This is a genomic window from Catenulispora yoronensis, from assembly GCF_039531695.1.
GTDB classification, from domain to species: Bacteria; Actinomycetota; Actinomycetes; order Streptomycetales; family Catenulisporaceae; genus Catenulispora; species Catenulispora yoronensis.
The window spans coordinates 1-56,230 of the sequence record NZ_BAAAQN010000051.1; the positions used below are offsets into that span (position 1 = coordinate 1).

The window sequence follows — 56,230 nt, forward strand, 5'->3', positions numbered from 1 at the left end:
CGGCCGGCGCGGCGGCCGGAGGCGCCGGGGCGACGGCCGGCGCCGGAGCGGCGGCCGGGGCCAGGGCGGCGGCCGGGACGCCCGAGTTCGTGGTCGGCAGCCCGGTCGCCTGCGGGAGCATCCCGTTCATCGGCACGATCTCGGTGGTCAGCCCGCTCAGCGCGGGTCCGGCCAGCGGCACCGCGCTCAGGTTGCTGAGATTGCTCAGGTTGCCCAGACCGCCGCCGGCCAGCGGCAGGCTCTGGGTCAGGCCGCCCACCGGCAGGCCGTGGGTGGCCCCGCCGGCCAGCGCCAGGCCGGTGGACGACACCGGCGCCATGCGGGCCACCGGCAGCAGCGCGGCGTCCGCGGCCGGGCCGGCGGCGTTCGAGATCGGCGCGGCGTCCAGGGGGGCGGCCGTCGTCGGGCCGGTCGCCGCGTTGGCGATGCCGCCGACGACCGGGCCGGCGGCCACCGCGGCCGCCGTGACGACCAGGCCGCGCCGGACCGTGGTGCTCAGGGTGCTCATTGCCTGGTTCTCCTTGGTTCGGGGCTGCCGCGTCGACGCGACAGCCCCCTGCCCAACGGATGAACCCGGCCCGGGGAAACGCGAAACCGAGTAAAGGGATAGTAATATTTACCGACTTTGACCTGATCGTCGGTCGTCGGAACTCTCCTCTGGAAGGTCGGATTCCGGTGGATTTCCCGGATTCGAGGCCCAGTCCCACGCCAGTCCGAAGCCATTCCGAAGCCTGGTCCGAAGCCTGGTCCGACACCCGATCCGGCACCCCGGTCGGCGGCCCCGGATCAGCCGCCCTTGACCACCGAGACGTCCACCGTGCCGGACACCGGCGACGACGAGGTCTGCCACTTCCCGGAGCTCCGGGTCCAGACCTGGTCGGCGTACTGGACCTTGTCCACGTCCAGGTTCTTCGCCGACGCCACCGCCCAGGTCGCCAGCACCCGCGGGTCGGTCAGGCCCTGCCCGGCCGCTATCCGCACCGTCAGGCCGTCCGTGGAGTGCGAGTACTGCGGCGCGTTCCCGGCGCCGTTCGCGCTGAACTGCTTCACCAGCGCCGCGCCGAGCGCCGCGGCGCGCGGCGTCAGACCGTCCGCGCCGGCGGTCTCGGCGGCCGCCTTCGGGTCGTTGTAGCGGCAGGTCAGCTGGGTGCCGCCCTTGGCGTCCAGGGTGGTGGCCAGCACCGTGGCCATTTCCTCCCACTGCGAGTAGGACGAGCCCGAGGCGTCGGCGCTGCGCTGCACCGACTGCGCCGCCTTGCCGACGTCGACGGTCTGCCAGTTCTTCACGTTCAGCAGCGCGTAGAAGAACTTCCCGGAGGCGTACACCGGGTCCGCGATCTGGTCGGCGGTGCCCCAGCCCTGCGAGGGCCGCTGCTGGAACAGCCCGACCGAGTCCCGGTCGCCGTAGTCCAGGTTCCGGATCTTGGACTCCTGCTGCGCGGTCGCCAGCGCGATTGTCGTCGCGCGCTCCGGCAGGCTCTTGGCCCGCGCCACCGCCGCGATGGTGGCCGCGTTCGCCATCCGGTCGTTCACGATGGTCACCTGCGAGCCGTCGGCGCCGGTCGCCGTGCAGTCCTCGGACCGCAGGGTCCCGGTGACGGTGCGGTACACGAAGTAGCCGCCGGTGCCGAGCACGGCCAGCAACACGACGGTCACGATCCAGGCCCCGATGTGCCGGGACGACCCGCCCTTGTCCCCCTGCGCATTGCGGGAGCGCCCACGCTGACCCATACCGTCCCGATCCGTTCCGTTTTCTCAAGCAGTCATCCTGCGGTGTGAACGCCGTCAGGGCCACCGTAACCGAAACGCTTATCGTGGTCGCCATGACCAACGCACCCGCATCCAACGATTTCGCATCCCCCATCTCGGCAGAGATCGACGAGCTGTGGGAGCGCCGCGCCGAAGTCTCCCCGGCCGACACCGACGCCCGCAAGGCCGTGGTGGCCGCCGTGGACCTGATCGACGCCGGCACCGCCCGGGTGGCGTTCGTCGACGCCGGCACCGACGAGGTGGTCGTGGACGAGCGGGCCAAGCGCGCCATCCTGCTGTCGTTCAAGGCGATGGACATGGTCGAGTCGAACGCCGGCGACTTCCGCTACCACGACAAGATGCCGCTCAAGAGCGACTTCGGCGGCGCGCGCGTGGTCCCGGGCGCGATCGTGCGCTGGGGCTCCTTCGTCGCCCCCGGCGCCATCCTGATGCCCTCCTTCGTCAACATCGGCGGCTACGTCGACTCCGGCACCATGGTCGACACCTGGGCCACCGTCGGGTCCTGCGCGCAGATCGGCAAGAACGTCCACCTCTCCGGCGGCGTCGGCATCGGCGGCGTGCTGGAGCCGCCGAACGCGGTGCCCGTGGTGGTCGAGGACGACGCCTTCATCGGCTCCCGCTCGATGGTGGTCGAGGGCGCGCGGGTGCGCCGCGGCGCCAAGCTCGGCTCGGGCACCAACCTCACCAAGTCGATGCGCGTCTTCGACGCCGAGACCGGCGAGGAGCTGGCGCGCGGCGAGGCCCCGGCCTGGTCGGTGTGCGTCAGCTCGACCCGGGTCAAGAAGTTCCCGGGCGGCGAGTTCACCACCCCCTGCCTGCTGGTGCTCAAGCGCCTGGCCCCGGGTGAGGCGCACGACAAGCTCCAGATCAACGACCTGCTCCGCGACAACGGCTTCACCGGCTGAGACGGGGCTGACACGCCGATGCCCGGCCTGGAACCGATCACCGGACCGACCCCGGAACCGAACGCGGCCCCGGAACCGACCCCGGAACCGACCCCGAACCCGGAACCGACCCTGGACCTGACCCGGGGCGCGGCCCGCCTCACCGCGGCGCTCGTCGACATCGAGTCCGTCAGCGGCGACGAGAAGGCGCTCGCGGACGCGATCGAAGCGGCGCTGCGGCCGTACCCGCACCTGGAGGTGCTCCGGGACGGCGACTCGGTGCTGGCGCGCACCTCCCTCGGGCGCGCCGAGCGCGTGATCCTGGCCGGTCATCTGGACACCGTGCCCATCGCCGTGGACAGCACCGGGCGCCGCAACGTGCCCTCGCTGCTGGAGGGCGACTGGGAAACCGGGACGCTGCGCGGCTGCGGCACCTCGGACATGAAGGCCGGGGTGGCGGTGCAGCTGGTGCTGGCTGCCGGGCTGGCCGAGCCGAACCGGGACGTGACCTACGTCTTCTACGAGTGCGAGGAGGTCGAGGCCGAGCGCAACAGTCTGGGCCGGCTGATCCGCACCCGGCCGGACTGGTTCGCCGCCGACTTCGCGGTGCTGCTGGAGCCGAGCAACAACATTGTCGAAGGCGGCTGCCAGGGCACGATGCGGGTCCGGCTGACCTTCCGGGGCGCCCGGGCGCACTCCGCGCGTTCCTGGCTGGGCGACAACGCGATCCACAAGGCCGGCGCGGCGCTGCGGCGGCTGGCCGAGTACCAGCCGCGCCGGGTCGAGGTCGAGGGGCTGGAGTTCCGCGAGGGGCTGAACGCGGTCGGGATCACCGGCGGCGTGGCCGGCAACGTGATCCCGGACGAGTGCTCGGTCCTGGTGAACTTCCGCTTCGCGCCGGACCGGGACGAGGCCGACGCCGAGCGCCACGTCCGCGAGGTCTTCGCGGGCCTGGACGCCGAGCTCGTGGTCACCGACTCGGCGCCGGCGGCCCGCCCCGGACTGCACCTGCCGCTGGCCGCCGAGTTCGTCGGCGCGGTGATGGCCGGCCTGGACGCGCGGCCCACCGCCAAGTTCGGGTGGACCGACGTGGCCCGGTTCGCAGGGCTCGGGGTCCCCGGCGTGAACTACGGGCCCGGTGATGGGGGACTTGCCCACAAGCCGGATGAATCAGTGGACTTGGGGCAAGTTGTCCGATGTGCGGAACGGATGAGAAGCTGGCTCGGCCCCGCTTCATGATCTGACGGCACCGGACGGGTGCGCACCTGGTCGACGCGTGATCCGCACGTGATCCGCCCATGATCTGCGGGTGCGCACCGGAAGCAACCGGCCGGGCCCCGGTGGCGTCTTACCGGCGGCGGAGCAAGTCCCGCGGTACTTACCGGGGGTCGGCGAATCCCGCGCCCTGCTGGCAAGTCCGAGAGGTCCGATCCCCCCATGAGCCCGACCGGTTGGCCGATGACGTTGACGGCGATCTTCCTCGCCGTCGCCGGGCCCGTCGCCACCTATCTGCTGTGGAACCGCGTGCGCGGCCCGCGACCGGTGCGCGCGGTGTCCCGGCTGGCGATGATCGGCGTGAGCCAGGCCCTGGCCATCCTGCTGTTCGGCGTCGTGGTGAACAACTACTACGGGCTCTACGCCTCCTGGGACGACCTGCTCGGCGACACCGGCAGCCCGGGCGTGATAATCCACGACGACAAGATCGTCGCCGGCGGCGTCCCGACCCCCGGCCTGGACCTGCCCTCGGGCTCCCGGTCCGGCGGCGACTCCCGGGGCGGCCGCGGCCCGGTGGTCCCCGTGGTGCCCCGGGACCGCCCGGCCGGCCCGGACCAGAGGTTCGACCGCTACGGCGACGACGCGCTGGTGACCAGCTTCACCGGCCCCAAGTCCGGGCTCGGCGGGCAGAACGACGTGATGGTCTGGCTGCCGCCGCAGTACAACGACCCGGCCTACGCCGACACCAACTTCCCGGTGGTCATGCTGTTCCCCGGCTATCCCGGCACCCCGCAGACCTGGTTCGGCAACATGGCCGGGCAGAAGGAGCTGGCCCGGCTGGTGCAGGCGAAGGCCTCGACCCCGTTCGTGCTGGCGGCCGTGAACATCTCCCCGGTCAAGGGCGTGAACACGGACTGCACCGACATCCCGGACGGTCCGCAGGTGGCGACCTACATCGCCGAGGACGTCCGCTCGATGCTGGAGCGCACCTTCCGGGTCACCACCGACCGCTCCGGCTGGGGGATGATGGGCTACTCCGAGGGCGGCCTGTGCGCGGGCAAGCTGCTCGTGCAGTACCCGCAGGACTTCGCCGCGGCGGTGCAGATGAGCGGCGACGTCCGGCCCGGCGGCTACGTCAACCGGTACGGCCCCGACTTCGCGAACCGCAACTCCACGCTGTGGATGCTGCGCAACCACAAGCCGCACCAGCCGGTGGCGCTGCTGGCCGCGGCCTCGGCCGAGGACGCCAGCGGGACCGTGCTCACCGACGCGCTGTCGCTGCAGTCCGCGGCGCCGGACGTGGTGGACGTGCTCAAGAAGGAGCACGGGTCGCACAACACCGAGGTCTGGAAGCAGTGGCTGCCGCAGGCCTACGGCTGGCTCAGCGAGCATCTGGATCCGGTCAAGCCCCAGCCGTGAGGTGGTTGCCCCATCGTCGCCGCCGCGCCGTCCGGCCGATGGGGCGGGCGGGTAGTGTGCGCTTATGAGCCAAGGAGCGGGAAGCGGACAGGGCAACGCGAGCAAGCTGACCGAGCGGTTCGTCGGCGCGGTCATCCGGCGGCGCGGGCAGGAGCAGCTGCCGGCCGCGACGGCCGACCAGAAGCTGCTCGACCACGCCTACGGCAAGGACTGGAAGGACGAGGACCCCTGGCGGGTGCTCCGGATCCAGGGCGAGTTCGTCGAGGGCTTCGACTCCCTGGCCCGCACCGGTCCGGCGATCACCGTCTTCGGCTCGGCCCGCACCCCCGTCGGCTCCCCGGAGTACCTGGCCGGCGAGCAGATCGGCCGCGGCCTGGCGACCGCCGGCTGGACCGTGATCACCGGCGGCGGCCCGGGCGCCATGGAGGCGGCCAACAAGGGCGCCTTCGACGCCGGCGGCCGCTCCATCGGCCTGGGCATCGAGCTGCCGTTCGAGCAGTCCCTGAACAGCTACATCGACCAGGGCATCAACTTCCGGTACTTCTTCGTCCGCAAGACGATGTTCCTGAAGTACTCGCAGGGTTTCGTGGTCCTGCCCGGCGGCTTCGGCACCATGGACGAGCTTTTCGAAGCGCTGACCCTGGTCCAGACGCACAAGGTGACGTCGTTCCCGGTGGTCCTGGTCGGCCGCGCCTTCTGGGGCGGCCTGGTCGACTGGATCCGCGAGTCGATGGCCCCGGCGGGCAAGATCGCCGTCGCCGACCTCGACCTGATCCACCTGGTCGACGAGCCGGACGAGGCGGTCGCGATCATGGGCAAGCCGGGGGACCGGAGCTGAGCACGCCGAAGCTCCGCTGAGGCCTGCTGAACCTCCACGGACACGGCGACGGGCGCCGGAGCGCGATGCTCCGGCGGCCGTCGCCGCTGTCGCGGTCGTCCCGCGCTGCGCGTCCTAGTGGATGCTCAGGCTCGGGGTCGACAGCCGGGCCTGGGTCTTGAACCCGGTGTCGTGCGAGCTGCCGGTCGCGGTGTCGATCGCGGCGGCCAGCTGGTTGTCGATGCGCGAGGGCAGGGCCGCGTCGCCGCCGAACACGTAGCCGAAGTTGTCCGAGCCGCGGTTGGCGTCGAACAGCTTGTACTCCTGCAGCGTGAGGCCGATCGCCGGGTCGACCAGCACCAGCGGACCGCCGGTCAGACCCATCAGCGCGCCGCCGGCCAGCGAGTCCGGCCAGTTCGCGCCGGTGGCGATGCCGACCGCGGTGAAGCCCGACCACAGGTGCGAGGCGACGCTGTAGGACGTGGCGTAGCGGTCCGCGCCGTGCATGTCGTCGAACTGGCCGTTGCTGACGGTGCGCAGCGCCTTGGCGGCCTGCCCGCCGACCGCGCCGAGGTAGTCCAGCGAGTCGTTCCGGGACTTGGCGACCAGGTACTGGTAGGTCGCCTCCGGCATCTTCGCGTCGTCGGTGAGGACCACGGCCATGTTGGAGAAGTTCGCGGCCGCGGCGCCCGCCGACAGCGCGTCCGGGAAGTTCATGCCGGTGGCGACCAGCACCTGGTCGGCGTTCGGCGCGTACACGCCGGCCATGTCGACCGCGGTCGCGAACCGGTCGGCGCCGCCGATCCGCTGCACCTTGTAGCCGAGCCCGGTGAGCTGCTTGACCACGTTCGGGGTGATCGCCTTGTCCCCGCCGAGCACGTACACCGTGCCGCCGGCCGGCAGCACCCGCTGGATCTCCTGGCGGCTCCAGCCGTTCAGCGAGGCCGGCTCGGTGAGCAGCAGCGGCGCGTCCAGGTGCGAGGCCAGCGCGGCGCCGCCGAGGGCGTCGGCGAACTGGTCGGAGCGGGTCAGCACGACGGCCTTGGCCTGGCCGCGGTGGTCGGCGGCGTCGCCCTTGTTCCGGAACGCCATCTGCGAGACCTTCGTCGCGGTCTCGAAGCGGTCGGAGCCGCCGAGCCGGTGGACGAACGCCCGGCTGTCGGTGCGCACCGCCAGGCCGCCGACCAGGTCCGAGATCCGGGTCTCGGTGCCGCCCGCCGCGCCGATCTGGTAGGTGCCGTTCGAGGTCTGGTACGCGACGGTCGCGTTGTCGCTCTCGAAGATCGGCCCCGTCTTGTCGCCGGCCGAGGTGGTGAGCTGGGTGGCCGCGCCCCAGGCGGCGTCGCCGGTCTTGGTGGCGGCGAACAGCTGCTTGGCGCCGTCGGCGTCGGCGCGCACGAAGACCACCGTCTTGCCGTCGGGCGAGATGGTCGGCGCGGACCCGCCGGCCTGCGCGTCGCCGGGGGCGACGATCTCGGTCACGACCTGGTGGCCCTGCGTGGTCCACCAGGCCACCGAGACACCGGTGTGCCCGGCGGCGTCAGTGGTCTGGAACACCACCGAGACGTTGTAGTCGGCGGCGACGTCGGCGTTGCTCTGGCCCAGGCCCGCGGGGGCGGTCCGGATCAGCTCCTGGACGCCGTCCTGGGCGCCGCTGCCGGCGGCCCCGACGATCCGGGCGGCGGTGCCGGTGCCCTCGGTCCAGTAGACCTTCAGGGACGAGATGTCCCACACGGTGTGCGAGGGGTTCGTGCCCTGAGCGACCTTGACCAGGTTCTCGCCGCTGTAGTCGAGCGTGTAGATCCCGTTGTCGGCGCCGATGAAGGCGAAGCGGCCGGCCTGGCCGGACCACGAGACGTCGTGCGCGCCGGCCGGCAGCGTGATCTTGGGGCCGCCGACGACGTTGAGCGCGCCGTTCGCGGTGATGGTGACCGGGCTGCCGGCGTTGCCGTAGCTGGTGGCGCCGGCGGTGGCCGGGCCGGCCAGGACGGCGCCGACCGAGGCGGCCAGGACAGCGGTGAGCGCGAGCGGCTTGCGCGGATTGAGGTGGGCCATGTGTATCTGTGTTCTTTCGGCCGAGATGGTGACGGCGCCGCCCGGCGCCGCCGCCCGATACGGCGGCGCACCCTTCCCCCTGGAATCCGCTTTCCCCCGGGATTCCGATCCCCCTCAGAGGCGGTGACGCCGCTGATCAGCCTAGGGGGCATACGGACCTTGCTATGACGGATCGGCATAACGATCCGGTCACTTGGCCAGGAAGAAAGGTGTCAAATCCCTAACGGTCGGGGCGGCGCGGGGCCGCCGGGGGTGTTCTGACGGTGCTCGGACGGTGCTCGGACGGTGCTCGGATGGTGCTCAGGCCAGCCCGCGCTTTGCCGCCGCCGGCTCCTGATGCCCCTGGATCGCCGCCACCATGTCCAGCACCTGCCGGGTCTCGGCCACCTCGTGCACCCGGTACACCCGCGCCCCCAGCCACGCCGACACCGCGGTGGTGGCCAGCGTCCCGATCAGCCGCTCCTTGACCGGCCGGTCCAGGGTCTCGCCGACGAAGTCCTTGTTCGACAGCGAGACCAGCACCGGCCATCCGGTCGCGGTCATCTCCCCGAGGCGGCGCGTGGCCTCCAGCGAGTGCCGGGTGTTCTTGCCGAAGTCGTGGCCGGGATCGACCAGGATCCGGTCGCGCGGGACGCCCAGGGCCGCCGCGCGCTCGGCCTCGCCGTGCACGGTGCGGGCCAGGATGTCGGCCATCACGTCCGGATAGCCGATGCGATGCGGCCGGGTGCGCGGCTCCACGCCGCCGGCGTGCGTGCACACCAGCGCCACCGCGTGCCGGGCCGCCACCGCGGCCAGCCCCGGGTCCCAGCCGCCCCAGGCGTCGTTGAGCACGTCCGCGCCCTCGGCGCAGACCGCGTCGCCGACCTCGGCCCGCCAGGTGTCCACCGAGATCACCGCCTCCGGGAACCGCCGCCGCACCTCGGCCACGAACGGCACCACCCGCCGCAGCTCCTCGGCGAGGTCCACGACGTCGCCGGGCCCGGCCTTCACCCCGCCGATGTCGATCAGGTCCGCGCCCTCGGCCAGCGCCGCCTCGACCCGGTCCAGGGCGGCGGCGTCGGTGAAGGTGGCGCCCCGGTCGTAGAAGGAGTCCGGCGTGCGGTTCACGATCGCCATCACCAGCCGCTGGTGAGGGCCGTATTCGTAAGGGCCCAGACGCAGGACGCCCTGCGGGGTCGGCGCGGGCGCGGCCGCGGGCTTCGAAGGGTCGCCGGCGGCGCCGTCCGCGTTCGATGACATGGAGATCAGCCTAACCTCGTCGGCGCGCCGTCGGACGTGGCACGATGTGCGCGTGCTGTATCTTCAGTTTCTCGTCGTGGCGGCGGTGTTCGGGGCGATCGCCTGGGTGGCGGCCGGCCGCGGCGGAGGCCTGGACGACCCGCGCCAGGACCGGCCCGAGCCCGCGCTGGCCGACGACCGGCAGCTGGGCAAGGGCGACATCGACGGCGCCCGCTTCGCCGTGTCGTTCCGCGGCTACCGCATGGACCAGGTCGACCGCCTGCTCGACCGGCTCGCCGCCGAGATCGACCACCGCGACCGGCTGATCGCCGAGCTCCAGGCCCCGGGTACCGCGCGCTACGGCGAGGGCGTCAGCTACGAGCCGGTGGCGCGGACCCAGGACGGGCTGCCCGGCGCCGCCGGAACCGCCGTGGCGACCGCGACGGCCACCGTGCCGGGCACCGCGACGGGCACCGCCGAGCCGGGGTTCGGGCCGGGCGTCGGCCCGGGCGCTGAGGCGGAGGCCGAGACGGCGCCGGACGCCGACCCGGACGCGGCGTCCGCCGACCGGGCGGCGGGCGAGGAGAACCCGCTGTCCGCCTGGTACCGGCCGACCGACCAGCAGGAGCAGTAGGCGCCCCGGGCGCAGCTCGTCCTCGTTCCGCATCTTCGGCATCTTCGGCATCCGGCCGGCCTCGTTCGCGGGGCCGGCCGCTTCGTGTCCTCGGCGTCCCTCGGAGTTTTCGGCGTTCTCAGCGTTCCTTGGCGCCGTTCGGCGTCCTCAGCGTCCGACGAAGGCCGGCTTCTCCTTCGCCAGGAACGCCCGGACGGCGTTCCGGTGGTCCTCGGTGGCCGCGCACGCGTCCTGGAGCTCCGCCTCCAGGTCCAGCGTCTCGTCCAGCGTGTGCGCCAGCCCGAAGCCGACCGCCTGCTTGATCGCCGCGTAGGCGGCGGTCGGTCCGGCGGCCATCCGGGCCGCCAGCTCCCCGACGGTGGCGTCCAGCTCCTCGGCCGGCACCACCCGGTGCACCAGGCCGAGCTCGGCGGCCTGCTCGATCCCGATGGTCTCCGGCAGCATCAGCAGCTCCAGCGCCTTGGCCGGGCCGACCAGGCGCGGCAGCGTCCAGGAGGCCCCGGAGTCGGCGGTCAGCCCGATGTTGGCGAACGCCAGGTTGAACGCCGCCTTGTCGGAGGCGATCCGCAGGTCGGCGGCGAAGGCCAGGGCGGCCCCGGCCCCGGCGGCCACGCCGTTGACCGCGGCCAGCACCGGCTTGGGCGCGGTGACCAGCGCCCGCAGCAGCGGGTTGTAGTGCTCCCGGACGGTGTCCGCCAGCCCCTGCCCGGCGGCCAGCGAGGCGGCGTGCTCCTTCAGGTCCTGTCCGACACAGAACGCGCGACCGGTTCCGCGCACCACGATCACGCGAACGGAGTCGTCCCCGGCGGCTTCCCGCGCCGCGTCCCGCAGCGCGGCCTTGGTCGCACTGTCGAGCGAGTTCATGGCCTCGGGGCGATTCAGGGTGATGGTGCCGACACCCTCGGTGACGTCGTAGGCAACGCTGTCGGACATAGGGAGTCCCACTCTCCGCCTCATCGGCTCATAGGCATGTACCAGTGTTGGTCGCGTCCGGTAGAACTGTTTGCAGACGCTGACGAAGCTACTCAGTCGCGCCTCCCGAAGCGACACCGGAACCCATCCGGGCTGCGTGCGGGATAATGGGTTGGTTGAGAGCTGGCTCCTAGGAAGGGGAACGAGCATGGCGGCGATGAAGCCGCGGACGGGTGACGGCCCGCTTGAGGTGACCAAAGAGGGACGGGGCATCGTGATGCGGGTTCCGCTGGAAGGCGGCGGCCGGCTCGTGGTGGAGCTGTCGGCGGAGGAGGCCGCGGCCCTCGGCGAGGCGATCAAGGGCGTCGTCGGCTAGCCCGGGCGTCCGTCATCCCCTTCCCAACCGTCCCATCAGTGGCGTCCGACCCCCGAACGGCCGGGGTCCGGCGTCGCCGCTGACGTGTTCCTCGTCACTGACCGCGCCCGGCGGTTCCGGCGCCGCCCTCCGGCGTCGGCCCCTCGCCCCTGCCAAGGAGCCGCTTCACGGCCCCATTCCCGACCCGGCGCCCCTCAGGGGCGCTTCACCGCGCACAACAGCCCGTCCCCGGTGGGCAGCAGCGCCGGCAGCAGCCGCGGATCCTCGGCGACCTGGCGGTGCAGATAGCGCAGCGCCGAGGTGCGCGCGTCCCGGATGGACGGGTCGACCACCCGGTCCTGCCCCAGCGCCCCGTCGAAGGCCACCAGCCCGCCGGGCCGCAGCAGCCGCAGCGCCTCCTCGTAGCCGGCCAGGTGGTCGGTGCCCGGACCCCCGCAGAACACCATGTCGTAGCCGCCGTCGGCGAGGCGCGGCAGCACCGAGCCGGCCGCGCCGCCGATCACCCGGGTCCGGCTGGCCGCGAAGCCCGCGTCGGCGAACGCCCGGCGGGCCGCCTGCGAGCCCTGGGTGTCCTCGTCGACGGTGGTCAATACCCCGGCCGGGTGCATCCCGCGCAGCAGGTATATCCCCGACACGCCGGCGCCGGTGCCGACGTCCACCACGGACCGGGCGCCGAGCGTGGCGGCCAGCAGCCGCAGCGCGGCGCCGGTGCCGGGCTCGACCGGGACGATGCCCAGCCGGCGCGCCTCGCGGCGGGCGGAGGTCAGCACGTCGTCCTCGGCGACGTACCCCTCCGCATACGCCAGGCTGGCGTGCCGGTGACTGGGGATGACGGCCTCCGAGGTTCGGGTCCGGGGCCGGGGAATCGGCCGGGATCTGGTCGGGCGGTTGCTAGTGGGCATCAAGAGCGTAGCCACCTGTCCGTGCGCATACCACGTCGGACTGCCCGCCGGACAGCGCCGGCCCGTCCGCACCGGCCGCGCGCAGGGGGTCGGAGCGCCCGCGCGCGGTGCCCGTGATCGCTGTAAGCGGACACCGGGCCGATCCCCGGTTCCGGGAACTTCGGGGCCGTGACCGGCCGTTCCGTCTACGTCAGCGATGAACGGTCCCGGGAGCCGGGAGATCTTAGTCCGATCTCAGGTTCCTTTCAGCCTTTAGCAGCGAGGCAGGCGTCTATGGTGATGAGTGCGGTACTGGAAATAGGAGGTGGGGTCGTCGTGGCTGACGCCAACAGCGCCCGCAATCCTGGAGCCGTCCCGGTCAACACCATAGGGCCGCGGATCGATCTCGGGGAACTACGTCGTCGGCGCGCGGCCCGCAAGGCCGCCCTGGAGAAGAACCGGCGCGGGGCCGAGCCGCTTCCGGATACCGCCATGCCGTCCGAGGCCGTGCCGGCGGCGGTCGAGCCCGCCCAGCGCCTGGACGCCGCGGCGGTCGGCTGGGAGCCGCCGAGCTGGGACGAGATCGTCCGGACCCATTCCCAGCGGGTCTACCGGCTGGCCTACCGCCTGACCGGCAACCAGCACGACGCCGAGGACCTCACCCAGGAGGTCTTCATCCGGGTGTTCCGCTCGCTGTCGAGCTACCAGCCCGGCACCTTCGAGGGCTGGCTGCACCGGATCACCACCAACCTGTTCCTGGACATGGTGCGCCGCCGCGCCCGGATCCGCTTCGACTCCCTCGGGGAGGACGCCGACGACCGGCTGCCCGGCCGCGAGCCGTCGCCGGAGCGGATCTTCACCGACACGCACATGGACGCCGACATCGAGGCGGCGCTGGCCGCGCTGGCGCCGGAGTTCCGCGCCGCCGTGGTGCTCTGCGACATCGAGGGGTTGTCCTACGAGGAGATCGCGGCCACCCTGGACGTGAAGCTGGGCACGGTACGCTCGCGGATCCACCGCGGACGCTCGCAGCTGCGCGCGGCCCTGGAGCACCGGGCGCCGGGCGGGGCGGGGGCGCCGGCCAGCGGGAAGGAGGGCCGCCGGTGACCAGGCACCTCGGAGACCGCTTGACCGCGCTGATCGACGGCGAGCTGGACCACGGCACCCGGGACCGGATGCTGGGCCACCTCGCGCAGTGCGACGACTGCCGCCGCGAGGCCGACGCCGAACGCCGGGTGAAGGCCCGGCTCGGCACGATGGCCGCGCCGCAGGTACCGGTGGAGCTGATGCTGGGCCTGCTGAGCATGGACACCAACCGCGGAGCCGGGGCGGGCGCGGGAGCCGCGCCCTCCGGCCTGCCGGGCCCGGGCGGCAACGTCCCGGGCCCGGGCGGTACCCCCTTCTCCTTCCAGACCGTGCCGATCCGCCCGCCGGCGGCTCCGGCGTCCGGCCGCCCCACGGCCGGACGCGCCCCGGTGCGCCCGCAGCGGCTGCGGGTGGCGGCGATAGGCGCGGTGTCGCTGGCCGCGATAGGCACCGGCGTCTGGCTGGTCGGCGACTTCAGCAACGCGGCGGGCGGCACCGCGCACCCGACCGCACCGGTAGCCCCGGCGCAGGTCGCGCCGTACGGACCGGGCCGCTGAGCCCCGCCGTGACCGGTCGGGGCCCGACCGGTCACGGACCGAGCGCCGGCGGACTGCCGGCGGACTGCCGGCCGGGCGATGGTTCGCCGAGTGCCGGCGGACCGCCGGGCGGCTGCCGGCCCGACCGACCGCCGGCCCGACCGACCGACCGCCGGCCGACCATTGATCGACTGTTTCCCGACCGGCGGCTGAACACTCCGGCACCGGCCGGCGGGTTCCGGCCCGCCACCGGGCGTCGGAGTGCGCGAGCAGGACGAAGGCCCTTGACGCCGGGGCCGGGTATTGCGGAGCCTGGACGGGTAAGGATCGGCGAACATCCACCGGTCGCCTGGGTCCTGCACCCGGCGCCCGGGAGTTACGCTAAGCGCGTAGCGCCGGACGCCCGCCGGCCGCGCCCGCCAGAGCAGGAGCCACCCACCGTGCCGTTTCTCGACATCAGCCCGCTGGAGCTGATCGCTCTGCTGGCCCTGGCCGTCATGCTGTTCGGCCCGGACAAGCTGCCCGGCGCGGTGCAGGGCGTGGCGCGCACCCTGAAGCAGTTCCGGGAGTTCACGCGCAACGCCCAGAACGACCTGAAGAAGGAGCTGGGTCCGGAGTTCCAGGACCTGGAGCTCACCGATCTGCACCCCAAGAACTTCGTGCGCAAGCACGTCCTCGGGCCGGACGGCGCCGAGGACCCCGCGTTCCGCGAGATCAGGGACCTCACCGCGAGCATCAACGGCGAGATACGCGGTGCGACCGACGGCACCCGCCGGCTGGTCGCCGACGACTCGACCCCCGATGACGCCCTGTACCGGGCCCCCGCTCCGCGCCTGGCCGCGGGCGAGCGCCCGCCGTTCGACGCGGATGCGACGTGAGGTTCCATGAGCAGCACCATCTCGACTGAAGACTCTCCGAAAGACTCCCCGAACCCCCTCGGCCCGGCCTCGCAGCCGGGCCCTGTGGCGTCCCCGGCCGCGGCGGGGGAGCGGGGCGCGCCGACCGGCTCCGCCGTCCCCTTCCCCGGCCCCACCGTCGCCTCGATCTCCGCCGCCGCACTGGCCGCCGCCGAGCCCGACGCCTGGGCCGGCCAGCACACGGCGGTGCCCTGGTACGGCCTCGACGACGCCTGGGCCGGCGACCGCTGGCTGGGCTCGATCATGCTCGGCCCCGACACCGTGGCCGAGTACGGCACCCTCGGCCACGGCGACCACCCGGCCCGCCGCCCCGACGACATCAGCCCCCGCCGCTTCTGCGGCGTGGTGACCATGGCCCGCCTCCACCGCCGCCCCGGCGGCGGCTCCACGATCCTGGAACCGACGACCCTGTCCACCCTGGCCGCCGTGGCCGGCCTCGGCCTGCTCTCCGACGACTGGCCCTGGGCCGTCGACAAGGCCCTGCGCGGCGACTGGCTCCACCAACAGACCGAACTCGCCTACGAAGTCGCCGAAAGCCTGGACGAACCACCCTGGCGCGCCGTCCAACTCCCCGTCGACGGCAAATCCACCCGCTTCCGCTACCGCGAATCCGAATACGGCTGGGTCCTCGCCGCCGAACTCCGCGAATGCTGGCTCGGCGCCTACGGCCGCGGCGTGACCGCCTACGGCCTCGGCTTCGCCCAAGTGACCCTCGGAGCCTGGGACGCCTACGAGGCCCTGCCGCGCTGAGCGTCGGCGGGGCGGGCGCCTGGACGGGCGGGGGCGGGGACGGGCGGACGGCTGCGCGGCGTCTCGCGGGGCTTTGGCGCTTGGGTGCTCGGGTGCTCGGGCGACTGGGACGCCGACGCTGGTGTGCGCTGGCGCCGACGGGCTTTGTTCTGGGCGACAGCTCGGCTACTGGGATACCGGTGCTGGTGTGTGCTTTCGCCTGTCGGTTTTGTTCTGGGCCACTGCTTTGCGAGTGCTTCGCACGTGAGAGGTGTTTGCATTACCTTCTCATCTTCGCATCAGTGAAGATGATCGGCTAAAGTGCTGCCGTGACCACTCTCCCCATGCTCCTGGCCGCGGCCGGCATCGGCATCGGCCACGCGATCCTTCCCGACCACTGGATGCCCCTGGCCGTCCTGGCCCGCACCCGCCGCTACCCGACCCGTCGGGTCCTCCGCCTGTCGCTGGCCGCCGCGGTGGCCCACGTTCTGGTCTCCCTCTTGGCCGGCGCCATTCTGATCGCTGTCGGCCTGCGCTTCCGCGACACGGTGGCGAGTCATACCGACTTGGCGGTCGGCGGCGTCCTCATGGCGACCGGTTTGGTCCTGCTCGTGCTGGAGGCCCGCGGTCGCGGTCATGGACACCCGCATCCGCATCCTCACGGCTCGCACCACCATGCCGATCGTGCCGACCATCACCACCACCATCACCACCACAGCACCGACAGAGCCCACAGCCCGGCCGTCGCCCTCCTCGAACGCCCGGTCGCCACGGCCACGGCCCCAACCCCGGCCCACCCGCATCACGGCCCCCACCCCGAACCCCACTCCCACCCCGAGCCCCACCCCCGCCGCGGCCTCCTCGCCCTCCTCATCCCCTTCGGCGCAGTCGCCAGCCCGGACCTGACGATCCTCCCCCTCTTCCTCGCCGCCGGCGCCCTCGGCACGGCGCCCGCCCTCGGCGTCCTCACCGTCTTCGTCGCCGCCACCGTCGCCGCGATAGTCGCCCTCACCACCGCCGGCGCACTCGGCGCCGCCCGCCTCACCGCGCCCTGGATCGAGAAGCACGCCAACACCCTCACCGCCGCGACCCTCGTCCTCATCGGCGGCCTCGTCGTCACCGGCGTCGTCTGAGCCAACGCGAAGGGCCCCGCGGACAGCGGCGGGGCCCTCGGCATGCTTACTCGGCCGGTTTTACGCGACCAAGGTCACGCAACCAACGTCACACAATCACCAGTCACGCGACCGGCCCCCTCACCCAGCCAGCGTGTGCGCCCGGCCCAGCACCCCCTTCGCCTCCCGCACCAGCTCGTGGGCCCGGCCGCCGCTCAGCCCGCAGCCGTGGAAGGCCGCGTCGTCGATCGCCGTCGCGATCCGGGACGCCAGGGCGTCGCGGTCGGTGCCGAGCTTGGTCAGCGCGGCTTCGGTGGCGGTGAACTGCTGGTCGTTCGGGGTGTCGGACTTGATTCCGGCGGTCGCCGCCTTCAGGGTGTCGGTGCCGAAGGCGCCGACGCTGGCGTCGAGCTGCTTGTAGGTCGCCTCCAGCTCCTCGATCTTCTTGCCGTGCAGGCCCGACGGCAGCGCGTTGTCCTTGATGAACTGCACCAGCGGGACGCCGTCGTGGACGTACGTGTCGCGCAGACCCAGCGCCGTCAGCATCGTCGGGCGCAGGTCGGTGTGGTCGGACCACACGGTGTCGGTCACGCCCAGCTTCTTGAACGACGGGCCCACGAAGCCGGCCCACGTGGTGTTGATGTCGGGGGCGAAGTCGCCGTGGTTCCACGCGAAGCCGTTGGGCTCGGTGATGCAGGGGGTCGTGCAGTTCGGCGCGCCCGAGAACACGTAGTAGTTCGGGTTGGCGAACTCGGTCAGTGTCGGGTTCCGCTTCGGGTCCGCGGTCTCCATGTGCAGCAGCTTCATCTCGGTCGAGTCCGCGAAGTAGTCCGCGAACGTCTCCGTCCGGCCGGTCAGCGGGTTGTCCGCGGTCAGGCCGTCGAGGTGGTGTTCGAAGGTGCGCACCTGTGGGGCGTTCGCCGCCGGGGCGCCGGCCACCCAGAAGTTCGGGGCCGAGTCGGCGTGGATCCCGTAGGAGGTGCTGTCGCCGGTCTGGGTGGTCAGCAGCCCCTTGACGTTCGCGTTCAGCTCGCCGAGCTGCGTGTACGTGCACGGCGTCGTGACCCCGTCGCAGGTCGCCGGGCTCGGCGTGCCGCCCACGAAGTGGTCGTTCTCGTCGGCGGTCACCACGAACATGGTGTTCGAGGCGTTGATCCCGTCCTTCGACAGCCGGTGGAAGAACTGGTCGAAGGCGGTGTCGTAGGACTTCAGCGCGGCCACGTAGCCGGCCTCGCCGGGCCCGTACGCGTGCCCGCCCGGCGCGTGGTTGTCGTGCGCGTCGGAGATGTACCCGTAGGTGACCGGGACGCCGGCCTCCTGCATCTGCGCGATGTAGCCCAGGGAGTTGGCCGCCGACATGCCGTCGAAGCCCGGGAAGCCGGGGCGGCCCAGCGCGTCGGCGATGGTGGTGGCGCCGGAGACGTCGGTGACCGGGCCGCGCGGGCTGATCGCCGGGTCGGTGTACTTGGCCCCGAACAGGCCGGAGTAGCCGGTGTAGCCGCCCGGCTCGTCCGGCAGCACGTCGGGCCGGGCGTTCGCACCCGCCGCCGCGCACAGCTTCGAGGTCTTGGCGCAGTGCACGCCGATGCCCACGAAGTCGGTCTGCGCCAGGTTGCTGTTGGTCTTGTCGGCGGCCTCGGCGGCCTCCGGCGAGTTCGCCCCGAACACCTTCGGTACGTCCGGCCCGGTGTTCTCAAGGATGGTGTTCGCCGTGGCCACCGCGCCGAAGTCGCAGCCGGCCCGGGTGTAGGCGGTCCAGGGCGCCGGGGTGGTCTTGCCGTCCTGGCCGACCATGGTCGGCGCGGTGTCGGTCGGGTTCGGGTTGTTGAAGTCGTACACGCCGTCGGTCCAGTACGCGAACGTCCCGGCCGGCTGCGAGACGCCGTTCTGGTCGAAGTATCGGTAGGAGTTGGCGATCGGCATCCCGTGCTTGTCGCCGTAGAGCCCGGTCAGCGAGGTCAGGATGTCGGTGCCGGTGTGCGCGATCAGCGGCGTGTGGTGGTTGTCGTCCAGGGTGCCCTGCGACTCCAGGAAGTTCAGCAGGTGCGGCATCTGCTCCAGGTCGCTCGGGACGTTCGGGTTGTCCCGGGTGAAGTGCACGTTGTCGAACTGCAGGTAGATCACGTGCTTCACGGCGGCGTTCCCGGCGCCGAGCCGGCAGCCGGCGGTCCCGCCGCCGTCCCGGCCCTGGGCCGACGCCACGCCGGTGGCCGCCGCCGTGGTGCCGACGGTCGCCGCGGCCACGGCCAGCGCGAGCGCCGCCGCGCGGGTGCGCGTTCTGCGCATCGGTGTCCTCCCCCTCGATTGATAACCTCAGTAAGACCACGAACATGGGGAGGGTAACGACGGGAACCGGTGACGGACAGGTGCCGGCCGACTGCGGCTCGATGAATTCCTGGTCTGATTCGCCCGGCCGGTTTCCGCGACGGACCCGCCGCCGGAACCCGCCCCTGCGGGAGTCGCGCCGTGCCGGAGTCGTCAGCGCCGTCAGCTGTGCACGAGCGGCACCGGCAGCACCGCGTCCTGGGTCCCGCACCCGCAGTCCGGATGCGGCGGCCGCTCGTGCCTGGTCTGCACTCCGAACGGCGGCACCACCTCGATCGCGGCGTTCACCGTCGGCGGCGGGTCGCCCTCCACGAAGGCCAGCACGTGCATCGCCGCGAGCAGCGCGATCTGCGAGGCGAGCAGCACGTCGCAGGCCCGGTCGGCGCCGGCCGGCACCGCGTCCACCCCGCCGAACGGCACCATCGCCCGCGGCCAGCCCGGGTCCCGCGCGGTGCGGTACAGGTCGCGGCAGCGCAGGCAGGAGGTGCGGCCGGGCTGGACGAACGGGCCCAGCACGCCGGTGGTCTCGTGCACTTCGGCCGACAGATGCGGGACCCCGGCCGCGTGCAGGGTCGCGGCCTGCGCCGGGTAGCCGTCGGCGACCGGGGCGAGGACGGCCAGATCCGGGTGTTGGCGGTTGGCGGGCAGTGTGGTGCGGGTGGCCGGGGCCGCGGTCCGGATCAGGGCCCGGACCAGGTCTTGACGTCGCGGGCCGCTGCCCGGGCCCTCCTCGGAGGGGCTGTGAGAGGCGCTCGCGGTGTTGTCCCCAGGGTTGTCAGCAGGGTTGTCAGCGGGACGGCTCCCGGGGTCGGCACTGCTAGGGGTTTTCCCGGGCGGTGATACCTCGACGCCGGCCACGGGGACACCCTCAACCCTCACACCCTCCGCCCGCGCACCGGCGGCCCGCACACCCTCCGCCCGCACACCGGCCCGTACCCTCCGCGGTCCCGGCACCTCCCGCGCATCACGGTGACTCGGCGCCTGCGGATTGCGAAACCCGGCAGGCGCCGCGTCGGCGGCCCGCGCCCGCCCGGCGTCGACCGGCACCACACAGCCGACGCCCGCGGCGGCCAGCAGGTGGGCGATCGACGCGCCGACCCGCCCGCAGCCGTACACCGTCACCACCGCCATGCGTCGCCGAGTCATGGCGCGCACCGCGCCGCCCGGGACGAGATAGCCCAGGGCCAGCGCGGCCAGGTCCGGGGCCAGCCGGTCGGACTCGGCCGGGTCGAGCGCGCGCAGCGCCGGGCCGGGGTCGTAGCCCGCGTCGTCCAGGAAGCCGGCCCGCATCAGGACGTCCAGCAGCGTCGTGGCCTGCGCACCCGGTAGGCCCAGGCCCTCGGCGTGGGCCAGCAGGCCGGGCACGTCGCGGGTGCCGTCCAGCGCGCCGACGAACCGGGTCGCCGCCGGGCCCAGCCCGTTCAGCAGCAGCGACCGGCCCGGGGTCACCCCGACCTGGAGCGCGCCGCCCGGCCGCCACAGCCGCCGCAGTCCCGCCTTCAGTACCGGACGCATGCCCCGACCTCCCGCTGTGTCAGTCCCCGCACAGTTCCAGCACAGTCCCCGTACCGTTCATCCACCCTGCGGCAACGCCGCCCCCGCACGCATCCCCGAAGCCCCCTGATTCACCCGTACGGCGGCCGGAGGCCCGGCCGCCGACCCGAACCCGCGGCTCAGGCCTTGCCCAGGATCCGGTTGAGCTTGGTCCCGCAGGTGGGGCAGGTGCCCTGCGCCATGCGCCGACCCGAGTCGCTGACCTTCACCTCGCCGGTGAAGTTCTTCTTCTCCTTGCACTTCACACAGTAGGCATCCCCGGTGTACGACTCCGCCATGGTTTGTCACTCCGTTTCGTATCTGAGGTCATACGTACTTTTCGCCCCGAACGCGGAACACCCTACGGCAGCGCGGCGCCCAAACCACACCGCTACGCTGACGCCATGCCTGAGTCGCGCGAATATCCACTCCTGGCCGTAAACCGCACGTCGAATGGTGTGGTGACCGTCAGGTTGGACGACCCGGAGCGGCGGAACGCGATGACCGCGACGATGACCGAGTCGTGGGGGCGGCTGATGGCGGAGCTCGCCTCGGACCGGGATCTGCGGGCGCTGGTGGTCACCGGCGCCGGGTCGGCCTTCAGCTCCGGCGGCGACCTGGGCTGGATCGGCGCCGAGCCGGGTGCGCCGGTGGACCGGCTGCGCGCCAGGATGCTGCCGTTCTACCGGACCTGGCTGAGCGTCCGGGAGCTGTCCGTCCCGACGATCGCCGCGGTCAACGGCCCGGCCGTCGGGGCCGGCGCCTGCCTGGCCCTGGCCTGTGACTTGCGTTACGCCGCCGACACGGCGAAGTTCGCGGTCCCGTTCACGCGGCTGGGGATCCATCCGGGGATGGCGGCGACCTGGCTGCTGCCCGAAGTGGTGGGGATGGCCAACGCCCGGGAGCTGTTGTACACAGGCCGTGCGGTGAGCGGTGCCGAGGCGGTGGCGCTGGGTGTGTACAACCGGGTGTTCCCGGCCACCGATCTCCACAGCGAGGTGGCCCGGATCGCCGGCGAGATCGCCGAGACCGCGCCGATCGCCGTGAAGCTGACCAAGGAAGCCCTGGTCGGGGCCGGTCACGAGTCGTTCGAGGCGGCACTGCGCTGGGAGGCGCTGGCCCAGCCGATCACCATGGCCACCGAGGACCTCCAGGAGGGCCTGGCGGCCCAGCGGGAGAAGCGGTCGCCGCGCTTCACCGGCCGCTGATCAGGCCGGTCGGTTCTCGCTCGGCCGGCGGCCCCGGTCCTGGTGCGCACCACCGGTCCGATGTTGTGTTAGGAAACCCACAGGATCGGCCTTCCTGTGGATAACTCTGTGGAAAACCTGTGCACGGCATGTGGACAATCCGATTTCCACCGTCCCCGACGCCCCGAGATGTCATTTCGGTAACGCCATGAGGGGGTGGCACACGCTAGTGTCCCTTGGCGTGGGACTCGACGATGCCCCCCACCAGGGCGGTCAGATCGAGGTGCGGCGCAGCAACCGGCGGCGGCGCACCGTCTCGGCGTACCGGGACGGCGACAAGACCGTGGTGCTTATCCCCGCGCAGATGACCCGCGCCGAGGAACAACAGTGGGTCGACAAGATGCTGGCCCGCCTGGCCGGGCAGGAGCGCAAACGCCGCCCGGACGACGGCGAACTGGCCCGGCGCGCCCGGGACCTGTCGCTGCGCTATTTCCACGGCCGCGCCCAGCCCGCGAGCGTCCGCTGGGTCAGCAACCAGCAGACCCGCTGGGGCAGCTGCACCCCTGTGGACGGCACCATCCGCATCTCCGACCGCGTCCGCGGCATGCCGGAGTACGTGCTGGACTACGTCCTGCTGCACGAGCTGGCCCATCTCCTGGTTCCCAGCCACGGTCCCCAGTTCTGGGAGCTGTTGGAGGTGTACCCGAAGACGGAGCGGGCGCGTGGGTTCCTGGAGGGCTTCGCCAGCGCGGCCTCCGGCGGCGAGGCCGTGGCGGACGACGCGGACTGAGGCCGAGGCGGACCGAGATAGAGGCGGGCTGAGGCCGACGCAGACTGAGGCCGACGGCGACGTTCTGACGGCGACCTGGGCCTGCTCGGGCCGACTGCGGCGCCGCGGTGCCTCAGCACCGCGACGCCGAGCGTTGCCTGTGGATTACTGCCTGTGGACTACGGCTTCGGCTTGTCCTCGCCGCCGTCGTGTCCGTCGCCGTTCCCGCCGTCCTTCTCGTTCTTGCTGTCGTCCTCGGAGCCGGGCTCGTCCTTCGGGCCTTCGTCCTTGTTCTCGCCCTTGCTGTCGTCCTTGTTCTCGCCGCTCCCGTCCAGCCGCCCCTCCAGCAGCGCGTCCAGCCCCGAGAAGTCGAACTCGACGCCGTCCTCGGAGCCGCCGTCCTTGCCGTGGACGAAGCCGTCCGGGTCGTCCAGGTCCGCCGAGGTCGGGAGCAGGTCGGGGTGCGACCACACCGCGTCGCGCCCCTCCAGCCCGCGGGCGTCGGCCAGCGACGCCCACAGCCGGGACGCGTCGCGCAGGCGGCGCGGCCGCAGCTGGAGGCCGACCAGCGCCGAGAAGGTCTGCTCGGCCGGGCCGCCGGCCGCCCGGCGGCGCCGCAGGGTCTCGCGCAGCGCGTCGGCGGCCGACAGCTGCGGGGCCGCGGCGGCGTGCACCACCGCGTCCACCCAGCCCTCGGCCAGCGCCAGCAGTGTCTCCAGGCGGGCCAGGGCCGCCTTCTGGGCCGGGGTGTCGACCGGGGTGAACATGCCCCCGCCGCCCAGCATGTTCTCCAGCTGGGAGGGGTCGAGGTTGTTCAGGTCCATGCTCTCGGCCCGCTGCGCCAGCTCGGTGAACTTCGAGGCGTCGACCGTGATCCCGCGGGCGTACTCCTCGACCGCGCCGAGCAGCCGCGGCTTGAGCCACGGGACGTGGGAGAACAGCCGCTGGTAGGCCGCCTCCCGCAGCGCGAGGTAGAGCCGGACCTGCTCGACGTCCACTTCCAGGCCCTCGGTGAAGGCGTCGATGTTGGCCGGCAGCAGCACCGCCTTGCCCTCCGGGCCCAGCGGCAGGCCGATGTCGCTGCCGGAGAGCACCTCGCCGGCCAGCGAGGCCAGCGCCTGGCCGACCTGGGAGCCGAACATCGCGGTGCCCATCTGCTTCATCATGCCGCCCAGCGGGTTGCCGGCCGGGCCGCCGGCACCGCCGCCGCCGAACAGGTTGCCGAGCATGTCGCCCATGCCCGGCGGCAGGCCGGCCGCCTCCGGGTTCTCCGGCATGCCGAGCTCGCCGACGGCGCCGCCGACCGCCTCGCCCATGGCCGAGGTGATCCGCTCGGCCACCGGCTCCACCAGCTGCTTCCAGACCGGGAGGGTCTCCTCGATCCACTGCGCGCGGGACCACACGCGGGTGCCCGCGGTGCCGGCCGGCAGCGAGGTGACCTGGTCCAGCCAGTGCTCGGCGAGCTGGACGGCGCCGTCGTAGGTGCGCAGCTCGCCGTCGGTGGGCGAGGGGTCGGGCCCGGCCGCCGCGACGGCGTTGCGGGCCATCGTCTTGGCCAGGTCCCAGTTGACGGCGCCGTCGCCGCCGCCGCTCATCAAGGCCTGGATCTGGCTGAACACCATCTGGAGCATCTGGGGGTCGGGCATGCCCGGGATGTTCTGCCCCGGGGACTGCGCCCCGGTTCCGCCGAACATCTGCTGGAACATGGCACCCAGCGGATCAACGGGACCGTCGGGGCGCTTACCCTGGTTCTGCGACTCGTCATCGCCGTCCGACGGGGAGTGGTCTTCGGGGTTCTTGTTCACGGCGGGTGACCTCACGGACGACGGGGGAGCAGGTTCGGTTTAACAGCGCGGAGACTGTGTTCCTCTATACATCTAACGTAACCACAGGAGAGCCCCAGTGAGTTCCTCGCCGGACCGCAAGCGCACCGGCCGCACCAGCAAGCCCACCGTCGCCGTCACCGGCGCGGCCGCCCGGCTCGGCGAGGCGCTGACCGGGAAGCTCGCTTTCGGCGGCGAGGTGCGCCGGGTGGTCGGCCTGGACGCCGAGCGCGGCGCGGCCCCGGCGACCTGGCGATTGGGCGAGATCACCGACCCCCAGCTGGCCGAACGGCTGAACGGTGTGGACACCCTGGTGCACCTGGCGGTCGACGCCGACCTCACCGCGGAGCCCCGGGCCCGCACCGCCCGCAACGTGCGGGCCGCGCAGACGGCGATCACCGCCGCCGCGGCCGCCGGTGTCCACCATGTGGTCCTGCTCTCCACCGCGATGGTCTACGGCGCGCTCCCGGACAACCCGCTCCCGCTGGAGGACGACGCCCCGCTCCAGGCCACCCCGGACGGCACCCTGGTCGGCGACCTGCTGGAGATCGAGCGCCTGGCCGCCATCGCCCCGCGCGCCCACCCGGGCCTGACCGTCACCGTGCTGCGCCCGGCGGCGATAGTCGGACCGGGCGTGGACACCTACCTGACCCGGCACTTCGAGGCCCCGCGCCTGCTGGTGGTGCGCGGCACCAAGCCGATCTGGCAGTTCTGCCACGTCGAGGACCTGCTCACGGCGCTGGAGTACGCCGCGCTGGGCAAGGTCACCGGGGTGGTCCCGGTGGCCTCGGACGGCTGGATGACCCAGGAGGAGGTCGAGGAGCTCTCCGGTATGCGCCGCATGGAGCTGCCCGAGGGCCTCGCGGTCGGCGCGGCCGAGCGGCTGCACCGGCTCCACCTGACCCCGGCCCCGGCGAGCGATCTGCAGTTCGTCATGCATCCGTGGGCGGTGTCGAACAAGAAGCTGCGCGAAGCCGGATGGGAGCCGGCCTTCTCGAACGAGGAGGCGTTCACCGAGCTGCTGGAGAACATCGACGGTCACCACGCCGCGCTGGCCCGCCGGCTCGGCAAGAAGGACGCCGCCGCGGGGCTCGGCGCGGCGGGCGCAACCGTCGCGCTTGTCGGAACCGCAGCACTTGTCCGTCGTGCACGGCGCAAGCGCCGTGGGGGAGGATCGATGACGTGATTGAGGAAAAGCAACTCACGATCCGCATCCACACCGACGTCCGGACCGAGCCGCTCTCCGTCGACGAGGTGGTGGCGGCGGTCTCCGACCGGCACGCCGGCGGTATCGCGCTGTTCCTCGGGGCGGTCCGCGACCACGACCACGGCCGCGCGGTCACGGCCCTCGACTACAGCGCGCACCCGTCGGCCGCGGAGCTGCTGCACAAGGTCGCCGAAGAGGTCGCCGTCCTGCACCCGGACGTGGTGGCGCTGTCCGCCGTGCACCGGGTCGGCGCCCTGGAGGTCGGCGATCTGGCCGTGGTGGTCGGGGCCTCCGCCCCGCACCGCGCCGAGGCCTTCGCCGCCTGCCGCGCCTTCATCGACACGTTGAAGGAACAGGTCCCGATCTGGAAGCGCGAGGAGTTCGCCGACGGCGACCACGAGTGGGTCGGCTGCTGATTTCACCGATGGTGACGATCCGGTGCGTTACAGTCACCGTGTGCTGTCGATCCTGGCCTGGTGGGCGATCCCGGTCGGCGCCGTGATCCTGGCGGCGACGGTCTCCGCCCTGGCCCGCCGCGTGCGGCGGCAGAGCGATGACGACACCATCTTTGCCTACCGGCGTTTCCGCGAGGCGATCGCGAACAGCGAGGAGGCGGCCGTGCCTGCCCCCGACGCCTAGTCGCCCCGGCCCCGGAGTCCGGCGGAGGCCCTGGTCTCAGCGCCGCTTCAGACAGCAACAGATAGCATCTGTGGAATGCAGCGCCGAGCCCTCACCTTGACCCTGTCCGGAGCGACGGTCGCCCTGCTCACCGCCTCGGCGTTCCTGATCCCCACGCCGTACGCGGAGATGTCGCCGGGCCCGACCTACGACACGCTGGGCAGCTACTCCACGGAGTCCGGACAGCCGGAGAAGCCGGTGATCGCGATCACCGGCACCGACACCTTCAAGCACGACAAGGGCGGGCAGCTGCGCATGGTCACCGTCGAGGTGTCCCGCGCCGACTACCACCCGAACAGCGTCGAAGTGCTCTCCGGCTGGCTGTCGGACGACAAGATCGTGGTCCCGCGCACCGTCATCTACCCCGAGGGCCAGACCGCGGAGCAGGCGACGCAGCAGAACACGGCGCTGTTCGACGACTCCGAGGACCAGGCGATCACCGCCGCGCTGGCCGCCAAGAACATCAAGCCGGTCAAGACCGAGGTGGTGGTGGACTCGGTGACCGCCGGCAGCCCGGCGGACGGCAAGCTCCAGCCCAAGGACGTGATCACCGCGGTCGACGGCACCGCGCTGGCCAAGCCCGACGACGTGCACACGCTGATCCAGAAGCACAAGCCGGGCGAGACCGTGGCGCTGACCATCACCCGCGACGGCAAGCAGCAGGATGTGTCGATCGTCACGGCGCAGTCCCACGACACCGGCCCGTCCCGGGCCCTGGTCGGCTTCGTGCCGCGGACCCAGAACGTCTTCCCGTTCGACGTGAAGATCCAGCTGGACAACGTCGGCGGCCCCAGTGCCGGGATGATGTTCGCCCTCGGCATCATCGACGAGCTGTCCCAGGAGGACATCACCGGCGGCCTGAAGATCGCCGGCACCGGCACCATCGACGCCGACGGCAAGGTCGGCCCGATCGGCGGCGTCCAGATGAAGACGCTCGCGGCCAAGCGGGACAACGCCTCGGTGTTCCTGACCCCGGCCGACAACTGCGCGGACGCGGTGAAGAACGCCCCGAGCGGCATGAAGCTGGTCAAGGTCACGACGCTGCAGAGCGCGCTCGACGCACTGAACACGCTGCGGGCGGGCGGCACGCCGACCCTGTGCGGCTGAGCGGCTGGGTGCCCGAGCGGCTGGGTTCCGAGCGGCTGTTCGGCTGGGTGCCCGAGCTCTTGGTGACCCCGGTCGCCTGAAGTGCGATGCCTCATCAGGCGCTCAGCCGATCAGCTGAGCGCCTGAGTCATCTGTGGCTCCGCTTTCCCAAAGCCCCGTGCCTCGCCGGGCCTGTCGATGAGCTCGACGCCTGAGCCCTCGGTGGCATTGGGCTCCCAAAGCCCAGCGCCCCGCCGATCAGCCGGCCGATCAGCCGGCCGAGCACCCAGCCTCCCGCGCGCTCACTCCTCGAACGTCCCGAGCAGCGCCTCGGCGAGGTTCGGCACCAGGTCCGACCCGGACAGCACCTCCATGTCCGAGTCCTTCGACCGCAGCCGGATCGCGGCCTGCCGGGTCCCGTCGCGCAGCACGCCGACCGCCATCCGCACGTCCTGCCGCTCCGGGTGGCGGCCCACCCAGCGCTCCAGGGCGGCGCCCTCCAGGTCCTCCGGGATCTGCGCCTCGGCGCTCGGCGGCAGCATCTGCGACTCGATGACCAGCGCGCATCCGACGACCGCGGCCGGCCAGACCATCTTGCCGAGCATCTCGTCCAGCGGCTGGTCCAGGGCCAGGCCGTCCTGCTCGACCGAGGTCAGGGTCGGGATGCCGCCGGACTGCGCGGCCTCGTCGGTGATGCCCAGCGCGGCCGCCATCCGCGGCTGCGTCACCAGCAGTTCGGTGGTCGGGACCAGGGCGAACATCCGCGGGCGCTGGTTCCAGCCGTCGGCGGCGACATGCTGTTCGATCTCGATGACGGCCTGGGTCAAGGCCACGCTGGCGACAGAACTCATGCGGCCATTGTCCCCCGCCGCGCCCGGCGCGCCCGCAATGCCGGTCTTCGTCCGACCATATGCGCGGCGTACGCTGAGGCCGTGGCGTTCGAGAGGCCGAACTTCGGTGGTGGGGACGAGGACGGGGGCGGCGGTCGCGGAGGGCGCCCGGCCGGCAGCGGGAGAACGGGATCCTCGGGCGGGTACCGCACCGGGTTCGGCGTTCCGCCCCGGCGGACCAAGGTCCTGGCCATAACGCTGGTCGTCATCGTCCTGCTGATCGCGGCCTTCCTGCTGTTCGACAGCGTCTACACCGGGCTCCTGTGGTACCGCTCGATCGGCTTCGCGCACGTGTACCGGACCCGGCTGGCCACGCAGGGCGTGCTGTTCGCGGTGTTCGGCGCGCTGATGGCCGCGGTCGTCGGGGCCAACATCTGGCTGGCCCACCGCTTCCGGCCGCCGCTGATCGGCGTCTCCCCGGAGCAGCAGGCCCTGGACCGCTACCGGATGGGCCTGGCGCCGTTCCTGGCCTGGATCGCGGTCGGGGTCTCGGTGCTGCTCGGGGCCGCCGCCGGGACGGCCGCGGCCGGCGGCTGGCGCACCTACCTGATGTGGGCCGACCGCGTCCCGTTCGGCACGCGCGACGCCCAGTTCCACAAGGACATCGGCTTCTACGTCTTCACCCTGCCGTGGCTGCGGCACATCCAGGGCTTCCTGCTGGCCGTCATGGTGTTCAGCCTGATCGCGGCGCTGGTGACGCACTACCTGTTCGGCGGCGTCGCGCTCACCCCGCCGTCGGGGACCCGGGCGGCGGGCCGCGTCGTCGGCTCCCGCGCCACCCGGGCCGCCCAGGTGCACGTCTCGATCCTGCTCGGCCTGCTGGTGCTGGTGAAGGCGTACGCCTACTGGCTCGACCGGTACGCGCTCACCGTGGCCGGGTCGAAGATCACCGACGGCTGGGCCGGCCCCACCTACAAGTCCGTGCACGCGGTGCTGCCGGCCAAGACCATCCTGCTGGCCATCGCGGTGCTGTGCGCGGCTTTGCTGCTGGGCAACGCGGCCCGCCTGATCGCCGCGCGGAACCAGCCCGAGATCGACCGCGGCGGGCACCCCTGGGCGCTCCCGGCGCTGGGCGTGTCGCTGATGGTGCTGGCGTCGGTGGTGATCGGCGGGGTCTACCCGCTGGTGGTGCAGCAGCTCCAGGTCAACCCGAGCCAGGGGGCGAAGGAGGCGCCGTACATCCGGAAGAACATCGACGCCACGCGGGCCGCCTACGGCCTGGACGGCGTCGAGGTGACGCCGTACGACGCCAAGACCGACGTCGCCCGCGACCAGCTGGCCGCCGACGCCGCGACCGTCACCCAGATCCGGATCATGGACCCGTCGGTGGTCTCGGCGACCTTCGACCAGAAGCAGCAGGTCCGCGGCTTCTACACGTTCCCGGACGACCTCGCGGTGGACCGGTACCCGGTGGCGGGCAAGCAGCAGGACACCGTCGTCGCGGTGCGCCAGCTCGATCTGGGCGGCGTCCCGACCGACCAGCGCAACTGGGTCAACGACCATCTGAAGTACACGCACGGCTACGGCGTCGTGGCGGCCAAGGGCAACGCCGCCCAGGCCGACGGCTCGCCGGACTTCATCGAGCACGACCTGCCGGCCGCCGGCCCGCTCGGCGACTACGAGCAGCGGGTCTACTTCGCCCCGGGCACGCCGGGCTACTCGATCGTGGGCGGCACCGCGAAGTCCACCCCGGCGGAGTTCGACTACCCCGGGGACAAGGAGCAGCACACCACGACCTACACGGGCAAGGGCGGCGTCCCGGTCGGCTCGTTCCTGAACAAGCTGCTCTACGCGGCGAAGTTCCAGGAGCCGAAGATCATGCTGTCCAACGGCGTGAACCAGGACTCGCGCATCCTGTACGACCGCGACCCCAAGCAGCGGGTCCAGGCCGCGGCGCCGTGGCTGACCGTCGACGGCACGACCTACCCGGTGGTCGTGGGCGGCCGGATCCAGTGGGTGGTCGACGGCTACACGACCACCGACGCGTATCCGTACTCGACCTCGTCGCAGCTGGCCGACGTGGCCAAGGACTCCCAGTCCGGCGGCGGCCAGGACCCGCTGAACGCCGGCCGGGTGAACTACGTGCGCAACGCGGTCAAGGCCACGGTCGACGCCTACGACGGCACCGTGACGCTCTACGCCTGGGACGAGAGCGACCCGATCCTGAAGACCTGGATGAAGGCCTTCCCCGGCACGGTGAAGCCGCGGTCCGCGATCAGCCCGGACCTGATGGCCCACCTGCGCTACCCGCAGGACCTGTTCAAGGCGCAGCGCGACATGCTGGGCCGGTACCACGTCACCGACCCGCAGGAGTTCTTCGGCGGCTCCTCGTTCTGGAACGTCCCGAGCGACCCGACGACGGACACCGGCAGCAGCACAGGCAGCGGAGGCAGCGCCAAGCCGCAGCCGCCCTACTACCTCACGCTCCAGATGCCGGGGCAGGCCGCACCGGCCTTCTCCCTGACCTCCACCATGGTCCCGGCCAAGCGCGGCAACCTGGCGGCCTTCGTGGCCGTGGACTCCGACCCCGGCCCCGACTACGGCAGGCTCAGAGTCCTGGAACTCCCGCCCAACACCACGGTCCAGGGCCCCGGACAGATCCAGAACAGCTTCCAGAACGCCTTCGCCGACAAGCTGAACCTGCGGATCGGCAAGGCCACCAAGGTGATCGAGGGCAACCTGCTCACCCTCCCGGTCGGCGGCGGCCTGCTCTACGTCGAGCCGATCTACACCGAACCGCAGAGCGGCCAGTCGACCTACCCCCTGCTGAACTCGGTCCTGGTGGCCTTCGGCGACAAGATGGCCTTCGAACCCACCCTGCAACAGGGCCTCGACGAGGTCTTCGCGGGCGCGTCCGGCGCCACCACCGGCGAGGCCCCGCCGTCCGGCACCAGCCCGCCGCCGACCAGCGGCCCGTCCACCTCGCCCGACGACCGGCTCAAGGTCGCCGTGGACGACGCGGCCAAGGCGCAGAAGGACGCCGCCGCGGCGCTCGCCAAATCGCCGCCGGACTGGAAGGCCTTCGGCGAGGCCCAACAGCGGCTCCAGCAGGCGCTGGACGCCGCCCAGGCGATTGCCCAGGAGCAGCCCTCGCCCTGAGCTCCGGGGTGGGACGGCAGGGTGGCGGCTGGGTGGCGGCAGGGTGAAACGGCTGGGACCGGTGGGGCCGCGGTATTCGATTTGCTCTCCCGGCCCCCCGCGGGTTACCGTTGAGTCACCGACGCGGGGTGGAGCAGCTCGGTAGCTCGCTGGGCTCATAACCCAGAGGTCGCAGGTTCAAATCCTGTCCCCGCTACAAAGAGAAGGGCCCGGTTCTTCGGAACCGGGCCCTTCTGCTTCTCCTCAGGCCGTTTTCCGCGTCTTCCCGGCCCTTGCCCCCTCTCGACCTGCGCGAACGACTCGCCCCCGCCCATCTATTCACTCAGGTTATACCCCGAGTGTATAGTCCTTCCCGTGAGCGTCCCTCTGACTTTGCTCGGCCTGCTGGCCCGTGGCCGGCCGACCCACGGCTACGACCTCAAGCGCGACTACGACGACCACTTCGCGAACGGGAAGCCGCTGCCCTACGGGCAGGTGTACTCGACCCTCGGGCGGCTGGCGCGGGACGGGAAGGTGGCCGGCGGGGAGGCCGAGCCCGGGGACGGGCCGGACCGGAAGCGCTACCGCATCACCGACCTCGGCCGGGCCGAGGTCATGGCCTGGCTGGGGCAGACCGTGGAGCCCGAGCCGCATCTGCAGACCGTGCTGTTCTCGAAGGTGGTGCTGGCGCTGATGCTCGGCGAGGACGCCGCCGGGTACCTGGACGCGCAGCGCGCCGCCCACCTGCGGCGGATGCGGGAGCTCACCGAACTCAAGCGGACCGGCCCGATGGTCGACGCCTTGCTGGCCGACTACGGGCTGTTCCACCTCGAAGCCGATCTGCGCTGGATCGAGCTGACCTCGGCCAGGCTGACCGCCCTGGCCCAAGCGGTGTCCTGAAACGATCACAGGGGGCAAGACCATGAGCACCGGATTTCTACTTGAGGCGCGGGACGTGCACCGGGCCTTCGGCACGACCCAGGCGCTGCGCGGAGCGAGCGTCGCCGTGGCACGCGGCGAGATCCTGGCGGTCATGGGGCCGTCGGGGTCCGGCAAGTCGACCCTGCTGCACTGCCTGGCCGGGATCTACCGGCCGGACCAGGGCGAGGTCTGGTTCGACGGGACGCGCGTCGACACCCTGTCCGAGACCAAGCGGACCGAGCTGCGGCGCGACGCCTTCGGCTTCGTGTTCCAGTTCGGGCAGCTGGTGCCGGAGCTGACCGCGCTGGACAACATCGCGCTGCCGCTGCTGCTGGCCAAAGTCCCGCGCAAGCAGGCCTACGCGCAGGCCGCGCCCTGGCTGGAGCGCCTGGGCCTGGACCAGCACGGCACGCACCGCAGCGGTGAGCTGTCCGGCGGGCAGGCCCAGCGGGTGGCCCTGGCCAGGGCTCTGGTGCACAAGCCGCGCCTGCTGTTCACCGACGAGCCGACCGGCGCCCTGGACACCCTCACCGGCGAGACCGTGATGAACCTGCTGGTCACCGCCGCGCGGGAGGAAGGCACCACGGTGGTCCTGGTCACCCACGACGCCCGGGTCGCCGCCTACGCCGACCGCGAGATCGTCGTGCGCGACGGCCGGGCGCTGACCACTCCGAGCTCGGCGGTGGCGTGACCATGTTCCGTCTGGGGTTGAGCCTGACGCTGCGCGGCGGCCGCGAAGCGGTCACCCGCCTGCTGCTCACGACGTTCGCGGTGCTGGTGGGGGTCACCGTCATGCTCGGCGTCCTGAGCCTGTTCAACGCGTATCAGAGCACCACCGTCCGGCAGTGCTGGGAGTGTTCGCCGACGACGGTGGACCTGGGGGCCCAGGGCGGCGGCGGTCCGGGGAGCCCGACCAAGGCCGGCGCGGCGGACGCGGGCGTCGACCTCGCCGCGGTCCGGCAGGCCGGCGCCAAGGAACTGTGGAACTTCTCGCAGGACTTCTATCAGGGGACGGAGCTGCGGCGCCTGGACGTGGCCGCGCTCACCGCCGACGCGCCCGCGATCCCGGGCACGGCGCGGGTGCCCGGGCCGGGCGAGTTCTACGCCTCGCCGGCGCTGGCGGACCTGCTGGCCTCCGTCCCGCACAGCCAGCTCGGCGACCGGTTCCCCGGACATCAGGCCGGCCTCATCGGCCGGGCCGCGCTGTCCGGGCCGGACGAGCTGGCGATCGTCGTCGGCCACGCCCCGGACGAGCTCGTGAAACGGCCCGCGACCCAGGCGATCACCGCGCTGTCGACCGGCAAGGAGGTGAAGGGGACCACCAACATCTACCGGTTCGCCTTCGCCTTCGGGACCGTCTCGCTGCTGCTGCCGATCGTCATCATGGTCGGCACCGCGACCCGCCTGTCGGCCGCGCGCCGCGAGGAGCGCTACGCGGCGATGCGGCTGGTCGGCGCGACGCCGCGGCAGGTGAGCGTCGTGGCCTCGGTGGAGTCGTTCGTCGGAGCCGCGCTCGGTGCCGTCGGCGGCACGCTTCTCTACCTCGTGCTCAGTTCCCAGGTCGCGAGGGTCAACGTCACCGGCACCCGCTTCTTCCCGGACGACGTGACGCCGAGGGTGTGGGGCTACCTCGGGGTGCTGGTCCTGGTCCCGGCCGCCGCCGCGGTCGTCGCCGTCCGGTCGCTGCGCGGCGTGCAGTACGACCCGCTGGCCGTGAGCCGCAAGGCCACGCCGAAGCCGCCGACCTTGTGGCGGCTGACCCCCCTGCTGCTCGGCATCGTGCTGTTCGTGGTCGCCGTGAACATGTCGACGAGCGACTACTCCGACCTCGTCGTCTACCCGGCGCTGGTCTTCACCCTGTGGGGTGTCGTGTCGGCCGGGCCCTGGGTGACCATGCAGTCCTCGCGGCTGCTGGCCCGCCACGCGCCCGGCGCCGCCGCCACCCTGGCCGCCCGCCGGCTCGCCGACAACCCCCGAGCCACTTTCCGCACCGTCAGCGGCGTGACCGTGGCGGTCTTCATCGGGACCGCCGTGGCCGGCTTCCTGCCCAGCGCGGTCCGGGCCGAGTCCTCCGGCGAGCGGGCGCCACTGACCAACGTTCTGCGGCTCCGGTACGACATGGGCGGCACGCAGATCTCTCCTGCCAAGTCCGCATCGGTGCTCGCCGACCTGCGCGCGATGCCCGGCGTCTCGGTGATCCCGGTATACCTCGGCACGGACACTTCGGCGTGGAATCCGGACAGCGGCGGACCGCCCCCGGAGGGCTGGCAGCCGCCGCCGCAGTACGTCAGGTGCGCCGACGCCAAGGCGCTGCCCGCCCTCGGCACCTGCGCGCCGGGCCAGGACGTCGCGATGATCGCCGCCGACGAGCTGTTCATCGACAACCCGCTGTTGCTGCGCCTGCCGGTGATGGGCTACAGCGACATCGACCGCCGCACCGGCGCGGGCCGCGCGGCCCCGGTCCCGACCGGCGTCGACGTCTCGCAGCTCGACATCACGGTCCTGATGGTCACCTCCTCGGACCGGGCCGCCCTGGAACAGGCCCGCACATACCTGGACCTGCACGCCCCGGTCCTGCTCGGCGTGGGCAGCCCCGACCAGTGGTCCACCAACGCCATCGGCCCGATGACGTTCGGCGAGGTGGCCTCCGTCCGCCAGGAGATGCTGCGCGCCGCGCAGCAGATGATCTTTTCCGGCGTCGGCCTCACCCTGTTCATCGCCGGCTGCTCCATCGCCGTGGCCACCGCCGGCAGCCTCGTCGAGCGCAAGCGGCCGTTCACCCTGCTCCGCCTGACCGGCACCTCGGTGGCCGTCCTGCGCCGCATGGTGTTCCTGGAGTCGGCGCTGCCGCTGTTCACGGTCTCGGCGATGGCCGGGCTCGCCGCCTACGCCATGGCCTACATCGCGGTCCGCACGATCGCTCCGCACGCCCAGATGGCGTTCCCGGTCGAGGCCTACACGCTGACGGTCGCCGCCGTGGTGGTGGGCGCCCTGGCCGTGATCCTGGGCTCGATGGCGCTGCTGAGCCGGATGACGCGGTCGGAGAACGTGCGGTTCGAATAGCGGCGGACTCCGACGAGGCGGGGAGAGCACAGACAGAACGCGGCCGGACCGGGCACCCTCAAGCCCGTCCGGCCGCGTCCGGCTCATCGGGGTGGCTACCCCTTGCTCGATCCCAGCGTCAGCCCCGCGATGAAGTGCCGCTGCAACGCGAAGAACACGATCAGCGTGGGTACCGCCACCAGCAGCGAGCCCGCCGCCACCAGGTTGTTGTTGGTGAAGAACTCGCCTTGCAGGTTCGCCAGCGCCGCGGTGATCGGCCGCTTGTCGCCGGTGGAGATGAGCGCGGTGGCCCAATAGAAGTCGTTGTAGATCCAGGTGAACTCGAGGGTCGCCAGAGCCGCCAGCACCGGACGGCACAGCGGCAGGGTCAGCTGCCAGTACTGGCGGAACACCGACGCCCCGTCGACCACCGCGGCCTCGCTGATCTCGCGCGGAATGGTCTTCATGTAGTTGCTCATCACGAAGACGCAGAAGCCGGTCTGGAACGCGACGTGGATCAGGATCAGGCCGAGGGTGGAGTCGTAGAGCTCGCCGGAGTCGGACATCCAGTCCGGCAGGGTGATGTTCGTGTAGATGCGGAACAGCGGCGTGATGATCGCCTGCTGCGGCAGCAGGTTGCCGGCGGTGAACAGCACCAGCAGGGCGACGTTGAAGCGCCAGCGGAACCGGGCTATGACGAACGCCGCCATCGAGGCGAAGAAGAGGGTGACGGCCAGCGCCGGGACCGTGATCACGATGGTGTTCACGAAGAAGTGCAGCATGTCGGCCTGCGACCAGGCGTCGCTGAAGTTCTGCACGCCGTAGGAGCCGCCGACCGACACATAGCCGTGCTTGGACGTGTCCGCGAACGGCCGCAAGGCGGTGTAGAGCGCCCACGCCACCGGGATCAGCCAGACCACCGAGGTCAGGATCAGGAAGGCGTGCAGGGTCAGCCGTGCGGGGCGGACGCCGCCGAGCCGCGTCGTGCGCGTCGACTGCCTGGGTTGCGCCAGTCGCATTGGTCGCGTGGGTTGCGTCGATCGCGTCGGTCGCATCAGTCCTCCCTCCGGAACGTCACGATCAGGTAGGGCACGATCACCAGCACCGACACCACCAGCAGGATCGCGGCCAGCGCGGAGCCGAACCCGACCCGGATCGCCTCGCCGACGATGTTGTCCGTGACCAGGGTGCTGAGCAGCTCCAGGCCGTTCTTGCCGCGGTTGACCACGTAGACGATGTCGAAGGCGCGCAGCGTCTCCACCACGGTGATCACCGACACGACGATCGTCACCGGCCGCAGCGAGGGCAGCACCACGCGCCGGAAGGTCTGCCACTCGTTCGCGCCGTCCAGCGCCGCGGCCTCGCGCAGCGCCGGGTCCACGGCCTTGAGCCCGGCCAGCCACAGGATCATCACGTAGCCGGTCTGCCGCCACACCGCCAGCGTCAGCACCGCGAACAGGTTCAGATGCGGGTTCCCGATCCAGTCGACCAGGTTCCCCGGTTTGGTGTGGCCGGTCAGGTTGTTGATCAAGCCCTGCTCGGGGGCGTAGATCAGCTCCACCATGAACCCGACCAGGGCCAGGGACAGCACCACCGGCAGGAAGAAGATGTTCTGGTAGATCCGGGACCCGGCGATCCGCTTGTCCAGCTGGGTGGCCAGGAACAGCCCGAGCGGCGCCGGGATCAGCACGAACACCGCGAACCAGATCAGGTTGTGGTGCCAGGCCGGGCCGAACGGCGGGTAGTTGTGGGTGATGTCGTGGTAGTTCCGCGCACCGATCCACTGGATGTCGCCGAACCCGCCGATGCCGTTCCACTTGCTGAAGGACAGCACGACCGACCCGAGGGCCGGGATCCAGATCAGCGCCGTGGTGAGCAGCGCCGGGATCCCGGCCATCAGGGTCAGGACGATCTTGTCGCGGCCGGTGATGGTCTTCAGCCGCACGCGTCGCTTCGTCACATCAGGCGCCGTAGATACTCTTCTTCTGGGCCTCGATGCTCGACAGCCCCGAGGTGATCGACGAGGGGTCGTCGATGAATTTCTGCAGCGCCGGGATCATCACGGTGGAGACGAACGTCGGGTTGGCGTCGCGGTCCATGAACTGCGAGATCTGCTTGGCCGAGGCGACGAAGTCGATCGACTTCTTCTGGAGCGTGTTGTATTTCGACGTGTCCGGGTTCGAGGCCGCGGCCACGTCGTTCGGCGCCGAGGTCAGGTAGGTGTTCTGTGCGTTCGTGGTGCCGAGCCACTCCAGCAGCTTCACGGCGTCGCCGTGGTTCTTGGGCTTCTTCGACATCATCCACCCGTCGATCGGCGCCTCCACCGCGTCCTGCGCGTTGGCCGGGTCGATCGCCGGGAAGGCGAAGAAGTCCAGGTCGTCGGTCTTGCCCGCGGCCTGGAACTGCGGTCCGGCCTGGTCCAGGCCGTGCACGCACATCCCGGCCTGGCCGTTCATCACCATCGTGACCGCGTCCTGCCACTTGCGGCCGTTGGCGCCGGGCGAGGTGTACCCCAGCAGTTCGGTCCAGTGGTCGAAGGTGGCCGCCACCTTCGGGTCGGTCCAGGCCTGCTTGCCCTGCATCAGCTCGATGTGGAACTGGTAGCCGTTGGTGCGCATGTTGATGTAGTCGAAGGTGCCCATGGCCGGCCAGCCGTCCTGCTCGCCCAGCGCCACCGGGGACAGGCCGTCGGACTTCATCTGCTTGCACAGGGTGATGAAGTCGTCCCAGGTCTTCGGGGCCGAGTAGCCCTTCGAGGACCACAGCGCCTTGGAGTAGAACAGGCCCCAGGGGTAGTAGTAGTCCGGGACGAAGTAGTACTTCCCGTCCAGGCCCTTGCTCTGCGCCTTGATGGCGTCGGAGAAGTTGCCGCCGATGGCGGCCCAGACGTCGTCCACGTCGTGCAGCAGCCCCTGCTGGGCGAAGAACTGCATGCGGTAGCCGGCGAACCAGGTGAACACGTCGTCCGGCGTGCCCTGCAGGTAGGTCGAGATGTTCTGCTGGAACGTGTTGTGGTCGACCGTGTTGATCTTGGTCTTGACCCCGGTCGCGGTCTGCGCCGCCGTGAACAGCGACTGGAACGCCTGCTTGGGCACCGGGTCCGAGCCGTTGGAGCCGATGCTCACGCTCTTGCTGCCGCCGCTGGAACAGGCCGAGAGCGTCGGGATACCCAGAGCGCTGACACCGGCGAGGCCCGCGGCGCCGCGCAGCAGGGAACGACGCGATACGCCTTGGGCATATGGGGAGTTCTGTGCAGAGGACATGGAGCTGCTCCTTTGGAGTGCCGCGTTCCAGTTCTGATTCGCACACGTACCAACAAGCTCGCGCACACTCCACCGCCGGATCGCGACGATGTCAAGACTCGGAGCTTTGAATTAGTGAGGTTCGTTACCGAACGGCAATCTTCGGATCCCGATCGTTCGTGCTGTTCGTGGTGAGCCTTGCGCGAATCAGGGTTTTGCCGTGTACTCACCTGGTTGGTTCTGAGCGTTCCTGGTGACATCGGGCGCTTTCCGGTGCCCGCGGCGGTGAGGGGGCAAGGCGGCATGCTGGCAGCGCAGCGGCAGTCGTGGATTCTGGAGGAGGTGCGCAAGCACGGCGCGGTGCGGGTCAACGACCTGGTCGCGGCGTTGAACGTATCCGACATGACAGTGCGCCGGGACCTGGACGCGCTGGCCGAACAGGGGCTGGTCACCAAGGTGCACGGCGGCGCCACGGCGCACGGCGGCGGCTCCACCGACGAGCCCTCGTTCAGCGTCAAGGCGGCGCGCGAGCGCCGGGCCAAGGAGGCGATCGCGCGGGCCGCGGCCGAGCTGGTGCAGCCCGGCACGGCGATCGGCGTCTCGGCCGGTTCCACCACCTACGCCTTCGCCCGCCGGCTGGCCCGGATGCCGGACCTGACCGTGGTGACCAACTCGCCGCCGGTCGCCGACCTGCTGCACACCCTGCCCGGACCGGCGCAGACGGTGATCCTCACCGGCGGCGTGCGGACGATCTCCGACGCGCTGGTCGGCCCGGTGGCGATCCAGGCGATCCGCCGGCTCCACCTGGACTGCGTGTTCATCGGTGTGCACGGCGTCGACGCCGAGGCCGGGTTCACCAGTCCGAACCTGATGGAGGCCGAGACCAACCGCGCACTGGTGTCCACGGCGCGCCGGCTGGTGGTGATGGCCGACCACACCAAGTGGGGGGTGGTGGGCCTGTCCGAGATCGCCGCCCTGCACGAGGCGTCGGTGCTGGTGTCCGACGACGGGCTGGGGGCCGGGGCGCGGCAGGTGCTGCGCGAGTCCGTGGGGGAGCTGATCGTCGTCCCCGCCGAAGGGGCGGGGGCGAATGAGGAGGAAGAGTAGGGAGGCACAATGCGTAATCGGGCTCCGCGCAGTCGACCACTGCGTGCCGTCTTCGCCGCGCTCACCCTCGTGGCCGGGACGATGTTCGGGCTCGCGGTCTCCGCGCCCGCGCACGCCCTGGGCAACGGACTGGCCCTGACCCCGCAGATGGGCTGGAACGACTGGAACGCCTTCGGCTGCAACGTCTCGGAGGCGCTGGTCAAGCAGACCGCGGACATCATCGTCTCGTCCGGGATGAAGGACGCCGGCTACCAGTACGTGAACATCGACGACTGCTGGATGACCGGCAGCCGGGACGGCGGCGGGAACCTGGTCCCGGACCCCGCCAAGTTCCCCGACGGGATATCCGGCACCGCGGCCTACGTCCACGGCAAGGGCCTCAAGCTCGGCATCTACGAGAGCGCGGGCACCGCCACCTGCGCCGGATACCCCGGCAGCCTGAACCACGAGCAGGCCGACGCGAACTCGTTCGCGGCCTGGGGCGTGGACTACCTCAAGTACGACAACTGCAACAACCAGGGGATCTCGGCCCAGACCCGGTACACGGCGATGCGCAACGCGCTGGCCAACACCGGTAGGCCGATCGTCTACAGCCTGTGCAACTGGGGCCAGGAATCGGTCTGGACCTGGGGTGCCGGCGTCGGCAACAGCTGGCGCACCACCGGCGATATCAGCGCCAACTACACCAGCATGCTGTCGATCTTCCACAGCAACGTGTCGCTGGCGCAGTACGCCGGTCCCGGCGGCTGGAACGACCCCGACATGCTCGAGGTCGGCAACGGCATGTCCTTCACCGAGGACCGCTCGGAGCTGTCGCTGTGGGCCGAGATGGCCGCGCCGCTGATCTCCGGCACCGACCTGCGCAGCGCCACCCCGGCGACGCTGTCGCTGTACACGAACAAGGACGTCGTCGCGGTCGACCAGGACTCGCTGGGCAAGCAGGGCACCGAGATCGCCTCCGCCGGCGGCGCCGACGTGCTGGCCAAGCCGCTGGCCAACGGCGACGTGGCGGTCGTGCTGTTCAACGAGAACGCCTCGGCGCAGACCATCTCCACCACCGCCTCGGCCATCGGGATCTCCTCAGCGTCCTCCTACACGCTGAACAACCTGTGGTCGCACGTGCTGACCTCCACGACCGGCACCATCAGCGCCTCGGTGCCGGGCCACGGCTCGGTGATGTACCGGGTCTCCCACGGCTCCGGCAGCAGCACCGGCACCACCCACCCGCTGATCGGCGCCTCGTCGAACCGGTGCCTGGACGTCAGCAACGGCAGCACCACCCCGGGCACGCAGCTGGAGATCTGGGACTGCAACGGCGGCTCGAACCAGGCCTACACCCTGACCGCGGCCGGCGAGCTGCGGACCCTGAACGGCACGCTCTGCCTGGACGCGAACGGCCAGGGCACGACCGCCGGGACCAAGGTGATCACCTGGAACTGCAACGGACAGAGCAACCAGAAGTGGAACGTGAACCCCGACGGCTCCATCTCCGGCGCGCAGTCCGGGCTGTGCCTGGACGTGACCGGCGGGAACGTCCCGGCGGGGAACGTGAACGGCACACTGATCGAGCTGTGGGGCTGCAACGGCGGCGCCAACCAGCAGTGGCGCCTGGGATAAGCGGGCGGGCGCGCGACGGCCGGACGGGGTGTGCGGCCGGATGACGCGCAGTGCCAAGCCGGGTCCGCCGGCCGAGGAAACAGTGACCGGGGCGTTCGACGATCGCCCCGGGTGCGACCTCGGTCGGCGGACCCGGCGGCATGAGCTGGATGGCTGCCGTCGCCGTCGGGGCCGGCGTCACAAGTCGAACCACTCTCGCCGCCGTCGGACCTGGCGGCACGAGTCCGATAGCTGTCGCAGCCATGCGCGGCCCCGGGTATGTGGCGCCGTCCGACATGGGAAGCGCCGGTCCTCGTCTCTAGCGTGATCGGGCATGACGCTATCTGTGGACGCCGTCGCCGCCCTGGATCTCTCCGGCCGCACGGCCCTGGTCACCGGGGCCGCCGGCGGCATCGGTCTGGCCTGCGCCGAGCGGCTGGCCGTGGCCGGGGCGAAGGTGGTGGTGGCCGACATCAGCGCCGAGGGCGCGCACGCCGCGGCCGAGCGGGTCGGGGGCACGGCACTGGTCGTTGACCTGAGCGACCCGGACCAGGCCTCGGCGCTGCCGCACCGGGTCGGCGGGGTGGACGTGCTGGTGAACAACGCGGGCTTGCAGCACGTGGCGCCGCTGCACGAGTTCCCGGTGGAGACGTTCGCGCTTATCGTGCGGCTGATGCTGGAGGCGCCGTTCCGGCTGATCCGCGAGTCGCTCCCGCACATGTACGAGCGCGGCTGGGGCCGGATCGTCAACGTCTCCTCGGCGCACGGCCTGCGGGCCTCGGAGTTCAAGGCCGCCTACGTCTCGGCCAAGCACGGCCTGGAGGGGCTGTCGAAGGTCACCGCGCTGGAGGGCGCCCCGCACGGCGTCACCTCCAACTGCGTGAACCCCGGCTACGTGCGCACGCCGCTGGTCGAGAAGCAGATCGCCGGCCAGGCCGTGGCGCACGGCATCCCGGAGGACGAGGTGGTCGCCAAGGTGCTGCTGGAGCGCTCGGCCGTCAAGCGCCTGATCGAGCCGTCCGAGGTGGCCGAACTGGTGGCGTACCTGTGCTCCCCGGCGGCGGCCTCGGTCTCCGGCGCCTCGCTGGCCATGGACGGCGGATGGACAGCACGGTGAGGTCCGCGTGATGCTGGGCGCCATGTCCGCGCTCGCCACCGCCTCGGTGTTCCTCGACCTGCTGGCCCGCGACGCCGCCGCCATCGAGTACGACGGCCCGGTCGTCGCCGCCCGCGTGGCCGGCGCGGGCGCGGACGAACTCGCGGAGCTGGAGTCCGCCAAGCGGGTGGCCCTGGAGGTCCGCGCCACGCTGGCCCGCTCCCGCCGCCGCGAGGCGGAGCTGGTGGCCCTGTTCGAGACCGCCGGCGACCTGGCCGCCCTCCGCGACCTGGACGCGGTCCTGAAGGCGATCGTCTCGCGAGCCCACACCCTGATCGGCGCGGACGTCACCTACCTGACCCTGGAAGACCCGGACCAGGCCGACACCTACATGCGAGTCACCCACGGCTCGGTGTCCGCGCACTTCCAGTCGCTGCGCCTCCCGATGGGCGCCGGCCTCGGCGGCCTGGTGGCCCAGACGGCGAAGCCCTATGTGACCTCGAACTATCCCCAGGACGCCCGCTTCCACCACACCACCGAGATCGACGACGCGGTCGGCGAGGAGGGCCTGATCGCCATCCTCGGCGTACCGCTGACCCTCGGCAGCCGCGTGATCGGTGTCCTGTTCGCCGCCAACCGCACCGCACGGCCCTTCGCCCGCCACGAGATCACGCTGCTCAGCTCGCTGGCCGCGCACGCCGCGGTCGCGATCGACAACGCCCGCCTGCTCCAAGCGACACGCGACGCGCTGGGGGAGCTGCGCGGCGCGAACGAGCTGGTCCGCGCCCACAGCGAATCGGTGGAACGCGCGGCGGCGGTCCACGACAAGCTCGCCGAACTGGTGCTGCGCGGCGGCGACGTGGAGGGGATCGCGGCGGCCGTCGCGGAGGCGCTGGCCGGCGGCCTGGTGGTGGTTGACGCGGACGCGGTGGTGACGGCGGTCGCGGGGGATGTCGCGCTGCTGGAGGTGCTGGTCCCCGCAACTCCCTCAGCCCCCGCGACCGGTGCGGTGCTCGGTGGCGCGCGCGAGCTGATCGCGCTCTCCGCGGCGACCGGCCACGCGGTCCGCTCCGGTGACCTGGTCGTCGCGGCGGTGGCGGCGGCGGCCGAGCCGCTCGGGGCGTTGATTCTGCGGGCGCCTGAGTCGTTCAGTGATGTCGATCAGCGGATTCTGGAGCGTGCGGCGCTTGTCGTCGCTTTGCATTTGCTGATGCGGCGTTCCGAAGCGGAGGCGGCGGAGCGGCTTGGCGGCGATCTGCTCGATGACCTGCTCGCGGTTCCGGTGCGCCACACTTCCACCCTCGCCGAGCGGGCCCGCCGCATCGGCGTCGATCTCGACCGTCCCCACATCGTCGTGGCCGCTGACGCCGCTCCCGCCGATCGTCCCCGCGCGCACTTCGCCGCCGGCCGGCTCGCGGGTGCCGAGGGCGGCCTTGCCGGATCGCACGAGGGCCGCATCGTCGTGCTCCTTCCCGGCGACGATCCCTCCGCCGCCGCTCAGCGCGTCCATACCGCTCTGCGCGGGGGCCTGGCGCATCCCGTCACGGTCGGCGCCGGCGGCCCGAAGTCCGACGTCGCCGCCTATGCCGACGCCCACGCCGAGGCGGTCAAATGCCTGGGCGCCCTGCACGCCCTCGGCCGCGCGGGCGGCGCCGCCGCGCCCTGCGACCTGGGCTTCCTCGCGCTGGTCCTGGGCGGCGGCGATCCCGGCGACGTCGTCCGCCGTGCCCTCGGCCCGCTCATCGACTACGACGCCAAGCGCGGCACCGATCTGCTCGGCACCGTCGAGCAGTACTTCGCCGCCGGACGCAGCCTCGGCCGCACCGGCGAGGCCCTGCACATCCACGTCAACACCGTCACCCAGCGCCTGGAACGCACCGCGCGGCTCCTCGGCCCCGACTGGCAGGAACCGGCGCGCAGCCTGGAGATCCAGCTCGCGTTGCAGATCCGCCGGGTCATGGGTCTGTGACGCATAACGACGGGTGATCCAGTGGCGGGCCAAGCCATATCGAGCAGCGCTCCGCGCGCCATAGCGTCCACTTCATGGACAAAACATCTCCGTCCGCGTCCCAGGCGGTGGCCGACATCCCCGCCGGCGCGACGCTCGCCGTCGGCGGCTTCGGCCTCTGCGGCATTCCCAGCACCCTGATAGCGGCCCTGCTCGACCAGGGGGCCGACCGGCTCTCCGTCGTCTCCAACAACTGCGGCGTCGACGACTGGGGCCTGGGCCTGCTGCTGTCGGCCGGCCGCATCCGCAAGATGACCAGCTCCTACGTCGGCGAGAACAAGGAGTTCGTCCGCCAGTACCTGGCCGGCGAGCTCGACGTCGAACTCCTCCCGCAGGGCACCCTGGCCGAGAGCCTGCGCGCCGGCGGACTGGGCATCCCCGCCTACTTCACGCCGGCCGGGGTCGGCACGCCGATCGCCGAGGGCAAGGAGACGCGCGTCATCGACGGCCGCGAATACCTGCTGGAGCACGCCCTGACCGCCGATTTCGCCCTGGTCCGCGCCGCGAAGGGGGACCGGCACGGCAACCTCGTCTTCCACGCCTCGGCCCGCAACTTCAACCCGGTGGCGGCGATGGCCGGCCGGGTGACCGTCGCCGAGGTCGAGCAGCTCGTCGAGCCCGGTGAGCTGGACCCGGACGAGATCCACCTGCCCGGCGTCTTCGTGCAGCGCGTCGTCGTGGTGCCGGAGGACCAGCGCGACAAGCGCGTCGAGAAGCGGACCGTGACCGGGAACGGAGCAGTCTGACATGCCCCTGACCCGCGACCAACTGGCCGCCCGCGCCGCGCGCGAACTCCGCGACGGCACCTACGTCAACCTCGGCATCGGCCTGCCGACGCTGATCCCCGGCCACCTCCCGCCGGGTGTGGAGGTCGTCCTGCAGTCCGAGAACGGCATCCTCGGCCTGGGCCCCTATCCCGCGCCGGACGCCGTCCACCCGGACCTGATCAACGCCGGCAAGGAGACCGTGACCGTCCGCCCCGGCGCCGCCTTCTTCGACTCGGCCACCTCCTTCGGCATGATCCGCGGCGGCCACATCGACACCGCGGTCCTCGGTGCGATGCAGGTCTCGGCCACCGGCGACCTGGCCAACTGGACCGTGCCGGGCAAGCTGGTGAAGGGCATGGGCGGCGCGATGGATCTGGTGCACGGGGCCCGCCGGGTCCTGGTGGTCATGGAGCACACCGCCAAGGACGGGTCCCCGAAGCTGGTCGATGCCTGCACCCTGCCGCTGACCGGCAAAGGCGTCGTCCACCGCGTCATCACCGATCTGGCGGTGCTCGACGTGACGCCGCGCGGCTTCCGCCTCGTCGAGCTGGCGCCCGGCGTCACCGTGGAGGAGGTGACGGCCAACACAGCCGCGCCGCTGGATGTGGCGCTGCCCCACATTTCGGGGCCCGTAACGCGCACTTAACGTTCCGGCCATGCATTCCACCAGCATCCTGCGCGGACACCGCGCCCGGTCCATAGCCGTCCTGGCCGCCGCCTCGATCGCGGCGCTGGCCGCCTGCGGCAGCCCGAGCAAGGCCGCCGGCGGTTCGTCCGGCGGCTCCGGCTCCGGCAGCTCGGGCGGCTCCGGCGGCACCACCGCCGCGGCCGCCGCCACCGGCACGCCGATCAAGGTCGGCCTGGTGTACTCCCAGACCGGGCCGCTGGCCGGCTACGGCAAGGACTACTACGAGGGCTTCCTCGCCGGCCTCGACTACGCCACCCACGGCACCGGCGCCGTGAACGGCCACAAGATCGAGGTGGTCCAGAAGGACGACGCCGGCGACGCGACCAAGGCGGTCGGCGCCGCCAAGGACCTGATCGGCCAGGGCTACCACATCCTGGCCGGGTCCACGGCCTCCGGCGTCGCGCTCCAGGTGGCGCCGCTGGCCGCGCAGAACAAGGTGCTGTTCGTCTCCGGCCCGGCCGCCACCGACGGCGTGACCGGCATCAACAAGTACACCTTCCGCTCCGGCCGGCAGACCTACCAGGACATCGCCACCGCCGCGACCTTCGTCGGCGACCTGTCCGGCAAGCACGTCACGGTGCTGGCCCAGGACAGCGCCTTCGGCCAGGCCAACGTCGCGGCCGTGAAGGCGGTGCTGGGCGCCAAGGGCGCCAAGGTCGACGCGGTGCTGGCGCCGCCGAGCGCCACCGACCTCACGCCGTTCGCCACCCAGGCCAAGGACGCCAAGCCGGACCTGCTGTTCGTGGCCTGGGCCGGCACCACCGCGCAGGCGCTGTGGACGGCGCTGTCCCAGCAGGGCGTGCTGGACGCCACGACCACGGTCACCGGCCTCGACGTCCGCGCCTCCTACCCGGTGTTCGCCTCCACCGGCGGCAAGGTCTCGTTCCTGGCGCACTATGTGCCCGGCGGGACCACGAACGACGCGGCCAAGGCGATGGACGCCTACCTGGCCAAGAAGGGCGAGCAGTCCGACCTGTTCAGCCCCGACGGCTTCACCGCCGCGCAGATGGTGGTGCACGCCGCGGAGAACGGCGACGCCGACGTCGACACGATGGTGAAGAACCTCGAAGGCTGGACCTTCGACGGCGTCAAGGGCCCCTACACCGTCCGCGCCGCCGACCACGCGCTGCTCCAGCCGATGTTCCAGGCCAAGCTGGACGGCACCGCCCCGGCGGTGGTCAAGACGCTCGACCCGAGCGACGTCGCGCCGCCGGCCAAGACCATCCCGGCGAGCTGACCATGGCCGACGTGCTCACCCTGACCGGGCTGTCCTGGTCCGTCGGCGGCTCGGCGATCCTGTCCGACGTGGACCTCGCGGTCGGCGAGGGCGAGTTCGTCGCGGTGATCGGACCCAACGGCGCCGGCAAGACCTCGCTGTTCAACCTGATCAGCGGCCTGACGCGGGCCAGTGCCGGCCGGATCGCCGTGGACGGCGCTGACATCACCGGCGAGGCGCCGCACCGGCGGGCCCGGCGCGGGATCGGCCGGACCTTCCAGTCCTCCAGCGTGTTCCCGACCATGACCGTCGCCGAGCACGTGGCCCTGGCCGCGCGCGTCGGGAAGGCCAAGCAGTCCGACGCGCTGGAGCGGGTGCGGCTCACCAGGCGGGCCGGCGCGCTCGCCGCCGACCTGTCCCACGGCGACAAGCGGAAGCTGGAACTGGCGATGCTGCTGGCCTCCGGTGCCGGACGCCTGCTGCTCCTGGACGAGCCGATGGCCGGCGTCGCCTCCGGGGACGTCCCGGAACTGGTCGCCGTGATCCGCTCCCTGCATCGCGACGAGGGCCGCACGGTCCTGATGGTCGAGCACCACATGGAGGTGCTGCTCGGCCTCGCCGACCGGGTCGCGGTCCTGCACCACGGCGCGCTGCTGGCGGTCGGGACGCCCGACCGGATCATGGCCGACGCCCGGGTCCAGGAGGCATACGTGGGGGAGGCGCTGTGATCCTCGAACTCGACGACGTCCGGGTCGCGCTCGGCGGATCGCAGATCCTGCAGGGCGTCTCCTTCACCGTCGCCCCGACCGGGGTGACGGCGCTGCTCGGCCGAAACGGCGTCGGCAAGACGACGACGGTCAAGGCGATCCTCGGCCTGGTGCCGCGCACCGGCACGATCCGGTTCGACGGCGCGGGGGTGCATCGCCTGCGCACCCACGAGATCGTGCGCCGCGGCATCGGCTACGCCCCGGAGGACCGCGGCGTCTTCGCCAAGCTGACGGTCGCCGAGAACCTGGCCCTGGCCGAGCGCCGCGGCTCGCGCCACGCCTACGACCTGGTCTACGAGCTGTTCCCCGAGCTGAAGACCCGCGGCGCCCAAGCCGCCGGCACCCTGTCCGGCGGCCAGCAGCAGATGGTCGCGATCGGCCGCACGCTGCTGAACGACAACCGGCTCGTCGTGGTCGACGAGCCGACGAAGGGCCTGGCCCCGAAGGTGGTGACGGAAGTGGCCGAGGTGCTGGAACGCGCCGCCGAGCGGGTCCCCCTGCTGCTCGTCGAGCAGAACCTGGCGCTGGTCAAGCGACTGGCCGGCGACGGCGTGGTGCTGGCGGCGGGGCGGGTGGTGCACCGCGGCCCGGTGCCGGACCTGCTGGCCGACGCGGAGCTGACGCGGGAGTTGCTGGGAGTGGGGAAGGCGCGATGAGCACCCTGGTCCTGCTCGCCCTCACCGGCCTGGGCCTGGGCGCCCTCTACTTCCTCATCGCCTCCGGCCTGTCCCTGATCTTCGGCCTGATGGACGTGCTCAACTTCGCCCACGGCGCGCTGGTCACCGCCGGCGCCTACACCGCGTGGCGGCTGACCGGCCGGCTGCCGTTCGTGCTCGCGGTGGCCGCGGCGATCGCGGTCGGCGCGGTGCTCGCGGCGGTCGTCGAGACCGTGCTCATCCGGCCGCTGTACGAGCGGCCCAAGGACCAGATCCTGGTCACCGTCGGCCTCGGCCTGGCGCTGCCGGCCCTGGTCCAGGGCATCTGGGGCGCCGACGCCCGCCAGGTCCGGGCCCCGAAGCAGCTCACCGGCACGGTCGGGCTGCTCGGCGCGCGGGTCCCGACCGACCGCTTCGTGCTCGTCGCCGCCGCGGTCGTCGTGCTCGTCGCGCTCAAGCTGTTCCTCGCCAGGACCCGCTACGGCCTGATCGTCCGGGCCGGCGTGGAGGACCGGGCCATGGTCACCGCGCTCGGCATCGACGTGCGCAGGGCCTTCACCCTGGTCTTCGCGGTCGGCGGCGCGCTCGCCGGACTGGCCGGGGCGCTCGGCGGCGTCTACTTCGGCAGCGTCTCGCCGAACCAGGGCACGTCGCTGCTGGTGTTCGGGTTCGTGGTGGTGGTCATCGGCGGCCTGGGCCGGATCGACGGCGTCGCCCTGGCCGCGGCCGCCGTCGGCCTCGTCCAGCAGTTCACCAACTACTACGCCGCCTCCGGCCTCGGCGACCTCGCCGCGGTCGCGATCCTCGCCGGCGTCCTGCTGGTCCGCGGCAACGGCGAGGGGCTCCAGCGGCTGATCCGGAGGACGGCGTGAAGGACCGCATGAACATCCCCATGACCATCCGCGCGAACCTCCGCACGAATCTCCGCACGAGTCTCCGCGTCAAGCACCTGATCCCGGTCGCGGTGCTCGCGCTGCTACTGAGCTTGCCCTACTCCACCCTCCGGATCCCCGGCGTCCTGGACGGCGCGGTCAACACCCCCGGCTCGCTCCAGCTGCTCGCGCTGTGCCTGCTGTTCGCCGGGCTGGCCGTCGGGTACGACCTGCTGTTCGGCCGCCTGGGCCTGATGTCGTTCGGGCACGCGCTCTACGTCGCGCTCGGCGCCTACGGGGCCGAGCTGGCGATGAAGAACCTCCACCTGCCCCTCGCCGCGGCCGCCCTGCTCGCGATCGTCATCGGGGCCGCGGTGGCCGCGGTCCTCGGCGTGATTTCCCTGAAAGGTGTCGGAAAACTGGGCACCGTCGGGTTCGCCATGGTCACCCTGGCGTTCGCGCAGGCCGGGTCCATCCTGGTCGGCCGCGACCCGAGGACCACCGGCGGGGAGGAGGGCCTGCCGCTGAGCACCGAGAAGGTCCCGGCGGCCTTCGTCGGCGTGGTCAACACCGTCAACCTCTACTGGCTGGCGCTCGCCTACCTGGTCCTGGTCTGCGCCGTGGTGTGGGCGCTGGTCGCCGGCCCGGTCGGCCGGTCCTGGCAGGCGGTGCGCGACAACGAGCGGCGCGCCGAGGTGCTCGGCCTGAACCCGTTCCGCTACCAGCTCGGGGCGTTCGTGCTGGCCGGCACCCTCGGCGCGGCCGGCGGCGTGGTGCACCTGCTGGTCACCGCCGGCGCCACCCCGGAGACCACGACCAGCGACTTCACGCTGGCGCTGCTGGTGATGGTGGTCCTCGGCGGCTCCGGCACGCGCTGGGGCCCGGTGCTCGGCGGCGTGCTCTACACGCTGCTGGACCACCGGCTCGGCGCCCTGGCCACCTCGGACTCGGTCGCCGGGCTGCCCACCGCGCTGCGGGTACCGCTGTCGCAGCCCCTGGTGCTGCTCGGCGCCCTGTTCGTGATCGTGGTCCACGCCGTCCCCGGCGGCCTGGCCGCGCTGCCGCGACGGCTCGGCGCCCTGCGCTCGGGGCTACGCCGCGGACGACGGACCGGCCCCGGAGGAGAGCGAGGCGAACAGCACGGGCTCGGCGTGGTCGAGGGCGAGCCGCACCGCTCCCACGCCGACCGCGTCCCCTCCGAGCTCTGACACCCGCACCTCCGGCGGATACAGGCACACCTCACCGAGCAGCGCCCTGATCGGCTCGGTGAGACGCTCGCCGGTCCGGGCCAGGCTCCCGCCGATCACCACCAGGTCCGGGTCCAGCGGCGTCACCAGGCTGACCAGCCCCTCGGCCAGGCCCCGGGCGAACGCCTCGAACGCCGCCGCGGCCTTGTCGTCCCCGCCGGCCGCGCGCTCCATCGCGAACAGCGCGGCCTGCGACGGCGCCCGCAGCTCGCCGGGATCCACGGCCATCGCGTACTCCATGACGTGCTGGAAGGCCACCCACCGGTTGTTCGGGTGCCCGCCGAGCTCGCCGGAGGCCGCGTGCGAGCCCCGGTACGGCACCCCGCCGAACAGCAGGCCCAGCCCGATCCGGCCGCCGGTGTGCAGGTACATCACGTTCTCGTGGCCCACGGCCGCGCCGCGCCAGTGCTCGGCCAGCACCGCCAGGCGCATGTCGTTCTCGACCACGACCGGCGGGGCCAGCCGGGCCGCCAGCTCGGCGTGCAGGTCCACCCCGGACCAGTCGACCAGCGCCACGCTTTTCAGCACCCGCCCGGCGCTGTCGATCACGCCGGTGGTGCCGACGCCGACCGCGGCCAGCCGCTCCGCCGGCAGGCCGGCCTCGGCCGCGGCCCGCGCCAGCACCCGCTCCACCGCCGCCAGCCGCTCGCCGGCCGGCAGGTCCGGGCTCAGGTGCTCCATCGCCCGCGCCGCCGGCGTCCCGTCCAGGTCGGCGACCAGCGCGGTGACGCCGGAGCCGCCGATCGCGACCCCCGCGACGTGCGCCGCGGCCGCGTGGAAGGCATAGCGCCGCGCCGGGCGGCCGCGCTGCCCGTCGGCCACCGCCTCGGCCTCCACCACCCAGCCGTGCCGCAGCAGCGAGTCCATGATGACCTCGGTGGTCGCCCGGGACAGCTGCGCCGCGCGCGCCACCTCGGCCAGGGTCGGGGTGCCGGCCCCGCGCAGCGCGCGCAGCACCGCGACCTCGTTCAGGCTCCGCAGAAAGCTGCCGTCGCCGCTGGTCCGTCGCATGGCCGCCATCTTAGGCGGGCCGGCGGCGGGCGCGGGCATATTTATCCCAGTCGTCATCTTAAACATGCCCGACATGTCCCGGTAGTGGATCACGGGATGATCTCGGAATGATCGCTTTTCCGCGTCTCGTGCGCACTGTCGCTCGATTAACCCTGGCCTCAAGCAAAAACGCGGGCTAATGTCCGGGCTCACGGAGTACCGCACGGCACTGCCGGTTTCGCATCAGAGTTCTGACAACGTTGGGAGACGCGGATGTTGTGGTTCAAGCGGGTGGGCGCAGTGCGGGGGAGCAGAGCGTTCGTCCTCGCCGGCGTCGGGGCCCTCGCCCTGGCCGCGACCGGCAGCAGATGGCCGACGCCTTCCACGCCGCGCACCCCGACATCACGATCGACATCCAGCTGACGCCGAACGCGGACTACTGGCAGTACGGCATGCCGAAGGACTTCGACACGGTCGGGCTCTGGTACAACAAGAAGCTTTTCGACGCGGCCGGCGTGAAGTACCCGGACGCGACCTGGACCTGGCAGAACGTCATCGACGCGGTGCAGAAGCTCACCGACCCGGGCAAGGGCGTGTGGGGCATCGCCTCGCCGGACTGGACCCAGGAGAACTTGTTCAACACCATCCTGCAGGCCGGCGGCTCGATCATCGGCGCGGACAAGAAGAAGTCCGGGTTCGACGACCCCAAGACCCTCGCGGGGCTCCAGTACGCGCTGGACTTCGTCACCAAGTACAAGGTCTCCCCGACCGCGCAGCAGATGACCGACACCCAGCCCGACCAGCTGTTCGCCTCGGGCAAGGCGGCGATGTTCGCCGACGGCGACTACGACCTGCCGGAGTACAAGGCGGCCGGCCTGGACGCCGACGTGGCGCCGCTGCCCGCCGGTCCGGACGGCAAGCACGCGACCGTCATCAACGGTCTGGCCAACGTCGTCTACGCCAAGACCAAGCATCCGGCGGCGGCCTGGGAGTGGGTCGAGTACCTGGGCTCGAAGGAGGCCAACGAGATCCAGGCCAAGACCGGCACCGTGATCCCGGCCTACAACGGCCTGTCCGCCGACTGGGTGGCCTCGGCGCCGCAGTACCACCTCCAGACCTTCATCGACCAGCTGGACGTCGCGGTCCCGTACCCGGTCTCCAAGAACACCGCGGCCTGGACCAAGCCGATGCAGGACACGCTGGACCAGATCTGGGGCGGCAAGCTCGACGTGCAGACCGGGGCCAAGCAGATCGCGGACCAGATGAACGCCGCGCTGGCCAAGGAGTAGCCGGTGTCCGCCATCGAATCCGGTCCCGCCGCCGCCGCCACCGCCGCCGCCGCCACCGCCACCGCTCCCGCCACCGTCCCCGCCGCCACGCCGGCGACCGCGGGGGCCGCCGGTCCGGCCCGGACTCGGACCCCGGCCCGCCGCCCGGTCTCCCGCCGCCCCCGCTTCTCCCGTGCGCACTGGCGTGAGTGGGCCTGGGGCTACGTGATGATCGCGCCGCTGTCCGTCGGTCTGGTGCTGTTCTACCTGTGGCCGATCGTGCAGTCCGCCTACTTCAGCTTCACCGAGTGGGGCGCCTTCGGCGGCCAGGAGTGGGTCGGCTTCAAGAACTACAGCGACTTCCTGTCCGATCCGCAGTTGCCTCGCGCCGCTTGGAACACCATCAAGTACGCGCTCATCATCCTGGTCGGCATCCCGGTCTCGATCGTCTTCGCCTCGCTGCTGAACCAGGTGAGCGGCAAGTACGCGACGCTCTACCGGATCCTGTACTTCCTGCCGGTGGTCAGCATGCCGGCCGCGGTCGCGATGGTCTGGCGCTGGCTCTACAACGGCGACTACGGGCTCATCAACTATCTGCTGTCGCTGGTCGGGATCCACGGCCCGCACTGGGTGTCCGACGGCCGGTACACGATCTGGGCGCTGGGCCTGGTCGGCATCTGGGGCTCGCTCGGCTACAACATGATCATCTTCGCCGCCGGGCTGAAGAACATCCCGCGCCAGTACTACGAGGCCTCGGCGCTGGACGGCGCCGGCCGGGTCCGGCAGTTCTTCGCCATTACGCTGCCGCTGCTGAGCCCGAGCATCTTCTTCGTCTCGGTGCTGTCGGTGATCGGCGGCCTCCAGATGTTCGACCTGGTGTTGATGATGCTCGGCAAGACCAATCCGGCGCTGGCCGACAGCAAGACGATCGCCTACCTGTTCTACGAGGACGCCTTCGTCACCGGCAACCAGGGCCTGGCCGCGGCCATCGCCGTGGTGCACACGCTGGTGCTGCTCGCACTGACTGCGGTCCAGTTCCGGCTGCAGAAGAGGTGGGTCCACTATGGGTAGGACACTGATCCGGCAGCGGCTCTGGCCGGTGCACGTGATCCTGGCCGTGGGCGCGGCCGCGATGGTGACGCCGTTCCTGTGGCAGCTGATCACCTCCTTGCAGAGCACTGGCGAGGCGACCAGCGTGCCGCCGCACTTCCTGCCCTCGTGGCAGTGGGGGAACTACAGCCAGGTCTTCCGCGACACGCCGTTCGCCGAGCAGTTCTGGAACTCGGTGGTGCAGACCGTCGTCCGGGTCCTGGCCCAGGTGCTGTTCTGCTCGATGGCCGCCTACGTCCTCGCGCGGCTGCGCTTCCCGGGCCGCAACGCCCTGTTCCTGCTCATGCTCGCGGTGCTGATGGTGCCGAGCCAGGTGTACCTGCTGCCGCAGTACCAGCTGGTGCAGAACATGGGCCTGCTCAACACCCTCGGCGGCGTGGTGCTGCCGGGCCTGTTCAGCGCGTTCGGCACGTTCATGCTGCGGCAGTTTTTTTGTTGCTGCCGGACGAGGTCGAGGAGGCGGCGCGGCTGGACGGTGCCGGCACCTTCCGGATCTTCTGGTCGGTGATGCTGCCGCTGGCCAAGCCCGGACTCGTCTCGATGGGCGTGCTGACCGTGCTGTGGTCCTGGAACGACCTGCTGTGGCCGCTGGTGGTCGTGAACGACGACACCAAGATGCCGCTGACCGTCGGCCTGTCGACGTTGCAGGGCGAGCACCTGACCGAGTACCCGTTGTTGATGGCAGGTTCGCTGCTCGCCAGCCTGCCGATGATCCTTCTGTTCCTGGCCGCCCAACGCCGCATCACCGAGGGCATCGCCCTCACCGGTACCAAATAGGAAAGGCACGTGCACCACATGGCGGACAACCTGCGCCTCGGCGTCATCGGTCTGGGATTGCGCACTTCCCTGGCGGTTGCCGCGCACCAGCCGGAGCGGGGCTTCGAGGTCGCCGCGCTCTGCGATCCGGACCCGGCCGCGTCGGCCCGGGCCCGGGAGCGGATCGGCGCCGAGGGCATCGACGAGGTCGACGACCACCGGAAGCTGCTCACCCGCTCCGACCTCGACGCGGTCATCGTCATGACCCCGGACGACACCCACGAGGCGATCGCGATCGACTGCCTGCGGGCCGGCAAGGCGGTGTACCTCGAAAAGCCGATGGCGATCACCGTCGAGAGCGCGGACGCGATCCTGCGCGCGGCGTACGAGACCGGGACCCGGCTCTACGTCGGCCACAACATGCGGCACATGGGTGTGGTGCGGACCATGCGGGACGCCATCGCCCGGGGCGACATCGGCGAGCCGAGGACCATCTGGGTCCGGCACTTCGTGTCCTACGGCGGCGACTACTACTTCAAGGACTGGCACGCCGAGCGGGACCGCACCACCGGCCTGCTGCTCCAGAAGGGCGCGCACGACCTGGACGTGGTGCACTGGCTGGCCGGCGGCTTCACGAGGCGGGTCAGCGCCTTCGGCGACCTGATGGTCTACGGCGGCCTGCCGCGCCGCCCGGAGGGGACGCCGCGCCCGGACGGCTGGCTCAAGGAGTTCGACTGGCCGCCGACCAGCCGCCGCGACCTCAACCACCGGGTCGAGGTCGAGGATGTCTCGGTGATGAACATGCAGCTGGACAACGGCGTCATCGCCGCCTACCAGCAGTGCCACTTCTCGCCGGACTACTTCCGCAACTATACGGTGATCGGCACCGAGGGCCGGCTGGAGAACTTCGGCGACGGCCCCGGGGACCTGGTGAAGGTCTGGAACACCGGCCCGACCGGCTACCGCGCCGATGCCGACATCGCCTACCGGGTCCCGGACGCCGTCGGCAGCCACGGCGGCGCGGACGGCGCGATCATGGCCGAGTTCGCCCGCTTCGTCCGCGACGGCGGGGCCACCGACACCTCCCCGGTCGCGGCGCGGATGAGCGTGGCCGCCGGCTACATGGCCACGCTGTCGCTGCGCGACGGCGGCACGCCGCTGGACGTGCCGCCGCTGGACCCGGAGCTGGCCGCGTACTTCGACCGGGGGCAGGTGCGCTGAGCGCGTCCGCACCGGACCGGGCCCCGCGGCCCGGTCCACTCCCCCCGGCCGAGTTCGGGGCGCCGCGTCACTGCAGCAGCGCCCTGACCGCCTCGGCGACCGCGGCGATCCCACGGTCGCCGAGCACGATCGAATAGTGGTTGGTGCCGGGGACGAAGCGCACGTCCACCCCGGCGCCGGCGAGCTCGGCGGCGGCCACCACCGCCGGCGGGTACAGGCCCACCGGCTCGTTGAGCAGCCCGCGCTCGGCGTGCAGGAACACGGCGGGCACCGGCAGCGCGCGGATCGCGCCGACCGCCTCGGGATTCCGGAGCTCGTCGGCCGCGTCGTCGCGGACCGCCTCCAGGACGCAGGCCGAGCGCAGTTCCGGCGCGGTGCCGATGAGGTCCCGGGCCAGATAGGCCTCGACGGCGGGGGAGTAGACCTCCGTCAGCGACGGGTGGTTGCGCCACGGCGCGAGGAACTCGTCGCGGTCGGCGTAGACCGTGCGCAGCTTGGTCATGGCCGGGCCGAGGAGGGCGTC

The 56,230-nt window shown here is 71.8% G+C and carries 50 protein-coding genes, 1 tRNA gene and 2 pseudogenes (1 of these 53 cut by a window edge); 37 read left to right on the forward strand and 16 right to left on the reverse strand.

All coding sequences use genetic code 11. From position 1 onward, the window contains the following. Together ABD481_RS33025 and ABD481_RS33030 are read right to left on the reverse strand one after the other, a co-directional pair. Positions 1 to 508, reverse strand: a pseudogene (locus ABD481_RS33025) (hypothetical protein); the annotation flags it as partial. Between the two features lie 278 nt (positions 509 to 786). After that, complete coding sequence (locus ABD481_RS33030; RefSeq protein ID WP_344669753.1) at positions 787 to 1,731, reverse strand: hypothetical protein; 945 nt, start codon at positions 1,729 to 1,731, stop codon at positions 787 to 789. Positions 1,732 to 1,823: 92 nt separating this feature from the next. Between ABD481_RS33030 and ABD481_RS33035 the strand changes: the two genes are divergently transcribed. The 4 genes from ABD481_RS33035 to ABD481_RS33050 all read left to right on the forward strand — a co-directional run bounded on the left by ABD481_RS33035 (position 1,824) and on the right by ABD481_RS33050 (position 6,126). After that, positions 1,824 to 2,675: a 2,3,4,5-tetrahydropyridine-2,6-dicarboxylate N-succinyltransferase gene (locus ABD481_RS33035; protein ID WP_344669754.1), complete on the forward strand. Its 852-nt coding sequence runs from the start codon at positions 1,824 to 1,826 to the stop codon at positions 2,673 to 2,675. Between the two features lie 111 nt (positions 2,676 to 2,786). Further along, positions 2,787 to 3,893: a succinyl-diaminopimelate desuccinylase gene (dapE, locus tag ABD481_RS33040; RefSeq protein WP_344669820.1), complete on the forward strand. Its 1,107-nt coding sequence runs from the start codon at positions 2,787 to 2,789 to the stop codon at positions 3,891 to 3,893. 198 nt (positions 3,894 to 4,091) lie between these two features. Next, the gene (locus ABD481_RS33045; RefSeq protein ID WP_344669755.1) at positions 4,092 to 5,288 is read left to right on the forward strand and encodes an alpha/beta hydrolase; all 1,197 of its coding nucleotides are present in this window, start codon (positions 4,092 to 4,094) and stop codon (positions 5,286 to 5,288) included. Between the two features lie 64 nt (positions 5,289 to 5,352). After that, positions 5,353 to 6,126, forward strand: coding sequence for an LOG family protein (locus tag ABD481_RS33050; protein ID WP_344669756.1), 774 nt, complete (start codon positions 5,353 to 5,355; stop codon positions 6,124 to 6,126). A gap of 114 nt (positions 6,127 to 6,240) precedes the next feature. Here the strand turns inward: ABD481_RS33050 and ABD481_RS33055 are convergent, their stop codons facing one another. Further along, positions 6,241 to 8,160, reverse strand: coding sequence for a cell wall-binding repeat-containing protein (locus tag ABD481_RS33055; protein ID WP_344669757.1), 1,920 nt, complete (start codon positions 8,158 to 8,160; stop codon positions 6,241 to 6,243). 300 nt (positions 8,161 to 8,460) lie between these two features. Further along, positions 8,461 to 9,276, reverse strand: a complete 816-nt coding sequence (folP, locus tag ABD481_RS33060) for a dihydropteroate synthase (RefSeq protein WP_344669821.1) — start codon at positions 9,274 to 9,276, stop codon at positions 8,461 to 8,463. A 175-nt stretch (positions 9,277 to 9,451) separates the two neighbouring features. Here folP and ABD481_RS33065 point away from each other — a divergent pair, with 175 nt between their 5' ends. After that, on the forward strand, positions 9,452 to 10,012 hold the full coding sequence (locus ABD481_RS33065; protein ID WP_344669758.1) for a DivIVA domain-containing protein: 561 nt from the start codon (positions 9,452 to 9,454) through the stop codon (positions 10,010 to 10,012). Between the two features lie 147 nt (positions 10,013 to 10,159). On the opposite strand, the gene ABD481_RS33070 is transcribed toward ABD481_RS33065, so the two are convergent. After that, the gene (locus ABD481_RS33070) at positions 10,160 to 10,945 is read right to left on the reverse strand and encodes an enoyl-CoA hydratase-related protein (protein WP_344669759.1); all 786 of its coding nucleotides are present in this window, start codon (positions 10,943 to 10,945) and stop codon (positions 10,160 to 10,162) included. A gap of 187 nt (positions 10,946 to 11,132) precedes the next feature. On the opposite strand from ABD481_RS33070, the gene ABD481_RS33075 reads away from it, so the two are divergent. After that, positions 11,133 to 11,300: a DUF3117 domain-containing protein gene (locus tag ABD481_RS33075; RefSeq protein ID WP_015796491.1), complete on the forward strand. Its 168-nt coding sequence runs from the start codon at positions 11,133 to 11,135 to the stop codon at positions 11,298 to 11,300. Positions 11,301 to 11,494: 194 nt separating this feature from the next. Here ABD481_RS33075 and ABD481_RS33080 read toward each other — a convergent pair whose 3' ends face one another. Beyond that, positions 11,495 to 12,202 carry an O-methyltransferase gene (locus ABD481_RS33080; RefSeq protein WP_425559346.1) on the reverse strand — a complete coding sequence of 236 codons (708 nt, stop codon included), beginning with the start codon at positions 12,200 to 12,202 and terminating at the stop codon, positions 11,495 to 11,497. A 471-nt stretch (positions 12,203 to 12,673) separates the two neighbouring features. Here ABD481_RS33080 and sigE point away from each other — a divergent pair, with 471 nt between their 5' ends. The 5 genes from sigE to ABD481_RS33105 all read left to right on the forward strand — a co-directional run bounded on the left by sigE (position 12,674) and on the right by ABD481_RS33105 (position 16,582). Then, positions 12,674 to 13,288, forward strand: a complete 615-nt coding sequence (sigE, locus tag ABD481_RS33085; protein ID WP_425559348.1) for an RNA polymerase sigma factor SigE — start codon at positions 12,674 to 12,676, stop codon at positions 13,286 to 13,288. Beyond that, positions 13,285 to 13,824: an anti-sigma factor family protein gene (locus ABD481_RS33090; protein ID WP_344669761.1), complete on the forward strand. Its 540-nt coding sequence runs from the start codon at positions 13,285 to 13,287 to the stop codon at positions 13,822 to 13,824. The genes sigE and ABD481_RS33090 overlap by 4 nt, the downstream gene beginning before the upstream one ends. Before the next feature lie 419 nt (positions 13,825 to 14,243). After that, complete coding sequence (locus tag ABD481_RS33095) at positions 14,244 to 14,681, forward strand: sec-independent translocase (protein WP_344669762.1); 438 nt, start codon at positions 14,244 to 14,246, stop codon at positions 14,679 to 14,681. A gap of 6 nt (positions 14,682 to 14,687) precedes the next feature. Then, positions 14,688 to 15,470 (forward strand): hypothetical protein, encoded by a 783-nt coding sequence (locus tag ABD481_RS33100; RefSeq protein WP_344669763.1) that lies wholly within the window; start codon positions 14,688 to 14,690, stop codon positions 15,468 to 15,470. 308 nt (positions 15,471 to 15,778) lie between these two features. Then, the gene (locus tag ABD481_RS33105; protein WP_344669764.1) at positions 15,779 to 16,582 is read left to right on the forward strand and encodes a hypothetical protein; all 804 of its coding nucleotides are present in this window, start codon (positions 15,779 to 15,781) and stop codon (positions 16,580 to 16,582) included. 120 nt (positions 16,583 to 16,702) lie between these two features. On the opposite strand, the gene ABD481_RS33110 is transcribed toward ABD481_RS33105, so the two are convergent. From ABD481_RS33110 to ABD481_RS33120, 3 genes are all read right to left on the reverse strand, one after another. Beyond that, positions 16,703 to 18,847 (reverse strand): alkaline phosphatase family protein, encoded by a 2,145-nt coding sequence (locus tag ABD481_RS33110; RefSeq protein ID WP_344669765.1) that lies wholly within the window; start codon positions 18,845 to 18,847, stop codon positions 16,703 to 16,705. 201 nt (positions 18,848 to 19,048) lie between these two features. Beyond that, the gene (locus ABD481_RS33115) at positions 19,049 to 20,401 is read right to left on the reverse strand and encodes a hypothetical protein (RefSeq protein ID WP_344669766.1); all 1,353 of its coding nucleotides are present in this window, start codon (positions 20,399 to 20,401) and stop codon (positions 19,049 to 19,051) included. A gap of 158 nt (positions 20,402 to 20,559) precedes the next feature. Next, the gene (locus ABD481_RS33120; protein WP_344669767.1) at positions 20,560 to 20,718 is read right to left on the reverse strand and encodes a DUF5679 domain-containing protein; all 159 of its coding nucleotides are present in this window, start codon (positions 20,716 to 20,718) and stop codon (positions 20,560 to 20,562) included. 105 nt (positions 20,719 to 20,823) lie between these two features. Here ABD481_RS33120 and ABD481_RS33125 point away from each other — a divergent pair, with 105 nt between their 5' ends. Beyond that, positions 20,824 to 21,627, forward strand: coding sequence for an enoyl-CoA hydratase/isomerase family protein (locus ABD481_RS33125; protein ID WP_344669768.1), 804 nt, complete (start codon positions 20,824 to 20,826; stop codon positions 21,625 to 21,627). 220 nt (positions 21,628 to 21,847) lie between these two features. Further along, complete coding sequence (locus ABD481_RS33130; RefSeq protein ID WP_344669769.1) at positions 21,848 to 22,396, forward strand: M48 metallopeptidase family protein; 549 nt, start codon at positions 21,848 to 21,850, stop codon at positions 22,394 to 22,396. A gap of 158 nt (positions 22,397 to 22,554) precedes the next feature. Here ABD481_RS33130 and ABD481_RS33135 read toward each other — a convergent pair whose 3' ends face one another. Next, on the reverse strand, positions 22,555 to 24,180 hold the full coding sequence (locus ABD481_RS33135; protein ID WP_344669770.1) for a zinc-dependent metalloprotease: 1,626 nt from the start codon (positions 24,178 to 24,180) through the stop codon (positions 22,555 to 22,557). A gap of 97 nt (positions 24,181 to 24,277) precedes the next feature. Here ABD481_RS33135 and ABD481_RS33140 point away from each other — a divergent pair, with 97 nt between their 5' ends. The 4 genes from ABD481_RS33140 (at position 24,278) to ABD481_RS33155 (ending at position 27,190) form a co-directional block, all read left to right on the forward strand. Continuing rightward, the gene (locus ABD481_RS33140; RefSeq protein WP_344669771.1) at positions 24,278 to 25,384 is read left to right on the forward strand and encodes an NAD-dependent epimerase/dehydratase family protein; all 1,107 of its coding nucleotides are present in this window, start codon (positions 24,278 to 24,280) and stop codon (positions 25,382 to 25,384) included. After that, positions 25,381 to 25,821 (forward strand): molybdenum cofactor biosynthesis protein MoaE, encoded by a 441-nt coding sequence (locus ABD481_RS33145; RefSeq protein WP_344669772.1) that lies wholly within the window; start codon positions 25,381 to 25,383, stop codon positions 25,819 to 25,821. The genes ABD481_RS33140 and ABD481_RS33145 overlap by 4 nt, the downstream gene beginning before the upstream one ends. A 40-nt stretch (positions 25,822 to 25,861) precedes the next feature. Continuing rightward, positions 25,862 to 26,044, forward strand: a complete 183-nt coding sequence (locus tag ABD481_RS33150; RefSeq protein WP_344669773.1) for a hypothetical protein — start codon at positions 25,862 to 25,864, stop codon at positions 26,042 to 26,044. Positions 26,045 to 26,119: 75 nt separating this feature from the next. Continuing rightward, the gene (locus ABD481_RS33155) at positions 26,120 to 27,190 is read left to right on the forward strand and encodes a YlbL family protein (RefSeq protein WP_344669774.1); all 1,071 of its coding nucleotides are present in this window, start codon (positions 26,120 to 26,122) and stop codon (positions 27,188 to 27,190) included. 281 nt (positions 27,191 to 27,471) lie between these two features. Here the strand turns inward: ABD481_RS33155 and ABD481_RS33160 are convergent, their stop codons facing one another. Then, entirely contained in the window at positions 27,472 to 28,020 is a 549-nt protein-coding gene (locus ABD481_RS33160) for a PPA1309 family protein (RefSeq protein ID WP_344669775.1), read from the reverse strand. Between the two features lie 81 nt (positions 28,021 to 28,101). Between ABD481_RS33160 and ABD481_RS33165 the strand changes: the two genes are divergently transcribed. The 5 genes from ABD481_RS33165 (at position 28,102) to ABD481_RS33185 (ending at position 35,121) form a co-directional block, all read left to right on the forward strand. After that, positions 28,102 to 31,158, forward strand: a complete 3,057-nt coding sequence (locus tag ABD481_RS33165; RefSeq protein WP_344669776.1) for a UPF0182 family membrane protein — start codon at positions 28,102 to 28,104, stop codon at positions 31,156 to 31,158. A 122-nt stretch (positions 31,159 to 31,280) separates the two neighbouring features. Beyond that, positions 31,281 to 31,354: transfer RNA gene (locus ABD481_RS33170), tRNA-Met, on the forward strand. A 158-nt stretch (positions 31,355 to 31,512) separates the two neighbouring features. Then, on the forward strand, positions 31,513 to 32,037 hold the full coding sequence (locus ABD481_RS33175) for a PadR family transcriptional regulator (RefSeq protein ID WP_344669777.1): 525 nt from the start codon (positions 31,513 to 31,515) through the stop codon (positions 32,035 to 32,037). Positions 32,038 to 32,059: 22 nt separating this feature from the next. Continuing rightward, on the forward strand, positions 32,060 to 32,749 hold the full coding sequence (locus tag ABD481_RS33180) for an ABC transporter ATP-binding protein (RefSeq protein ID WP_344669778.1): 690 nt from the start codon (positions 32,060 to 32,062) through the stop codon (positions 32,747 to 32,749). A gap of 2 nt (positions 32,750 to 32,751) precedes the next feature. Then, positions 32,752 to 35,121, forward strand: coding sequence for an ABC transporter permease (locus ABD481_RS33185; RefSeq protein ID WP_344669823.1), 2,370 nt, complete (start codon positions 32,752 to 32,754; stop codon positions 35,119 to 35,121). Positions 35,122 to 35,216: 95 nt separating this feature from the next. On the opposite strand, the gene ABD481_RS33190 is transcribed toward ABD481_RS33185, so the two are convergent. The 3 genes from ABD481_RS33190 to ABD481_RS33200 are packed head-to-tail and all read right to left on the reverse strand — an operon-like array spanning position 35,217 to position 38,363. Next, positions 35,217 to 36,119: a carbohydrate ABC transporter permease gene (locus ABD481_RS33190; RefSeq protein WP_344669779.1), complete on the reverse strand. Its 903-nt coding sequence runs from the start codon at positions 36,117 to 36,119 to the stop codon at positions 35,217 to 35,219. 35 nt (positions 36,120 to 36,154) lie between these two features. Beyond that, positions 36,155 to 37,060: a carbohydrate ABC transporter permease gene (locus tag ABD481_RS33195; RefSeq protein WP_344669780.1), complete on the reverse strand. Its 906-nt coding sequence runs from the start codon at positions 37,058 to 37,060 to the stop codon at positions 36,155 to 36,157. 1 nt (position 37,061) lies between these two features. After that, on the reverse strand, positions 37,062 to 38,363 hold the full coding sequence (locus tag ABD481_RS33200; protein ID WP_344669781.1) for an ABC transporter substrate-binding protein: 1,302 nt from the start codon (positions 38,361 to 38,363) through the stop codon (positions 37,062 to 37,064). Between the two features lie 282 nt (positions 38,364 to 38,645). On the opposite strand from ABD481_RS33200, the gene ABD481_RS33205 reads away from it, so the two are divergent. From ABD481_RS33205 to ABD481_RS33255, 11 genes are all read left to right on the forward strand, one after another. Then, positions 38,646 to 39,449: a DeoR/GlpR family DNA-binding transcription regulator gene (locus ABD481_RS33205; RefSeq protein WP_344669782.1), complete on the forward strand. Its 804-nt coding sequence runs from the start codon at positions 38,646 to 38,648 to the stop codon at positions 39,447 to 39,449. Positions 39,450 to 39,458: 9 nt separating this feature from the next. Then, positions 39,459 to 41,066 carry a glycoside hydrolase family 27 protein gene (locus ABD481_RS33210; RefSeq protein ID WP_344669783.1) on the forward strand — a complete coding sequence of 536 codons (1,608 nt, stop codon included), beginning with the start codon at positions 39,459 to 39,461 and terminating at the stop codon, positions 41,064 to 41,066. Between the two features lie 313 nt (positions 41,067 to 41,379). Further along, positions 41,380 to 42,162 carry a 3-hydroxybutyrate dehydrogenase gene (locus tag ABD481_RS33215; RefSeq protein WP_344669784.1) on the forward strand — a complete coding sequence of 261 codons (783 nt, stop codon included), beginning with the start codon at positions 41,380 to 41,382 and terminating at the stop codon, positions 42,160 to 42,162. Positions 42,163 to 42,184: 22 nt separating this feature from the next. Beyond that, positions 42,185 to 44,110: a helix-turn-helix domain-containing protein gene (locus tag ABD481_RS33220; protein WP_344669785.1), complete on the forward strand. Its 1,926-nt coding sequence runs from the start codon at positions 42,185 to 42,187 to the stop codon at positions 44,108 to 44,110. 74 nt (positions 44,111 to 44,184) lie between these two features. After that, entirely contained in the window at positions 44,185 to 44,895 is a 711-nt protein-coding gene (locus ABD481_RS33225; protein WP_344669786.1) for a CoA transferase subunit A, read from the forward strand. Position 44,896: 1 nt separating this feature from the next. Then, on the forward strand, positions 44,897 to 45,562 hold the full coding sequence (locus tag ABD481_RS33230; RefSeq protein ID WP_344669787.1) for a CoA transferase subunit B: 666 nt from the start codon (positions 44,897 to 44,899) through the stop codon (positions 45,560 to 45,562). 10 nt (positions 45,563 to 45,572) lie between these two features. Beyond that, entirely contained in the window at positions 45,573 to 46,841 is a 1,269-nt protein-coding gene (locus ABD481_RS33235; protein WP_344669788.1) for a substrate-binding domain-containing protein, read from the forward strand. 2 nt (positions 46,842 to 46,843) lie between these two features. Further along, on the forward strand, positions 46,844 to 47,548 hold the full coding sequence (locus tag ABD481_RS33240) for an ABC transporter ATP-binding protein (RefSeq protein ID WP_344669789.1): 705 nt from the start codon (positions 46,844 to 46,846) through the stop codon (positions 47,546 to 47,548). Next, positions 47,545 to 48,243, forward strand: a complete 699-nt coding sequence (locus ABD481_RS33245; RefSeq protein WP_344669790.1) for an ABC transporter ATP-binding protein — start codon at positions 47,545 to 47,547, stop codon at positions 48,241 to 48,243. The genes ABD481_RS33240 and ABD481_RS33245 overlap by 4 nt, the downstream gene beginning before the upstream one ends. After that, positions 48,240 to 49,115: a branched-chain amino acid ABC transporter permease gene (locus ABD481_RS33250; RefSeq protein WP_344669791.1), complete on the forward strand. Its 876-nt coding sequence runs from the start codon at positions 48,240 to 48,242 to the stop codon at positions 49,113 to 49,115. Before ABD481_RS33245 ends, ABD481_RS33250 begins: the two co-directional genes overlap by 4 nt. 8 nt (positions 49,116 to 49,123) lie before the next feature. Continuing rightward, positions 49,124 to 50,323 carry a branched-chain amino acid ABC transporter permease gene (locus ABD481_RS33255; RefSeq protein ID WP_344669792.1) on the forward strand — a complete coding sequence of 400 codons (1,200 nt, stop codon included), beginning with the start codon at positions 49,124 to 49,126 and terminating at the stop codon, positions 50,321 to 50,323. Here the strand turns inward: ABD481_RS33255 and ABD481_RS33260 are convergent. Further along, the gene (locus tag ABD481_RS33260) at positions 50,207 to 51,373 is read right to left on the reverse strand and encodes an ROK family transcriptional regulator (protein ID WP_344669793.1); all 1,167 of its coding nucleotides are present in this window, start codon (positions 51,371 to 51,373) and stop codon (positions 50,207 to 50,209) included. The two genes, ABD481_RS33255 and ABD481_RS33260, sit on opposite strands and share 117 nt — an antisense overlap. A 347-nt stretch (positions 51,374 to 51,720) precedes the next feature. On the opposite strand from ABD481_RS33260, the gene ABD481_RS33265 reads away from it, so the two are divergent. The 4 genes and pseudogenes from ABD481_RS33265 (at position 51,721) to ABD481_RS33280 (ending at position 55,707) form a co-directional block, all read left to right on the forward strand. Then, entirely contained in the window at positions 51,721 to 52,641 is a 921-nt protein-coding gene (locus ABD481_RS33265; protein ID WP_344669794.1) for an ABC transporter substrate-binding protein, read from the forward strand. 3 nt (positions 52,642 to 52,644) lie between these two features. After that, positions 52,645 to 53,691, forward strand: coding sequence for a carbohydrate ABC transporter permease (locus ABD481_RS33270; RefSeq protein ID WP_344669795.1), 1,047 nt, complete (start codon positions 52,645 to 52,647; stop codon positions 53,689 to 53,691). Continuing rightward, positions 53,684 to 54,507 (forward strand): annotated as a pseudogene (locus ABD481_RS33275) (carbohydrate ABC transporter permease). Before ABD481_RS33270 ends, ABD481_RS33275 begins: the two are co-directional and overlap by 8 nt. A gap of 18 nt (positions 54,508 to 54,525) precedes the next feature. Beyond that, positions 54,526 to 55,707 carry a Gfo/Idh/MocA family protein gene (locus ABD481_RS33280; protein ID WP_344669824.1) on the forward strand — a complete coding sequence of 394 codons (1,182 nt, stop codon included), beginning with the start codon at positions 54,526 to 54,528 and terminating at the stop codon, positions 55,705 to 55,707. Positions 55,708 to 55,774: 67 nt separating this feature from the next. On the opposite strand, the gene ABD481_RS33285 is transcribed toward ABD481_RS33280, so the two are convergent. Continuing rightward, on the reverse strand, positions 55,775 to 56,230 hold the 3' portion of the coding sequence (locus ABD481_RS33285; RefSeq protein ID WP_344669796.1) for an alpha/beta hydrolase. Its footprint extends 426 nt past the window's final position; 456 of the gene's 882 nt are visible here — the last part of the coding sequence; its start codon lies beyond the right edge, outside the window; it ends in the stop codon at positions 55,775 to 55,777.

Excerpts from the sequence above, each read along its gene's own strand:
- ABD481_RS33050 (WP_344669756.1), top strand. The coding sequence starts at position 5,353 with ATGAGCCAAGGAGCGGGAAGCGGACAGGGCAACGCGAGCAAGCTGACC.
- ABD481_RS33120 (WP_344669767.1), bottom strand. The coding sequence starts at position 20,718 with ATGGCGGAGTCGTACACCGGGGATGCCTACTGTGTGAAGTGCAAGGAG.
- ABD481_RS33155 (WP_344669774.1), top strand. The coding sequence starts at position 26,120 with ATGCAGCGCCGAGCCCTCACCTTGACCCTGTCCGGAGCGACGGTCGCC.
- ABD481_RS33280 (WP_344669824.1), top strand. The coding sequence starts at position 54,526 with ATGGCGGACAACCTGCGCCTCGGCGTCATCGGTCTGGGATTGCGCACT.
- ABD481_RS33075 (WP_015796491.1), top strand. The coding sequence starts at position 11,133 with ATGGCGGCGATGAAGCCGCGGACGGGTGACGGCCCGCTTGAGGTGACC.
- ABD481_RS33055 (WP_344669757.1), bottom strand. The coding sequence starts at position 8,160 with ATGGCCCACCTCAATCCGCGCAAGCCGCTCGCGCTCACCGCTGTCCTG.
- ABD481_RS33225 (WP_344669786.1), top strand. The coding sequence starts at position 44,185 with ATGGACAAAACATCTCCGTCCGCGTCCCAGGCGGTGGCCGACATCCCC.
- ABD481_RS33230 (WP_344669787.1), top strand. The coding sequence starts at position 44,897 with ATGCCCCTGACCCGCGACCAACTGGCCGCCCGCGCCGCGCGCGAACTC.
- ABD481_RS33045 (WP_344669755.1), top strand. The coding sequence starts at position 4,092 with ATGAGCCCGACCGGTTGGCCGATGACGTTGACGGCGATCTTCCTCGCC.
- sigE (WP_425559348.1), top strand. The coding sequence starts at position 12,674 with ATGCCGTCCGAGGCCGTGCCGGCGGCGGTCGAGCCCGCCCAGCGCCTG.
- ABD481_RS33160 (WP_344669775.1), bottom strand. The coding sequence starts at position 28,020 with ATGAGTTCTGTCGCCAGCGTGGCCTTGACCCAGGCCGTCATCGAGATC.
- ABD481_RS33265 (WP_344669794.1), top strand. The coding sequence starts at position 51,721 with ATGGCCGACGCCTTCCACGCCGCGCACCCCGACATCACGATCGACATC.
- ABD481_RS33100 (WP_344669763.1), top strand. The coding sequence starts at position 14,688 with ATGAGCAGCACCATCTCGACTGAAGACTCTCCGAAAGACTCCCCGAAC.
- ABD481_RS33180 (WP_344669778.1), top strand. The coding sequence starts at position 32,060 with ATGAGCACCGGATTTCTACTTGAGGCGCGGGACGTGCACCGGGCCTTC.
- ABD481_RS33125 (WP_344669768.1), top strand. The coding sequence starts at position 20,824 with ATGCCTGAGTCGCGCGAATATCCACTCCTGGCCGTAAACCGCACGTCG.
- ABD481_RS33215 (WP_344669784.1), top strand. The coding sequence starts at position 41,380 with ATGACGCTATCTGTGGACGCCGTCGCCGCCCTGGATCTCTCCGGCCGC.
- ABD481_RS33220 (WP_344669785.1), top strand. The coding sequence starts at position 42,185 with ATGTCCGCGCTCGCCACCGCCTCGGTGTTCCTCGACCTGCTGGCCCGC.
- ABD481_RS33255 (WP_344669792.1), top strand. The coding sequence starts at position 49,124 with ATGAACATCCCCATGACCATCCGCGCGAACCTCCGCACGAATCTCCGC.
- folP (WP_344669821.1), bottom strand. The coding sequence starts at position 9,276 with ATGGCGATCGTGAACCGCACGCCGGACTCCTTCTACGACCGGGGCGCC.
- ABD481_RS33080 (WP_425559346.1), bottom strand. The coding sequence starts at position 12,202 with ATGCCCACTAGCAACCGCCCGACCAGATCCCGGCCGATTCCCCGGCCC.
- ABD481_RS33190 (WP_344669779.1), bottom strand. The coding sequence starts at position 36,119 with ATGCGACTGGCGCAACCCAGGCAGTCGACGCGCACGACGCGGCTCGGC.
- ABD481_RS33115 (WP_344669766.1), bottom strand. The coding sequence starts at position 20,401 with ATGCGTCCGGTACTGAAGGCGGGACTGCGGCGGCTGTGGCGGCCGGGC.
- ABD481_RS33070 (WP_344669759.1), bottom strand. The coding sequence starts at position 10,945 with ATGTCCGACAGCGTTGCCTACGACGTCACCGAGGGTGTCGGCACCATC.
- ABD481_RS33035 (WP_344669754.1), top strand. The coding sequence starts at position 1,824 with ATGACCAACGCACCCGCATCCAACGATTTCGCATCCCCCATCTCGGCA.
- ABD481_RS33240 (WP_344669789.1), top strand. The coding sequence starts at position 46,844 with ATGGCCGACGTGCTCACCCTGACCGGGCTGTCCTGGTCCGTCGGCGGC.
- ABD481_RS33210 (WP_344669783.1), top strand. The coding sequence starts at position 39,459 with ATGCGTAATCGGGCTCCGCGCAGTCGACCACTGCGTGCCGTCTTCGCC.
- ABD481_RS33200 (WP_344669781.1), bottom strand. The coding sequence starts at position 38,363 with ATGTCCTCTGCACAGAACTCCCCATATGCCCAAGGCGTATCGCGTCGT.
- ABD481_RS33260 (WP_344669793.1), bottom strand. The coding sequence starts at position 51,373 with ATGCGACGGACCAGCGGCGACGGCAGCTTTCTGCGGAGCCTGAACGAG.
- ABD481_RS33185 (WP_344669823.1), top strand. The coding sequence starts at position 32,752 with ATGTTCCGTCTGGGGTTGAGCCTGACGCTGCGCGGCGGCCGCGAAGCG.
- ABD481_RS33110 (WP_344669765.1), bottom strand. The coding sequence starts at position 18,847 with ATGCGCAGAACGCGCACCCGCGCGGCGGCGCTCGCGCTGGCCGTGGCC.
- ABD481_RS33030 (WP_344669753.1), bottom strand. The coding sequence starts at position 1,731 with ATGGGTCAGCGTGGGCGCTCCCGCAATGCGCAGGGGGACAAGGGCGGG.
- ABD481_RS33235 (WP_344669788.1), top strand. The coding sequence starts at position 45,573 with ATGCATTCCACCAGCATCCTGCGCGGACACCGCGCCCGGTCCATAGCC.
- ABD481_RS33250 (WP_344669791.1), top strand. The coding sequence starts at position 48,240 with ATGAGCACCCTGGTCCTGCTCGCCCTCACCGGCCTGGGCCTGGGCGCC.
- ABD481_RS33205 (WP_344669782.1), top strand. The coding sequence starts at position 38,646 with ATGCTGGCAGCGCAGCGGCAGTCGTGGATTCTGGAGGAGGTGCGCAAG.